The organism is Mangrovicoccus ximenensis (assembly GCF_003056725.1).
Lineage (GTDB): Bacteria > Pseudomonadota > Alphaproteobacteria > Rhodobacterales > Rhodobacteraceae > Mangrovicoccus > Mangrovicoccus ximenensis.
The window spans coordinates 169,911-224,993 of the sequence record NZ_QBKZ01000015.1 but is presented as its reverse complement, the minus strand read 5'-3'; the positions used below and the strand labels follow the sequence as shown (position 1 = coordinate 224,993).

Below are 55,083 nucleotides of genomic sequence, written 5' to 3'. Positions count from 1 at the left end.
GGGCACGGCGGCGGTGATCGGCTATGCCGCCGCCTTCTGCATCGTCAATCTCGGCCCGAAGACCCGCGGCAAGGTCTTCGGCATGGTGGTGCTGCCGCTGATGATCTCGCCAGTCGCGCGGACCTATGCCTGGATCGTCATCCTCGGGCGCACCGGCATCGTCAACGAGGCGATCACCGGGCTCGGCCTGTCGGACACGCCGCTGCGGCTCCTCTTCACGGAAACCGCGGTCTTCCTCGGGCTGCTGCAGCTCTTCCTGCCCTTGATGATCATCAGCCTGGTCTCGGCGATGGAGAACATCCCGCGCGACGTCATCCCCGCCGCCCGCGTGCTCGGGGCGAGCTGGATCGAGGTCTTCTTCAAGGTGATCCTGCCGCTGACCAAGGAGGGGCTGGTGATCGGCGGCACGCTGGTCTTCACCGGCGCGCTCACCGCCTACATCACCCCGGCGATCCTCGGCGGTTCGAAGGTGCTGATGCTCGAAACGCTGCTCTACCAGCGGGTCAACGTGTCGAACGACTTCGTCTCGGCCAGCGTCATCGCCATGATCCTGATCGTCATGTCCTTCTCGGCGAACCTTCTGCTGAAGCGCATCGCCACCGCCCGGAGCTGATCCATGCGCCATCTTGCGACCTGGGCCATCCTGGGCCTGACCCTCACCTTCCTGATCGGGCCGTTCCTGATCATCATCCTCGCCGGGGCCTCGGACACCGAATACCTGGCCTTCCCGCCGCAGGGGCTGACGCTCGGCTGGTATTTCAAGGTTTTCACAGTCGAAAGCTTCCGCGCCTCCTTCGTGCTGTCGATGGCGCTTGCCGTCTTCGGCACGCTGGCGGCGCTGCTGCTCGGGGTGCCGGCCGCCTATGCGCTGAACCGCTACGACCTGCCCGGCGCCGAGACGCTGCGCACGGTCGTCGCCGCGCCGATCATCGTGCCCGGCATCATCGTCGGCCTCGCGCTCCTGCGCTACATGGTGGTGCCCACCGGCGTCACCGTCACCGCGGCGCTCTTCATGGCGCATACCGCGCTGGTGCTGCCCTATGCGGTGCGGGTGGTCAGCTCTTCGATGAACAACCTGCGCGCCGACATGGAGGAGGCCGCCGTGCTCCTCGGCTGCACCCGCCTCCAGGCCTTCCTGAAGGTGGTGCTGCCGAACATCCGCGGCGGCGTGCTGGCCGCCTTCATCCTCGGCTTCGTCACCTCCTTCAACCAGGTGCCGGTCTCGCTCTTCCTCTCCGGTCCGGGCGTGCGCACGCTGCCCATCGACATGCTGGCCTACATGGAGATCACCTTCGATCCCTCGGTCGCCGCGCTCTCGGCGCTCCTGGCCTTCATGTCGCTCGCCATCGTCTTCGCCGCCGAACGCCTTCTGGGATTCTCTCGCTATGTCTGATGCCTTCGTCAAACTCTCCGGCCTCACCCTCGGCTACGGCAGGACCGTGGCGGTGCCCGCGCTCGACCTGTCGATCCGCGAGGGCGAGCTGATCGCGCTGCTCGGGCCTTCGGGCTGCGGCAAGACCACCACCATGCGCGCCATCGCCGGGCTGCTCGACCCCTCGGACGGCACGATCGAGATCGACGGCCGCGACGTGACCCGCGTTCCCGCCAACAAGCGCGGCATCGGGCTGGTCTTCCAGTCCTACGCGCTTTTCCCGCATCTGAGCGCCCACGAGAACGTCGCCTTCGGCCTGCGCCTGCAGAAGCTGCCCGCGGAGGAAATCCGCGCCCGCACCGAAGAGGGGCTGGCCACCGTCGGGCTGACCGGCTTCGGCAAGCGCAAGCCGGCCGAGATGTCGGGCGGCCAGCAGCAGCGCGTGGCGCTGGCGCGCAGCCTCGTGATGCGGCCCAAGGTGCTGCTCCTCGACGAGCCGCTGTCCAATCTCGATGCCCGGCTTCGGCTGGAGATGCGCACCGAGCTGCAGCGGGTGCAGAAGGAGACCGGCATCACCATGGTTTTCGTCACCCACGACCAGGCCGAGGCGCTGGCGCTGGCCGACCGGATCGTGCTGATGCGCGAGGGACGGATCGAGCAGCTCGGCACCCCCGCCGATCTCTATGCCCGCCCCGAAACCGCCTTTGCCGCCGAATTCATGGGCTTCGAGAACATCTTCCGCACCGAGGGCGCCGCCGTCGTCTCGGACAAAGGCCGCCTGCCGCTCGCGGCGGTGCCGCAGAGCCCGATCCTCGCCTGGCGCCCGGATGCCGTCACCGTGGGCGAGGGCCCGCACGAAGGCCGGGTCGCCGCGGCGAGCTTTGCCGGGGCGCATCGCGAATATGTCATCGACAGCGCGCTCGGCCCGGTCAAGGCCGATGCCGCCATCGAGCTGCCCGAGGTCCCGCTCGGCGGGACGATCCGCTTCGACCTGCCGCTGGCCACCGCGCGGGGCCTCGCCGCATGAGGCTCTGGGTCGATACCGATTACGGCTTCGACGATCTCTGGGCCCTGCTGCTCCTGCGCCGCCATGGCGCGGTGATCGACGGCATCTCGCTGGTCGCGGGCAATGCGCCGCTTGCCCGGGCAATCGCCAACGCGCAGGGCGCCGCCCTGGCCTGCGGGCTCGATGAGAAGCCATCGCCGCCGATGCCGTTCATGTGCGGATAGGCCACCGCCACGGCGGCGGCCGCGGCCACCATCGCCTCGATCGCCGAGCCGCCTTCGGCCAGGACGCCCAGCCCGGCCTGGGTCGCGGCCTGGTGCGGAGCGGTGAAGGCGCCTTTCAGCCCGAGCGCGGAATTCAGCATGGTCTCTCCTGCCTGTCTGCCAGTCCTCTGCGGGTCGCAGGTAATCCGTGCACGTCAGATCTGTACAGCGCGAATGCGCCCGCGGCTTTCCGCATCCCGGAAATCCTGCGGCTGCGGCGGCCCTGTCCGGCCGCCGGAGACTCCCGCGCAGGGATGACGTTAGGCAGTGTGCGGATGATGTTCCAGCGGTCGCACCCCTGCGGCACGGGCTGCGCATGTTCTCAACATGCATCAAATATCCGCGTTTTTTCCGCGCCAGAGTCAGTTAATTGGTATGCTGATTATATGTACAGGTATCATTGCCGCTGCTAGCCTTTCATCAAGGTTAAGCTGAATGAGTGGTCCAGATGTCCAGCCATCCCGCCGCGCGGTTCTGCGCGGCCTGCCTGCGAAAATTCCGGCATTTTCAGACCGCGGAGGCGGCGCGATGAGCATCGCTCTGGAAGGACTCGCCAAGGATTACGGCAGCTTCGCCGCGGTGCGCGGCATCGACCTGCATTGCCCGACCGGGCAGATGCTGGGCCTGCTCGGCCCCTCGGGCTGCGGCAAGTCGACGACGCTGAAGATGATCGCCGGGATCGAGGAAACCACGGCGGGCCGCATCCTGTTTTCCGGGCGCGAGGTCCAGGCGCTGCCGCCCGGCGCGCGCAACATCGCCATGGTCTTCGAGGATTACGCGCTCTACGCGCATCTGTCGGTCTTCGAGAACATCGCCTTTCCGCTCAGGGTCCGCGGCGCGCCGAAGGCCGAGGTCGCCGAAAAGGTCGGTTCAATCCTGAAGCTCCTGCGGCTCGACGGCATCTCGGGCGAGAAGGTGCGCAAGCTCTCGGGCGGCGCGCAGCAGCGGGTCTCGATCGGCCGCGCGCTGGTCCGGAACCCCGAAGTGATCGTCTTCGACGAGCCCTTGAGCCATCTCGATGCCGACCAGAAGGTGGAGCTGCGCACCGAAATCAAGCGGCTGCAGCAGCTCCAGGGGCTGACCTCGATCCTCGTGACCCATGACCAGACCGAGGCGATCGCCATGTGCGACGTGATCGCGGTGATGAATGCGGGCGAATTGATGCAGGTCGGGTCCCCGCAGGAGCTCTACGACCGTCCCGCCAACACGTTCGTCGCGCAATTCATCGGCGAGCCGCCGATGAACCTGCTCACGGCGGAGATCGGGCCGGGCGGCGTGCTGTCGGGGCCGGACTGGCGGCTGGCGCTGCCGGCCGGGCGGACGGGACTGCGGGCCCGTTCCGCTCGGCGCGCAGCGGCAAGATGCCCGCTCGCCGCGCCGCCGCACCCGCCGCAGCATGGCGCCATGACCGATGACGCCCTCACCGCCCGAATCACCGACAGCTTCTCCCGCCAGGGACTGATGCAGACGCTCGGCGCCCGGATCGTGGAGGTCGCGCCGGGGCGCTGCGTCCTGTCGATGCCGGTCGGCCCGGCGGTCACCCAGCAACAGGGCTTTGCCCATGCCGGTGCGGGCTTCTCGCTGGCCGACAGCGCCGCGGGCTATGCCGCACTGACCATGATGCCGCCGGAGATGGACGTGGTCTCGGTCGAAATGAAGATGAACATGCTGCGCCCGATGGTCGGGCTGCGCCTGATCGCCACCGGCACGGTGCTGCGCGCCGGAAAGCAGATCACCGTGGTGCGCGCCGATATCGAAACCGAGGATGCCGGGGGCAACCGCAAGCTCGCGGGCGCGATCCAGGGAACGATGATGGCGGTGCAGCCCGGCTGAGGCGGCCCCGGCCCGCGGACCGGGGCGGACAGATCAGACCGTCAGGACCGGCGGCACGGCCAGGCCGTTGGCCTGGCAGGTCGCGGTGACGGTATTGGCCAGCAGGCAGGCAATGGTCATCGGACCGACGCCGCCCGGCACCGGGGTGATCGCGCCCGCGACCTCCTTCGCCTCCGCGAAATCGACATCGCCGACGAGCCGCGCCTTGCCCTCGCCCAGCTCGGGCGCGTCGATGCGGTTGATGCCGACATCGATCACCGTCGCACCCGGCTTGATCCAGTCGCCCTTGACCATCTCGGGGCGGCCGACCGCAGCCACGACGATATCGGCGCGGCGCACCACCTCGGGCAGGTCCTTGGTGCGCGAATGCGCCAGCGTCACCGTCGCCGAGGCATTGGTCAGCAGCTGCGCCATCGGCTTTCCGACGATCGGCACCAGCGCGATGCCCATGCCGGCCGAGACCAGGCTGATGATGGTCTGCATCTGGATCGCGTGCTGCGCCACCCGGGCCTCGCCGCCGCAATCCGAATAATAGCCGGTCACCAGATCATGGAAGACCGGCGCGGCGCGGCGCGGGAACAGGATCAGCGGCGCGGCGATCACCGCCTCCGCCGGGATCCGGCCGCTCTCCGGGACCAGCCGCCCCTCGTCAATCCACAGCTCCGGCACGGCAGCGATCAGCGGCTCGGCCAGCAGGCGCCGGTAGCCGAACCCCGCGGGCAGGACGCCGACGCCCTGGCGGATCACGATCCCGGCCTGCCCCTTGCCCTCGGCAAGCTCGGCGATCTGGCGGTCGCTGGTCGCCTCGTTCAGCGCCAGCTCCACCTCCGGGTAGAGTTCGCGGAAGCGGTGCACCAGCCGCGGCAGAATGGAATAGTCGGCGGTCGAGACGAAGGACAGCTCCAGCCGCCCGGAATGGCCGCCGAGGATCCGCTCCGCCGCCGGCTCCAGCCCGTCGACCGCCGCCAGCGCGGCGCACACCTGCGGCAGCCAACCGCGCCGCAGGTCCGCGCCTGGCTGGCCGCGCTGGCCCGCGACCGGCTGGCAGAGCGCTGCGACCTCTATGCGGCGCGGCTGGGCCGCAGCTATTCCGAGCTGGCGCTGCGCGACACGCGCTCGCGCTGGGGGTCGTGCTCCTCGGAAGGGCGGCTGATGTTTTCCTGGCGGCTGATCATGGCACCGCGCCAGATCCTCGACTATGTCGCCGCCCATGAAGTGGCGCATCTGGCCGAGATGAACCATTCCGCGGCCTTCTGGGCGGAGGTGGCGCGGCTCCATCCCGGCTATGCCGCCGATCGCCGCTGGCTGAGGGAGAACGGCGCATGGCTTCACCGCTACCGCTTCGGGGGACAGGAGGGATGAGCGCGGCCCGTGCCTCCGACGGCGCGCCAGCGGCGCATGACCGGGTCTACCGGACCCTGCGCGGCCGGATCATGTGCGGCGAGCTGCCGCCGGGCCAGGCGCTGACCATCCGGGGCATCGCGGCCGAATTCGGCGTGTCGATGACGCCGGCGCGGGAATCCGTGCGGCGGCTGGTGGCGGAGGGGGCGCTGACGCTGTCGGGCTCGGGGCGCGTGGCGACTCCGGCGCTCGGCAATGACCGGATCGAGGAACTGGCGGCGCTGCGCAGCATGATCGAGCCGGAGCTCAGCTCGCGCGCGCTGCCCAAGGTGCATTTCGCGCTGATCGAGCGGCTGGAGGCGGTCAACATGGTGATCGCTGCGGCTGTCGCCCGCGGCGACGCGGTCGGCTATATCCGGCACAATCTGGAATTCCACCGCACTCTCTACCTGCGGGCGCAGGCCCCGGCGATGCTGGCGATGCTGGAAACCGTCTGGCTGCAGCTCGGCCCGACGATGGGGGCGCTCTACGGACGGCTCGGCCGCACCGGCGTGCCGCATGGCCACCGGCTGATCATCGAGGCGCTGAAGGCGGGGGACGAGCCCGGTCTGCGGCTGGCGGTCAGGACCGACGTGACCCAGGGGCTCCGGATGATCGCGGGGGAGTGATCTTCGGACCGCTCCGCGCCGCGATGGCAGGGGATCAGGGCAGCAGCGCGAGACCGGCGGCGAAGAAGCCGACCCAGGTGCCCAGCACGACCATGGCCTGGGTCAGGGAGATCCGCGCATGCGGCTCGGCGGCGTGGTTCGGGCAGGATTTGGTCAGGTTCGGATGCATTTCGGCGGCTCCAATTCGACTGGCGACGGCGCGGTATCTACATTTTTGGATGCGTTCGGTCCATGCGCGCTTTCCGCGCTTGGTCAAGGAAGTCTTGCCCATTCGGCGGGCGGTTTGGAAACTTTGCCGCTGAGCCGCCTGAGCGCCGGATTCCGGGCGATCCGCGCCGGGCGTCTTGAACGGATCTCATCGCGGGATTGCACCGGATGCATGGCCCTTGCGGCATCGGCTCCCTCGCGCCTATCTCTGCGGCAGCGGGAACCGCCCCGGTCCGCCGCCGTTGAGTCGGCGCAAGGTTGGCGCGGCGGAGGACGGAAATGGTGATGATGGACGAGTTCGTGGATGCAGGGCAGGACGGGACCATGGAGGCCCTGGTCGGGAAGCTGGGCGAGGCCGCCTCGGGCGAGACGGTGTCGCTGCAGGGCATTCTGGATGCGGTGGGCGATACGTCCTTCCTGCCGGTGCTGATGGTGCCTGCGCTGCTGGTGGTGTCGCCGCTTTCCGGGATTCCGCTGTTTTCTTCGATCTGCGGCCTGACGATCGCCTTCGTCGCGCTGCAGATGGTCATCGGGCGGCGGCACCTGTGGCTGCCAGGGGCCGTGACGCGCAAGACGATCCGCGGGGCGCGTGCCCGCACCGCGATCGGACGGCTCGGCGGGCTGGCGCGCTGGCTCGACCGCCATGCCACCGGCCGCGGCTCCTGGGCGATGCGCAAGCCGATCCGCAAGGCCTGCGAGGTGGCCTGCCTCGGATGCGGCCTGGCGATGCCCGTTCTGGAGATCGTGCCGTTCTCCTCCTCGGTGCTCGGCCTGTCGGTCCTGCTCTTCGCGGTGGCGATGCTGGCGCGCGACGCGCTGTTCATGTCGATGGGGGCGCTCCTGATGGTCACCGCGCTGTCGCTGCCTTTCTATGCGCTCAACGCCGTGGCGGCCGCCGCGCTCTGACCGGACGCGCCCGGGGCCAGGGTCGGACCGTCCCGCCACGCGGATGCGAGGCGGCGGGGCCGGACCGCTGACCGGCTCGATCCCGCAGTCCGATAAGGTCACGCGCCGGAGAGGCCGGACATCGCGCGTGCGTCCCGGAGGAGGCAGGCGGCGGCAGGCCGGCGAATTCCCGTCGTTTCCGGTGCCGAGGGGCACGCAGTCTCTCGGCGATGCCGCGAGGCTGGCCCGTGCCGGGCGGTTTCCGGCGCCGCTCCGCTCGAGCGTCCCTGCCTGTCTTGCCGAGGCTTTTCCGGCCACCGCTCCGCCGCTGCAGTCGGCAGGTCAGGATTCAGGCCTGCCGCCGACTCTGTTCCATGCGCATGGATGCCGGTCCGATGCATGAGGACTGCAGCGGCCAGAGGGACCACGCGCCCGTCGACGGCGCCAAGCCCGCGTGCCAAGCCGGGAGTGCGGCCTGCCCGATGGGCGGAGCCGGGTCCGCGGCAAGCGGGACCTCGCCAGAGGCACTGCGCATGGAGCTGCAGGCACGGTGGAGCCGAATTCGGATCCGTGTGCCGACGGGAGGGGCGCAGCGCCTCTGGCCGGAGGCCATCGGAAGGGCCGTCCTGCCCCGCCCGCTGCCCCGTGCATCGGCATCATGGCCGGGACACCGGGCCAAGGTCCCGGCTTTCCGGATGCGACGATGCCGGCGTTCCGGGCGCCCGCGTGGGGCTGGGTGTGCCTGTTCGCGAAGGGATCCGCTTTCCGCCGGTCAGCCAGGGGGCGGTGCATCCCGGAACGCCGCATCCTCAAGGACGATCTGGCCGTGCCCGCGCAGGCTGCGGCTGGCCGGTCTCCGGCCGCCGCGGTCAGGGCAGGCGGTGCGGCGCAGCTTGCGACGGCAGGCCTCCGTCTGCCTTCCCGGCGTCCGGAACGGGGTTGTCCGCCGCCCTGCCGGGCCATGCAGCAGGACAGGGGCGGATTGCGCAGGCAGAGGCCCGCAAACGGAAAACCGCCCCGGATGCGGGCGGCATCCGGGGCGGGTCGATGTCTGTCCTCTGCGGCCCGCTGGCTGGCGGATCACTCGGGCTGGTTCAGCGCCGAGAGGCCCGTGAGCAGGTCGATCGCGTAGGAGAGCTGGAAGTCCTGGCCGCGCAGATGGGCGGCGGCAAGCGCGGCCTCCTGCTCTTCCTGGATCTGCTTCTGCTCGTCCTCGGTCAGGCTGTCATTGTCGAGGCTGCCGCGCAGGTCGGCCTCGGTCCGGGTGCGGATGGTGGCTTCATCCTCCTCGGTGACCTCCTCGGCCGGCTGCTGCTCCACGACGATGTCGGGGGACACGCCGAGCGCCTGGATCGAGCGGCCCGAAGGCGTGTAGTAGCGCGCGGTGGTCAGGCGCATCGCGCCGCCGCCGGGCACCGGCATCACGGTCTGGACCGAGCCCTTGCCGAAGCTCTTGGTGCCGACGACCACCGCGCGGCGGTGGTCCTGCAGCGCGCCCGCGACGATTTCCGACGCCGAGGCGGAGCCGCCGTTGATCAGCACGACCAGCGGCTTGCCGTCGGCCAGGTCGCCCTCGGTCGCGTTGTAGCGGTCGCCGTCGGCCGGGTTGCGGCCGCGGGTCGAGACGATCTCGCCCTTGTCGAGGAACGCGTCCGAGACCTTGATCGCCTGGGTCAGCAGGCCGCCCGGGTTGTTGCGCAGGTCGAGCACGAAGCCCTGGACGTTCTCGATGCCGCCGAGCTCCTCGACCGCCTCGTTCAGCCCTTCCTCCATGTTGGGATAGGTCTGGTCGTTGAAGGTGGTGACGCGCAGGACGACGGTGTTGCCCTCGGTGCGCACGCGCGCGGCGGTCAGCTTGATCGTGTCGCGGGTGATGGTGACGTCGAAGGGTTCGTCGGTGCCCTCGCGCACGACCGTCACGGTGATGTCCGAGCCGACCGGGCCGCGCATCAGCTCGACAGCTTCGTCCAGCGTCAGGCCGAGGATGCTCTCGCCGTCGACATGGGTGATGAAGTCGCCCGCCTCGATCCCGGCCTCGTCGGCCGGGGTGCCGTCCATCGGCGAGACGACCTTGACGAAGCCGTCTTCCTGGGTGACCTCGATGCCGAGCCCGCCGAATTCGCCGCGGGTCTGGACGCGCATGTCCTCGGCATCGTTCGGGGCGAGATAGCTGGAATGCGGGTCGAGCGAGGTGAGCATGCCGTTGATCGCCGCCTCGATCAGCTTGCCGTCATCCACCTCTTCGACATACTGGCCGCGGATGCGTTCGAAGATGTCGCCGAACAGGTCGAGCTGCTGGTAGACCGACATCGAGTCCGACTGTTCCTGGGCCAGCACGGGGCGGGCGATCTCGGCGGTCAGCACGGCGCCAGCCACGGTTCCGGCCAGGGCGGCCATCACGAAGGATCTCATTGCGGTCTCTTGTCCTCTTCCGCCGCGAACCACAGGGCGGGGTTCACGGGCCTGTTGGCATCTCTGGTTTCCATATAAAGCGTGTCTCCCGGCAGGTCGCCAGTTGTAAACGGGGCAGGCGTCACATTTCCGTGGATTTCCGCCCCGGCGGCGGAGACTTGCGCAGCTTCGGGCAGGAAGCCCAGCGGCAGGCCCGGAGCGACCGGATCGCCCGAACGCACCAGCAGGCGCCCGAGTCCGGTCAGCGACAGGGTGCGTCCCGGCGCCAGCTCGATCACCAGCACAAGCCGGTGGCCGCGCAGCGGGCCGGCATAGAGCACATGGCCCGCGGCGGGGGCCGAGACCAGCGTTCCGGGGCGGCGCGGCCGCGAGGTGCCGGAGCTGCAGCTGGTCACGGTGTTGCCCGCCGCGCCCGAGGACGTCGCCTTCAACAGCGATCACGGGTTGGGGATGCGCCATGCCGAGGCGCTCCAGGTGCGCTGCCTGAAGACCGTCGCCAAGGCCTTCGGCCGCCGCTTCTACGCGATCTGCCCGGTGCAGCCGCGCTCCGCCGCCGCCGACCCCGATGGCGAGCGCGATACCGTGGAGGGCGCGCCGCAGGTCTATGTCCATGCCAAGGTCTCGGTCTTCGACGAGACGGCGGCGATCGTGTCCTCGGCCAACCTCAACGGACGCTCGCTGCGCTGGGATACCGAGGCGGGGGTGGCGCTGAAGCGGCCCGGCGAAGTGCAGGAGCTGCGCGACCGCTGCATGCGCCATTGGATCGGCGGTGCCTTCGACGTCCATGGCGAGGCCTTCCGCTGGCGCGCCGATGCCTGGCGGGCGCGGGCCCGCGCCAATGCCGCGCGCGCCCCCGCAGAGCGCAAGGGCTTCGCCATGCCCTATCCTTGGGCGCAAGCTGACGATTTCGCGGTGGAACTGCCCGGCTTTCCGGACGAGGCTGTCTGAGCGGGGCGCGCGAAACGCGCGTCCCCCTTTCTGGGTTCCCTTCAAAAAACGATTTATTTCAACACTCTATGCGGGAACTTTCCGGTCTCCTGCCCGGTTTACTCCCCGATCGCAAGACGACGATCGGGAAATCTGGGAGAGAGAGATGACCAAGTTCACCGTCGCTTCGACCGCACTCGCACTTGTTCTGGCCGCACCGCTTTCGGCACAGACCGCCGACGAGATGAGCGGTTTCGCCTACAATCCGACCGGCGAGGAAGTCCGCGCCTCCAACTTCATCGGCGCCCGCGTCTATACGCCGGAAGCCGCCGACGAAGCGGATGCTGCCGCGGAGATGCCGGTTGACGGCACCGGCACCGAAGACCGGGCGGCCGACCAGGTCGCGGCCGAGGTCGGCACCCCCGCCGATCCGCGCGAGAACTATGACGATGTCGGCGAGATCGGCGATGTCCTGATGAGCCGCGACGGCGAGATCGAGGCGATCCTCGTCGATGTCGGCGGCTTCCTCGGCATCGGCGAGAAGCAGGTCGCCATCTCGATGGACAAGCTGCAGTTCATGCCGGGCGGCGAGGAGGCGGATGACTGGTTCGTGGTCTTCGAGTCGAGCCGCGAGACGCTGGAGAACGCGCCGGTCTACGAGGACCCCGAGCTGCGCGCAGGCCTGGACGCGGCCGATGCCAATGTCGCGGCCGTGCCCGAGGCCGCGGACGGCACCACCGCCGTCGTGCCGGAAAGCCGCGACCTGAGCGAGACCGAGGCCGCCGAATGGACCGAGGAGAAGGCCGCCCAGGGCGAAGCTGCCCTCGATGAGGCGGGCGACAAGACCGCCGCCGCGATGGAAAGCGCCGAGCAGGGCCTCGAGAACGCCGCCGAGGCGACGGGCGAGGCTGCGCAGGATGCCGGCAATGCCGTGGCCGGTGCGGTCGCTGCCGCCGGCGAGGAAATGCAGGAGGCCGGCCAGAACATGGCCGCGGCCACGGATCCGCAAGAGGGCTATGTCACCGCCGATGTCGGCGACGTGACCACCGATCAGCTGACCGGCGCGCGGGTCTATGACCTGAACGACAAGCGCATCGGCGAGGTGCACGAGGTGTCGATGAGCACCGACGGCCAGGTCGACAAGGCGATCGTCGATGTCGGCGGCTTCCTCGGCCTCGGCGAGAAGCGGGTCGAGCTGGGCTTCGACAAGATGAACATCGAAAAGCTCGAGGGCGGCGACGAGCTGCGCATCCAGGTCAACGCGACCAAGGACGAGCTGATGGAAATGCCCGAATACGAGGGGTAATCCCCTCGCCCCTTGGGGCGGTCCTGCCGGGGCCGCCCTGCTTTCTGTCCGGTTCGAGGCGAGAATGACCCAGCGCCAGCCTTCCTTCCGCCTTTGCGTCCCCGCGGTCCGGCCGGTCCGTGCTATCATCGGGCGCCGCGGCATCGCCGCGCGCCGCAGGACAAGGTGAGAGAGCAGATGGACCGGGACCCGCAAGACGAAACGACGCTGATCGGCACGCTGATCCGGCAGGGGACGAACATCCTGCGCGGCGAGGTCGATCTGGTAAAGGCCGAGATCGAACGCGCGCTGCGCCATGTGGTGATTGCCGTGGTGCTGGCGGTCTTCGCAGCCGTCCTGGGCCTGACGGCGATGAATTTCGCGGCGAGCGCCGCGGTGCAGGTCCTGGTTGAGCGCGGCTGGGAGCCGGCCGATGCCACCGCCGCCGTGGCGGGCGGACTGGGCGCGACGGCGCTGGCCTGCCTGGTTGCCGGGGCGCTGCTGCTGCGCTCGATCGGCTTCAAATCGGGACGGGTCCGGCGGCCGGGCCGCCGCTGATCCGCAATTCAAGGAGGACTGACCATGGCCAAGGGACTGAGCCCCGAAGATCTGGAACGCGAAATCAGGAAGCAGCGCGAGGCTCTCGCCGACACGCTGGACCAGCTGTCCGAGAAGCTCGGCAAGGGCAATCTCTGGGCGGAGGCTGCGACTCTGGCCTCGCAATACGGCAAGGATGCCGGCAGCTATGCCTTCCGCGCCGCCCGTGCCAACCCCGGCAAGGCGGCGGCGATCGGCGCCGGCGCGGCGCTGGCGATCTGGGGCGTGTCGAAGATGATGGCGAAGCCCGAGCCCGAGACCCGGTTCTCGCGCTTCCGCCACCGCGCCGAGGATGCGCTGGGGACCGCCGAGAAGGACACCGAAGCCCTGGTCAAGGTGCTGAAGGCGCGGCTCGAGGCGCTGGAATTCCAGCGTGATGCGGAGGAGCGCCGCAAGGCAGAGCTCCGCCGCGAACGCATGGGCGCGCTGCGCGGCCCGCTGCTCTATGGCCTCGGCGCGCTGGCCGTCGGTGCCGCCGCCAAGGCGCTGCGCGGCAAGGAGGGCACTGGCGGAGAGCGGATGGACGACCTCGCCGAGGATTTCGCCAAGGCGATGGACGAGATGGGCGAAAAGATGCCCGAAAGCGCCGAGGAGGTGCTGCGTCCGAACGGGCGCCACTGATGGACATCGCGATCGGCGACCGCGTGACCTGGTCCTGGGGCCAGGGCACGGGGGCCGGCCAGGTGCTGCAGCGCTTCACCGAGGACGTGACCCGCGAGATCAAGGGCACCGAGGTCAGGCGCCGCGCCACCGAGGAGGAGCCCGCGTTCCTCATCGAGCAGGAAGACGGCGACCGCGTGCTGAAATCGGCAAGCGAACTGGACCGCGGCTGAGGCCGCGGCCATGAAGAAAGGAATTTTGACATGCTGGACGTGTCGGGCCTCGGCGCCCTGATCCTCCTGGTCCTCGACGTCTGGGCCATCGTTTCCGTGCTGCAATCCCCTGCGACCACCGGCAAGAAGGTGCTCTGGGTGCTGTTTATCCTGCTTCTTCCGCTGATCGGCTTTCTGGTCTGGCTCTTCGCCGGGCCCCGCGGCAACCGGGGCGCCGTCTGAGATGCGCCTGGTGCCGCATTACCCGCGCCAGGTGTGGACGGCGGCGCTGAAGGGCGCCTTCGGCCAGCTCGACGAGAAGAACCTGACGCTGATCGCTGCCGGGGTCGCCTTCTACAGCCTGCTGTCGCTGTTTCCGGCGATCACCGCGCTGGTCTCGGTCTGGGGCGTCTTCGCCGATCCCGTGGAAATCGAGTCGCAGCTCACGCTGCTGTCGCAGCTGGCACCGCAGACCGCCTACGAGCTGATCGCTGGCCAGGTCGCGGCGCTGGTCAATGCGCCGCCTTCGGCGCTGAGCTGGGCGGGCGCGGCCTCGCTGGTTCTGGCGCTCTGGTCGGCACGCGCCGGGGTCGGGGCGATGACCCGCGGGCTGAACGCGGTCTATGGCGAGAAGAACCGCAGCGGCCTGGGCGAGATCGCGGTCTCGCTGGCGCTGACCGTGCTGCTGCTGCTGCTGACCGCCGCGGTTCTGGCGCTGCTCGTGGTGCTGCCGGTGGTGCTGGCCTTCATCCCGATCGGCTTCCTGGCCGAGCTGCTGGTGCGGTCCGCGAAATGGGCGGTGGCGATCGGGCTGATCGTGCTGTCGCTCGGGATCGTCTACCGGATCGCGCCGAACCGGCGCGCCGCCCGCGTGCCCTGGCTGAGCCCCGGCGCGCTCCTGGCCACGGGGGTCTGGGCGGTCGCGTCGCTCGGCTTCACCGTCTATCTCGAGCGCTTCGCCTCCTATAACGAGGTCTACGGCTCGCTCGGCGCGGTGATCGCGCTGCTGATGTGGTTCTTCATCTCCGCGCTCGTCGTCCTTCTGGGCGCGGCGGTGAATGCCGAGCTGGAGCGGCACACCAAGGTCGACAGCACCGTGGGCCGGCCCCGCCCGATCGGAGAGCGCGGCGCGGAAGCGGCCGATACGTATCTGCCGGTGGAGTGACCGGCGGCGCGGCCTCCGGGCCGCGTCAACCATTTTGCCCGGAATCATTCGGCAGCATTTTAAGTGTCTGGTATTCAATTTGATGACGAATATGTCTCAATTGCGACAACCGACGGAAAGCCGCCGATGCCGAGTCCCCCGACCTTCCAGCGCACGCAGAATGTCCATCTGCCGCTCTATCACCACGGCATCTACACGCCGGCGGTATCGGCGGTGATGCGCGAGCTGATGGGGCAGGTATCCGCACAGGGGCCGATCGCGGTCGGCACCAGCGCCACCGTGGAGCTGCGTCCGGGCAGCGCCTCGGTGGAGTTCGGCAGCGACCTGATCGCCTGGTATCTCGATGCCGATCCGGCGGCGCCGTCGCGGCTGCACGTGGTCTGCACGCCGGTCATGGAGGCGCCGCTGCCGATGCGGCGCGCGGCGGGGGGCGCGGGCTTTGCGGTCCCGCGCGATCACGGGATCGCCGGGGCGCAGGGCCTCCACCGCCCGGGGGCGCCGAGGATCGGCGTGCCGCGGCTGGCGCAGGGAATGCGCAGCGCCCACGTCTGGCTGCTGGCTTGGCCGGGGGTGGCACCCATCAACGTGACCGTCTCGCCGCAAGAGAAGCCGGGAACGGCATTGCTCCGATCCGTCATCGCCGACGGTCACATCATTGCCGACCAGCGGGTCGCCGCCCGCGATGCGCAGCGCCGAGACGTCGAGATCGGTCAGCGTGTCGCTGCCGTCTGCGGGCTGACCACGAAAATGTCGGCCTCCGCGCCGCCGGTGATCCGGTCGCCGCCCGACCTGCCGCCCAGAACGTCGCCGCCCGGTCCGCCGGTGATCGTGCCCCGGCCTGCGCCGCTCCGGACCGTGACGCCCGAGGTGGTGGCGCCGGAGCCGATGACATCGGCATTGGCAGAGCCGGCGATTCCTTCGAAGCCGGTGACCCCGGCGCTCTGGCCAGTCCTTTCATTTGGGGCCGTGCCCGCGCCGTCGCCGCAGAAGAGGATGTCGAAGCCGCCGGTGCCTGCGCCGCTGCCCGAGAGCGACAGCACGTCATGGCCGTCGCTGCCCGCGGCCGTGTCGCTTCCGGGGACGCCGTCCGGAAACACCGTGCTGTCGCGGCTTCCGGCGTCGATCAGGTCATTGCCGCCTTCGCTATGGAACGGGTCGTCGCCCGCGCCGCCGAAGATCATGTCTTGGCCGCCGCCCCGGAGGGTCACGTTCAGCGCCGAGGCGGACGCGTCGAACGTGCCGGCGAAACTGGTGCCGCCTGGCTCGTCGCGTAAGTCGGGAAGCACACTGTGCCGGCATCCCAGCTCGAGGTGCCGCCGAAGGCATGGGTATGTCGTTCTCGTCGACGATCTGGAAGACGTCCGAGCCGGTCCCGCCATGGCGATAGCTTGCCCCGTCGCCGCCGCTGAGCGCATCGTTGCCGTTGCTGCCGTGGATCCAGTCGTCGCCCTCCTCGAGATCCGCGGTGCTGCCGCCGAAGCTGACCGTGTCGTTGCCCGGCCCGGTGCGAAGCTCGCCGGCATGGGCGCCGCCGGACACCGCACTGGCAGCGGACTGCTCGTTGCCGGTCGAGGCGGGCGAGCCGCGGAACGGCCCCGAGCTCGTCCCGGTATGGGAGGCGATGCAGCAGGTGGTCCCGGCTCGATCGGCGCTCGGCGACATCGGCCACCAGATTGCCGTTCACGATCGCCTCGCAGAAATTGGTCGTCGTCCCGGCGCCGTCGGTGCTCCCCCGTGCCGGCCCAGCCGCCCCGTGCCGGGGGTGACGGTGTTGCCTTTGACGTTCTTGATCGCCGAGGTCTGGCTGGGATCGGTCTGGGTGCATGGCGAGCCGCCGGTCATGGCGATGTTGTTCCAGGACTGGGCGGTCACCGTGGTGGTCGTGGTTGTCATGGACATGTTCCCGTTCGGCGTCGCGCCGGGCGGAGGGCCATGAATGATCCAGTGATCCATTAACGTGTTGTTTTAACTGGGATGTGGCAGTTTCCGGCGGGCGGCACATCGCGATGAAATGGCCAGAATTGGCAAGAATGATTGACCAGACATGGAAAATGAGTCTAACCCTGCCGACAGGAACTGGACAGGAGCCCTGCGGGGCGGGAGGAGCCCATGCGTCTGAGCGATTGCCACAACTTCCACGATTTCCGGCGCCTGGCGAAGCAGCGCCTGCCGGGGCCGATCTTCAACTACATCGACGGCGCGGCGGATGACGAAGTCACCTACCGCCGGAACTCGGAAAGCTTCGAAGCCTGCGACCTGGTGCCGTCGGTGCTGACCGGGGTGAAGGATATCGACCTGTCGGTGACGGTGATGGGGCAGAAGCTGGCGCTGCCGATCTACTGCTCGCCGACCGCGCTGCAGCGGCTGTTCCACCATGACGGCGAGCGCGCGGTGGCGGCGGCGGCCTCGAAATTCGGCACGATGTTCGGGGTGTCGTCGCTGGGGACCACCAGCATGGCCGAACTGCGCAAGCAGTACGACACGCCGCAATGCTACCAGTTCTACTTCCACAAGGACCGCGGCCTGAACAAGGCGATGATGCAGACCGCCAAGGAGTCGGGCATCGACGTGATGATGCTGACGGTCGATTCGATCACCGGCGGCAACCGCGAGCGCGACCTGCGCACCGGCTTCTCGATTCCGTTCCGCCTGACGCTGGGGGGCATGGCGCAATTCGCGATGAAGCCGGCCTGGGGGATCAACTACGTCACCCACGAGAAATTCAGCCTACCGCAGCTCGACGCGCATATCGACATGGGCGGCGGCGCGCTGTCGATCGGCCGCTATTTCACCGAGATGCTCGATCCCTCGATGGACTGGGACGACGTCGCCGAAATGGTGCGCGACTGGGACGGGCAGTTCTGCCTCAAGGGCATCATGTCGGTCGAAGACGCCAAGCGCGCGGTGGAGATCGGCTGCACCGGCATCATCCTGTCGAACCATGGCGGCCGCCAGCTCGACGGGTCGCGCGCGCCCTTCGACCAGCTGAAGGAAATCGTCGATGCCGTCGGGGACCGCATCGACGTCATCATGGACTCGGGGATTCAGCGCGGTACACATGTGCTGAAAGCGCTGAGCCTCGGCGCCAAGGCGGTCGGCGGCGGCCGGTTCTACCTCTATCCGCTCGCGGCCGCGGGCCAGCCGGGGGTCGAACGCGCGCTGACGCTGATGAAGGCCGAGCTCGAGCGCGGCATGCGGCTGATGGGCGCCCGCTCGGTGGGCGAGCTGAACCCGGGGAACCTGCGGTTTCGCTGAGGCTGCGGCGACAGGACCGGCCGGGGGGAGGGGAGGCCCCCCGTGCCGGGATCGCTGCCCGTTCGCCGGGCAGCGATCCGCTATTCCGCCCGGCGGCCGGGAACACTCTGGCCAAGTGCTGCCCCCGGGAGCCTTGCCGCGGATGCCCCGCTAGCGGAGCGCGCCGGAGCGGTTGCCGGGAAATGCAGCACGCCGCAGCGTTCGCCGGATGCTTGCAGGCGACATCGAGTGTCCGGAGTTTCCGTTTGCACACAGGCTGATAGGCCCTGCGCTGTGTCGCCGGAGCCGCAGCGCTGCGGCTGTGGCGCGTTTTTCGTTTTGCGAATGTGGAAAACCCGGCTAAGGCCGTGCTGTCCGTCACAGCCAGCAGAGGAGGACGTTTCATGACAGCGATCAAGCGCATGCCGCGTCAGACCACCCTCTGGCTTGCCGTTGGCGGCTGCAAGGGATCGTACCGACAGGCATAACCTGCCTGATCCGGCCCCGGCCCCTCGTTTCTCCGATCAGCATCAAGACCACCCAACCGGCGCGTTCCGCCCGGTCCGGCGATCCTGCGGCTGATCTTTCCACAACCAAAGCAACCGAAAGGAAAGGCCCGCATTCCGTGGCGACACGGGCGGGACTCCGCAATGACCATGATCAAGCAAGACGTTTTCGGCGCGCCTGCGCCGCTTCCCGTGTCCATCGACGCACTCATCGCCGAGCACGGCTCGTGGCGCTTCGTGTTCGCCGCGATCGCCGGGCTGGTCCGCGCCCCGATGATCCGGCGCGACATCGCCGATTTGCCCGCGCATCTGCGGCGGGACATCGGACTGCCGGAAGACCGCGACCGGCCCCGGATCCGGGAGCATATGTGGTGACACCCTGCGGGCCGGCTTCCGGGCCGGCCCGCATCTCCCCGGACTGCGCAAGCCGCCGCCGGTCCCGGGCCGACTGCGCGCAAGGCGGGGCATGAAATGAAGCGGCGCACTGGCCGCATCTCCATCCCGGCAATTGTCGGCGAGAAGCAGATCCGGGGCGTTTCGCGGAGACAGGCGGTCCCGGGCGCGGCGCCGGCAGGGCCTTCGGGATGGCATGGCGGCGGGTATTGCGCTCCAGTTGCGCAACCATGCCATGGTTTTGAAATTAATGCGTTATTTCATGGAATTCGGCCATGTCAGCGGCTTGCGGAGTTTCGGCGCGGCAGCGCAATTTCCAGTTCTGTGAAGATCATCCAAGGGCGTTCTGAACCGCCGCGGGTCTGTCGGAGGCTTTGACTCGGGCTCCGCCGCCGCAGGCTCCGCCGGCCTGCGGCGGGCGCCGGCCAGCCGCATCACGAAGACGAAGAAGACCGGCGCAAAGAGCACGCCCAGCACCGTCGCCGAGATCATGCCGCCGACCACGTTGATGCCGATCGCGTTCTGGCTCGCCGCCGAGGGGCCCGTGGCCACCGCCATCGGCACCACGCCCATGGTGAAGGCCAGCGAGGTCATCAGGATCGGGCGGAAGCGCAGCCGGCAGGCCTCGGCCGTGGCCTCGATCAGGCCCTGCCCCTGCTCCATCAGGTCCTTGGCGACCTCGACGATCAGGATGGCGTTCTTGGCCGAGAGCCCGACGATGGTGATCAGCCCGACGGTGAAGAACACGTCATTCGCCAGCCCGGCCCAGCTTGCCGCGGCCACCGCGCCGATGGCGCCCATCGGCACGATCAGCATCACCGCGAAGGGGATCGACCAGCTGCCGTAGAGCCCGGCGAGGCAGAGGAAGACGAAGAGCACCGACAGCCCGATCAGGATCGGTGCCTGGCTGCCGCTCTCGACCTCCTGCAGCGACTGGCCGGTCCATTCATAGGCGAAGCCTGCAGGCAGACCGGCGGCGATGCGCTCCATCTCGGCCAGCGCCTCGCCCGAGGAATGCCCGGGCGCCGCCTCGCCGTTGATCCGGATCGCGGGATAGCCGTTATAGCCGACGATCTGCGCCGGGCCGTAGCCCCATTCGGCACTGGCGAAGGAGGACAGCGGCACCATGCCCCCCTGCACGTTGCGCACGTTGAGCTTCATCACCTCGGCCAGGCTCGCCCGCGCCGCCGGTTCCGCCTGGACGATGACGCTCTGCATCTTGCCGTCATTGGGGAAGTCGTTGACATAGCCCGAGCCGAGCGCGACCGAGATCGTGCGGTTGATCTCGCCGAAGGTGACGCCGAAGGCATTGGCCTTCTCGCGGTCGACCCGCAGGTTCAGCTGCGGCCCCGGCTCCAGCCCCTCGATGTACATCTGGCCGAGCACCGGGCTTTCGGCGCCCGCCGCCATGATCTGCCCGGCGGCCTCCTGGAGCGCGGCATTGCCTTGTCCCGCGCGGTCCTGCAGCCGGAAGGCGAAGCCCGCTCCGGTGCCGAGCCCGGCAATGGGGGGCGGCGAGATCGCGAAGGCGAAGGCGTCGCGGATCGAGAACAGCTGTCCCGAAAGGCGCCCGGCCATCGCGCCCGCCGCCAGATCGGGGCTCTCGCGCTCGGACCAGTCCTCGAGCGTCACGAAGCTGATCGCCGCATTCGGCCCCTGCCCAGAGAAGGAGAAGCCTTGGATCGTCACCATGTCGGCCACGCCGGGGCTGCCGAGCGCGAAGCCTTCGGCCTGCTTGGTCACCTCGCGCATGCGGAACGACGTGGCTTCGGGCGGACCCTGAAGGCTGGCGATCAGATAGCCCTGGTCCTCCTGCGGCAGGAAGGCCGGCGGCAGGCGCAGATAGGCCCAGCCGAGCCCCGCGACCAGCGCCAGATAGATCAGCATCATCCGCCCGGCACGCCGCACCAGTCCGGAGACCAGCCCCGAATAGCCGCGCGAGGCCCGGTCGAAATTGCGGTTGAACCAGCCGGCCGGGCCGGATTTCGCATGGCCATGGCCCTTTTCCACGGGCTTGAGGAAGCTCGCGCAGAGCGCGGGGGTCAGCGACAGGGCGAGGAAGGCCGAGAAGGCGATCGACACCACCATGGTCAGCGAGAACTGCTGGTAGATGATCCCGACCGAGCCGGGGAAGAACGCGAGCGGCACGAAGACCGCCATCAGCGCCAGGGTGATGCCGACGATGGCGCCCGAGATCTGGTCCATCGCCTTCTTTGCGGCGGCCTTCGGCGACAGGCCCTCCTCGGACATGATCCGCTCGACATTCTCCACCACCACGATGGCGTCGTCGACCAGGATGCCGATGGCGAGGATCATCGCGAACATGGTCAGCACGTTGATCGAGAAGCCCGCGAAGAGCATCACCGCCAGCGTGCCGGCCAGCGCGATCGGCACCACCAGCATCGGGATCAGCGTGTAGCGGAAACTCTGCAGGAAGATCAGCATCACCACGAAGACCAGCGCCACGGCTTCCAGCAGCGTGTGCAGCACCTTCTCGATCGAGGCCGAGACGAAGGGCGTGGTGTCATAGGGGATCGAATGGCTGACGCCTTCGGGGAAGGTCTCCGACAGCCGGTCGAGCAGCGCGCGCACCCCTTCGGCGGTTTCCAGCGCATTGCCGGTCGGCGAGAGCTGGACGCCGATCTGCGCCGCCTCCTGGCCGTTCAGGTAGGAGCGGAAGGAATAGTATTCGGCGTCGATCTCGATCCGCGCCACGTCGCTGAGCCGCACCAGCGCGCCGTCGTCGCGGGCGCGCAGCACGATCCGGCCGAATTCCTCCGGCGTGCGGAGCTGCCCGGTGACGAGCAGCGTCGCCTGCACCTGCTGGCCTGCGGGCGCCGGATCCGTGCCGACCGAGCCGGCCGAGACCTGCGCGTTCTGCTCGGCGATGGCGGCGGTGATGTCGGTGACCGACAGGTCGAGCCCGACCAGCCTGGCCGGGTCGATCCAGACCCGCATGGCGCGCTCGGCCGAGAACAGCTGCGCCTTGCCGACGCCCGGCACGCGGCGGATCTCGTTCATCAGGTTGCGGGTCGCGAAATCGGCGAGCGCGACCGTGTCGAGCCCGGTTTCCGGCGCCGCCGAGAGCGACACGAACAACAGGTAGCTGCTGCCGGCCTCCTCGACCAGCAGGCCTTCCTGCTGGACCTGCGGCGGCAGCGAGGATTCCACCCGCCTCAGCCGGTTCTGCGTGTCGACCACCGCCTGCGATATCGGCGTGCCCGAGGCGAAGGTGACGGTGATGGTGACCGAGCCGGTCGTGTCGGAGGTCGACTCGAAATAAAGGAGCCCGGCGATGCCGTTCAGCTCCTCCTCGATCGGCTGGGTGACCTGCCGGTAGAGATCCTCGGGCGACGCCCCGGCGAAGCGGGTGGAGATCGTCACCTGCGGCGGCGCGACATCCGGATATTGCGCGACCGGCAGCTGCGGCAGCGACAGCAGCCCGGCGATGGTGATGAAGATCGCGAAGACCCAGGCCAGGACCGGGTTGTCGATGAAGAACCGTGCCATGATGCGCTCACTCCGCCGGAGCCTGGGCGCCGAGGCGCAGGATGCAGGCCTCGGGCGGCCCCTTGTCGCCGGCGGGATCGCTCCAGCAGACCGGGGCGACCGGCGCGCCGGGGCCGATCTTCTGGAAACCGTCGACGATCACCATGTCGCCCGGCGCCAGCCCCTCCTCGACGGTCACGCGGTTCTCCGCGACGGGGCCGGGGGTGACCGGGCGCGGCTCCGCCACGCACTCGCCATTGACCAGCATCACCTGCACCTTGCCGGAGGCATCGCGGCGCAGCGCCTGTTCCGGCAGCCGGATCGCGTCCTCGCGCACCGCCTGCTCGACCGAGACGCGGACATACATGCCGGGCAGCAGCGTGCCGTCGGGGTTCGGGAAGGCGGCGCGCAGCGTGACCTGGCCGCTGGAGCGTTCGACCGCCGCCTCGGAGAACATCAGCTGGCCGCGATGCGGATAGAGCGCGCCGTCATCGAGCCGGAGCGACACCTCCGCCGCGCCGGGCGCGACCTCGTTCAGCTGGCCGGAGGCCAGCGCGCGGCGCAGCTCCAGAAGCTCGGAAACCGGCTGCTGCATGTCGGCATAGACCGTGTCGAGCTGCTGGATCGTGGTCAGCACCTCGCCCTGGGCGGCGACCAGCGCGCCCTCGGTGACCAGCGCCCTCCCGGTCCGCCCGGAAATCGGCGCGCGGATCTCGGCATAGCCGAGCTGGACCTCGGCGGCGCGCAGGTTGGCGCGGGCCCGGGCGCGGATTGGAACGCAGCGCCGGATCGGGATGGTAGGCGGTGGTGTTGCGGATGCCTCGCAGGCGCCCCTGCCCCGCCGCGATCAGCGCGTCGAGCACCGGGGCCGCGCCGCGGCCGAGCTGCAGGTCGGCGAAGCCGACAATGCCCGCCGGATGGTGCGGCCTGTCCTTGCCCCAAGCGAGGATGGTGTCCACCTCGCCCAGCGGCTTCATCTCTTCCGGGCCGTCCTCGCGGTAGCCGGTGCGGCACTGGACATAGAGGCTGGCACGGATGTCATGGCCGGAGGCGGCATCGGCGGCGAGCTCGGCGCAGCCATAGAGCCCCTCGGGCCGGTCCCAGAGATGGTGGTGCGCGTCAAGCACCGGCTGCCCGGGCAGGAGGATCTCCTCCTGCCCGAGCGCCAGCCAGTCCTCGCGGACCGTCGGATGCGGACTTCCCGCCATCGCTCAGGACGCGTCGGTCTTGCGGGCCTGGAGACGGCGCTTGACCAGCGGGCCGACGACGACGGCCACGGTCAGCGCGACGAGGATCAGGCTCGTGGTGTTGGCGAAGAGCACGCCCCAGTCGCCGCGGCCGATCCTGAGCGCGAGGCGCAGGTTCTCTTCGGCGAAGGCCCCGAGGATCAGGCCCAGCACCACCGGCGGCAGCGGGAACTTCAGCTTGTCCATCACGTAGCCGATCGCGCCGAAGCCGAGCATCAGGTAGACGTCGAACATCCGGCTGTGGATCGAGTAGACGCCGATCAGCATCAGCACGATGATCACCGAGCCGAGCAGCGGCCGCGGCAGGTTCAGCAGCCGCGCGAAGCTGTTGGTCGCCAGCGAACCGCCGAGGAACACGAGCAGGATCGCGCCGAACAGGAACTGCCACATGAAGCCGAAGACGACATCGGGATTGTCGCGGAACAGCATCGGACCCGGCTGCAGGCCGTGGATCAGCAGGCCGCCCAGCATGACCGCGGCGACCGCGGTGCCCGGGATGCCCAGCGTCAGCGCCGGGATCAGCGCCGAGGCGGTGTCGGCGTTGTTGGCGGTCTCGGCCGCCGCGACGCCCTCGGGCTCGCCCTTGCCCCAGGTCTCGGGGGTCTTCGACGCGCGGCGCGCCTCGTTGTAGGACATGAAGGCCGCCATCGAGCCGCCGGCGCCCGGCAGGATGCCGATCCAGATGCCGATCAGCGAGGAGCGGAGCCAGGTCATCCAGAAGCCCGTCATGCGCGGCAGCGCCTTCCAGATCGGCTCGGTGCCGAGCTTGCCGGATTTCTGCTCGGTCTTCAGCGGCGTTTCCAGCAGGTCGATGACCGGCGGCAGCGCGTAGAGGCCGACCAGCAGGATGACGATGTTGACGCCGTCGAGCAGTTCGAGCTTGCCGAAGGTGAAGCGGTCGGTGCCGAGGATCGGATCCGAGCCCACCACCGAGACGAAGACGCCGAAACAGGCGCTGACCAGGCCCTTCACCGGGTTGCCGCCGAGCAGGAAGATGATGCTGCACAGGCCGAAGACCGCGACCCAGAACACCTCGGCCGGGCCGAAGAGCAGCGTCACCTTGGACAGCGGCGGCGCCAGCAGCATCAGCGCGAGCGCCGAGGCAATGCCGCCGATCGAGGAGGACACAACCGCGACCTGGAGCGCGAAGCCCCCCTCGCCCTTCTGGGCCATCGGGTAGCCGTCGAAGCTGGTGGCGACGGCCGCGGGCGTTCCGGGAATGCGCAGCAGCACGGCGGGGATCGCGCCGCCGTACATGGCGCCGTTGTAGATGCCTGCCATCAGGCCGAGCGCGACGAGCGGCTCGAGGCCGAAGGTGAACGGCACGAGGACCGAGATCGCCATGGTGGCGCTCAGCCCCGGCATGGCGCCGACGACGATGCCGGCGATCACGCCTATGACGATCGCGGCGAGATTGGCCAGCCCGAGAACGTCGGGCAAGGAGTGGAGAAGATCGGAATACATGCGGGCCTCACAGGGTCCAGAGCCGGCCGGCAGGGAAGCTCTGCGACATGGCCAGGCTGAAGATGACGAAGATCGCGCCCACGGTGATGGCGGTGGCCAGCGCCAGGCCGGCCGGATTGCGGAAGCCGAAGATCCAGGCGACCAGCGGGACCGAGACGATCGTGCTGGGATAGAAGCCGACGAAATCGACGGCGACCGCATAGGCGACAACCAGAAGGAACGCGCCCGCGACCCGTTTCGGCGAATGGGTCACCTGTTCGGCCGCTTCGCCCTTCGAAGCCTTGCGCTGGTCGGAGATCAGCAGCGCCAGCGCCAGCACGATCAGCGCGATCAGCATGGTGGCCGGCAGCAGCGCGGACATCGGCGGCAGCGCGGCGGCCGGGACAAGAAAGCCGGCCGCAACCACGACGATGCCGGCCGCGGCCAGCGTCTCTGCGCGCAGCAGACGGTCTTTGAGGGGGGTGGACATGGTCACGCTCCTGTTGGTTTTGCCGGACCCGGAGTGGAGGAGGGAGAGGCCTCCGGGTCCGGTTCCCGGCTTACTGCCAGGGAGTCTCTTCCCAGACCTGGGTCGCGGTCTGGAGGATCTCGGCGTTGAGCGCCTGGAAGTCGTCGCCGGTGACGACATCGACCGGGTTCGCCGTGGCGGTCATCGCCGCGAGGAACTCCTCGTCGTCCTTCAGCGCGTCGAAGGCCGCCAGCAGCTCGCCGCGGACGTCATCCGGCAGGCCTGCCGGAGCGACGAAGCCGCGCAGCGCGCCGTTGACCAGCTCGAGCCCCTGCTCCTTGAAGGTCGGCACGTCCGGCGCGAAGCCCGAGCGTTCATCCGTCGCAACGCCGATGATGTTGATCTGGTCCTGGAAGGACGCGACCTCGGAGATGTTGAGGATGCCCATGGCGACATGGCCGCCGAGCAGCGCGGTGCGCGCCGGTGCAGAGCCGCGGAACGGAACGATGGTGTATTCCGAGCCGGTCATGTTCTGCAGCTTGGTCAGCATGAAGTGGTCGTCGCCGCCGAGCGAGGACATGCCCACGGTCACCGCGCCGGGCTCTTCGGCCGCCGCCTCGAGCAGCTTGTCGAGCGTGTCGAGCCCGCTGCGCTTCGAGGTCACGATCACGTTCGGATCGTTCACGACGTTCGCAAGATAGGTGAAGCTGTCGGCGTCGTAGTCGGCTTCGCGGTCGAGCGTGCGCGCCATCATGCCCGGCAGGTTGTAGGTGCCGATGGTGTAGCCGTCGGGATCCGCATGGGCGGTCTCGGTCACGCCGATCTGGCCCGAGGCGCCGGGGACGTTCTTGACGACCAGGCTGGCGCCGTCACCGAGATACTTCTCGAGGAACGGGGCCACGGTGCGGGCCATCACGTCGGTGCCGCCGCCGGCCGAGAAGCCGACGATGACCTCGATGGGTTCCTGCGGATAATCCTGTGCCGCCGCCATGCCGGCGCCCATGAGGGCGCCTGCGAGGGTCACGTTGCGAAGGGTGCTGTACATCTCGTTTCCTCCCGAAGATGTGGATGTCTGGTCACTCGGCCGGGAATTCGGGCTCTGACTCAATTTTGGTGCAGGGCTTTGTCTTCAGCTGATTTGCGCAACAGCGCCCAGATCAATCCGATGATTGTCAGCACCATGGCAGCGAGGAACAGCGCGAGCCCGAAGAGCAGTGCGCCTATCAGTCCGCCGAGCCATCTTGCCTTGCCAAGATCGGGGCAGCGGCGGAAACAGAGCCAGTCGAGCAGCCGGACGTGGTCGTCGTTCAAGGGAATTGCCTTCCTGAAAATGTCCCGGCGACGGTAGCTGGCGGCACGGTGCCGGGCAAGCGGCGCGGAGCTTTGCCCTGCGCCCTGCGTATTTCGCCGCCCCGCCTTGCCATTCCCGCCGCCCGTGCATAGGTTCCGCCCGACTTTGAACCTGCCCCGAGGAGGGACCCCCAGAATGTTCGCAACCCCCGCCTATGCTCAAGCCGCCGCCGGCGGACCGATGGCTGCCATCCAGGGCTTCGTCCCGCTGATCCTGATCTTCGCCATCATGTACTTCCTGCTGATCCGTCCCCAGCAGAAGAAAGTCAAAGAGCACAAGGCGATGATCGAAGCCGTCCGCCGCGGCGACCAGGTCATCACCCAGGGCGGCATCGTCGGCAAGGTGACCAAGGTCAAGGATGACGGCGAAGTCGAAGTCGAGATCGCGCCCGAGGTCCGCATCCGCGTGGTCAAGTCGACCCTCGCGCAGGTGGTCTCCAAGACCGAGCCGGCCGCCTCCTGATGCTCGATTTCCCGGTCTGGAAACGGGTCCTGATCTGGGGCCTGTGCGTGGCGGGGCTGCTCTTTGCAGCCCCGAACCTGTTCTACTCGCGGGTCGAGACCCATAACGACGCGGTCCAGGCCATCGAACGGACCGGGACGGCAACGCCCGAGCTCGAGGCCGAGGCGGGCGGATGGCCCTCCTTCCTCCCCTCGGGCCTCGTCAATCTGGGCCTCGACCTGCGGGGCGGCGCCCATCTGCTGGCCGAGGTCCATGTGACCGATGTCTATGCCGACCGCATGGACAATCTCTGGCCCGAGGTCCGCAACGCGCTCAGGGCCGAGCGCGACGCCATCGGCACGATCCGCCGCCAGGACGGCGCCCCGGACGAGCTGCGCATCCGCGTCAGCCGCCCGGAGAACATCCAGCAGGCCGTGCAGGCGGTGGCCGACCTCTCGTCGCCGATCGTTTCGCTGACCGGCGTCGGCGCGCGCGATTTCGAGGTGACCTCCGAAGGCGCCGACATCGTCGTGCGGCTGTCCGAGGCGGAGATGACCGCTTCCGACGACCGCACCATGCGCCAGTCCCTGGAAATCATCCGCCGCCGCGTCGACGAGGCGGGCACGCGCGAACCGACCATCCAGCGCCAGGGCGAGGACCGCATCCTGATCCAGGTGCCGGGCATCGGCTCGGCGCAGGAGCTGAAGGACCTGATCGGCACCACCGCGCGTCTGACCTTCAACGAGGTGACCGGGCGCACCACCGACGAGCACCAGCCGGTGCAGCCGGGCGAGGCGCTGCTGGCCTCGATGAACGAGCCGGGCACCTTCTATGCCGTCGACACCGCCCCGGTGGTCTCGGGCGAGGACCTCACCGACGCGCAGCCCTCCTTCGACCAGAACGGCCGCCCGGCGGTGAGCTTCCGCTTCAATCCCGGCGGCGCGCGGCGCTTCGGCGACTACACGGCCGAGCATATCGGCGAGCCCTTCGCCATCGTGCTCGACGACGAGGTGATCTCGGCGCCGGTGATCCAGAGCCACATCGCCGGCGGGTCGGGCATCATCACCGGCAATTTCTCGGTCGAGGAGTCGACCCAGCTCGCGGTCCTGCTGCGGGCGGGCGCGCTGCCCGCGGAGATGACCTTCCTCGAGGAACGCACGATCGGCCCGGAACTCGGCGCGGATTCGATCCGGGCGGGCGCGCTGGCCTGCGCGGTCGCCTTTGTCGCCGTGCTGGCCTTCATGCTGGCCTCCTACGGGCTCTTCGGGATCTTCGCCAATATCGCGCTGATCATCAATATCGGCCTGATCTTCGGCCTGCTGAGCCTGATCGGCGCGACGCTGACGCTGCCCGGCATCGCCGGGATCGTGCTGACCATCGGCATGGCGGTCGACGCCAACGTGCTGATCTTCGAGCGGATCAAGGAAGAGCTGAAGACCGCGCGCGGCCCGGCGCGGGCCATTGAGCTTGGCTACGAGAAGGCGCTGTCGGCGATTGCCGATGCCAACATCACCACGCTGATCACCGCGGGGATCCTCTACTTCATGGGCTCCGGCCCGGTGAAGGGCTTCGCCATCACGCTGGGGATCGGCATCATCACCTCGGTCTTCACCGCGATCTACGTGACGCGGCTGATCGTGCTGGCCTGGTTCGCCCGCAAACGCCCGAAGACGCTGGAGGTCTGACATGCGGCTGAGACTCGTTCCCCAGGAAACCAACTGGGACTTCTTCCGCTTCACCAAGGTCTTCTTCGCGTTCTCCGGCGCGGCAATGATCGCCTCGGTCCTGATGTTCTTCGCGATGGGGCTGAATTTCGGCATCGACTTCCGCGGCGGCACCACGATCCGAACGGAAAGCGTCGAGCCCGTCGATGTCGGCGCCTACCGCGACGCGATCGCGCCGCTGGGCCTCGGCGACGTGTCGATCACCGAGGTCTTCGATCCGTCCTTCGATGCCGACCAGCATGTCTCGCAGATCCGCATCGAGGCACAGGGCGAGGGCGACGCGTCGGTGGCGCAGCAGGTCATCGCCGATGTCGAGGCGGCGCTGCAGGGCGTCGATCCGTCGATCACCTTCCCCTCGGTGGAAAGCGTCGGGCCGAAAGTCTCGGGCGAGCTCGTGGTCGAGGCGGTGATCGCGGTCACGCTCGCCATCGCGGCGGTGCTGGTCTATATCTGGCTGCGCTTCGAATGGCAGTTCGCGGCCGGCGCCGTGCTGTCGCTGGTGCATGACGTGACGCTGACCATCGGCATCTTCGCCCTGCTGCAGATCAAGTTCGACCTGGCGATCATCGCGGCGCTGCTGACCATCGTCGGCTATTCGCTGAACGACACGGTGGTGGTGTTCGACCGGGTGCGCGAAAACCTGAAGAAATACAAGAAGCGGCCGCTGAAGGAGGTGCTGAACCTCTCGATCAACGAGACGCTGAGCCGGACCACGATGACCTCCTTCACCACGCTGATCGCGCTCTTCGCGCTGTTTGCGCTCGGCGGCGACGTGATCCGGGGCTTCGTCTTCGCGATGATCTGGGGCATTTTCGTCGGCACCTATTCGTCGATCTACGTCGCTTCGGCGATCCTGCTGAAGCTGGGCGTCAAGCGCGACTGGTCGAAGAAGAACGACGGCAAGGGCGGCACGCAATTCGCCAATATCGACGCCTGATGCGCCGCGGCCCGTGGGCTGCCGCGATCAGGAGTTCAAGGGGCCGCCTCCGGCAAGGGGCGGCCCTTTTGCCTGCCGTCGCCTTGCCGCCAGGCGCGGAAGCCGGCCAGTCCCGCTGCGGCCGTCGCGCGGCTACTGCGGTCGCCAGCTGATTTGTCCAACAACGCCCCTTTCGCCGGGAATACTTTAGCTCCCAGTCCGGGAGCCGGGGGCAAGCTAGTCCGGCCGGGACCGGGTCAGGAGGACAGCTTGCTGCTGACCGGGTGATAGGGCGGCTCGCCCTGGGCCTTGCGCCGCCTCAGCCGGATCTTGCGCGGGCTCTCGGTGATCTTCAGCTGGCCCGACACCGCCAGCACCCAGACCAGCAGCGGCAGCGCGACGATGCCGCCGACCGGCCCCCAGAGCCACAGCCACACGGTCAGCGTCAGGAAGATCAGCAGAGGGTTCAGCGTCAGCCGGTGGCCGAGCAGCGTCGGCGTCACGAAATAGCCTTCGGTGAAGTTCATCGCGACATACATCGCCATCGGCGCGTAGCTGAGGATGCCGTCGAAGGTGACGAACCCCGCGATCAGCAAAGACAGCGCGAAGAGCACCGGGCCGAGATAGAGCAGGTAGTTCATCAGGAACGCGAGCATCCCCCAAGTCGGCGCAGAGGGTATGCCGAGCGCCCAGAGCCCCAGCCCGACCCCGCAGCCCAGCACCGCGTTGATGCCGGTGATGGTCACGAAATAGCGCGACACCGAGACATCCGCCCAGTAGAGCAGGTCCTTGGTCTTCAGATCCTCGCGGCCCGAGGGAAAGGTTTCGCCCATCCAGTCGTAGATCTGGCGGCGCGTCAGGATGAAGAAGAACAGCGTCGCCAGGAAGACCAGCGCCTGGGCGGCAATTTGCGGCGCGAAGAGCACGGCATCCCAGAACGAGAACAGCTCCGCCTCCTGCTCGGCATCGGGCGGCGGCGCGGGGACGCTCGTGGCCTTGTCCTCTGCGGAGATCGCGTCATTCACTTCCTTGGACATTTCCTGGAGGTTCTGGCCGAGCGTGACCAGCCCCTCCAGCGTCTCGCGGGCTTCGTCGACCACTTCGGGGATCTCGCGCACCGCGTCCTCGATGGCGGGCGCCAGCACGAGGACAGTTCCGAAGACCGCCATGCAGGTGCCGAAGGTGACGGCCAGGGCCACGGCGGCCGACGGGATGCGGTTGCGCGCCGCAAAATCCACCAGCGGCGAGATGATGACGCCCAGGGTCAGGGCGAGGACCGCCGGAGCGGAGATCGCCTTGGTCAGCTTCAGGACAACGAGCGTGGCGACGATGACGGCAGCGATGGCGAGCGCGTTGCGGGGCAGTTTCACGGGCGGGCGCTCCGGCGGGCGTAAACCTGCGGAGCGGACGCGGCGGGCGCGGGCATGGGGGGGTCTCCTCTCTGTCTCACCGCGGCCAACGCCCGCCATGCCCGGCGGGTTCCCGGATATGTCACGGAACAATCGCCGCGTCCGGGACGTTCATCGTCGGACATGCATCCGGAACGAGTGACAATGACACGCCAGACCCCCTCCGAGGGCCGCCCGCCCGGGGCGAAGCCCGTCCTGCGCCAGACCGCCGACATCAAGGAGCAGGACCCCCTGCCCTCCGAGGAGGAAGAGGAAACCGTCACCGAAGCCTCCAGCCTGTCGCCCAGGCTGATCTACGAGGTGGTGCGCCGCGACGGCGACGAGGAGCTGCACCGCACCCCCAGCGCGCTGGTCTGGTCCGGCGTCGCGGCGGGCCTGCTGATCTCGGCTTCGGTGCTGGCCGAAGCCGCACTGCGCTCGGCGCTGCCCGACGCGCCCTGGCGGGCGATCATCGAGAACATGGGCTATTCGCTCGGCTTCCTGATCGTGATCATGGGGCGGATGCAGCTCTTTACCGAGAACACGATCACCACCGTCCTGCCGTTCCTCGCCGCGCCCGGCTGGCGCTGCTTCGGCTGTGTCATGAGGCTCTGGGCGATCGTGCTCGCCGCGAATGTCGCGGGCGCCTTCGCGGCGGGCTGGTTCCTGTCCCTGCCCGGCGTGCTGCCCGGCGACATCTACGAGGCGGCGATGGCGGTGTCGCTGCATGCGGTCGAACTGCTGCCGATGGAGGCATTCCTGAAAGGCATCCCGGCCGGCGTGCTGATCGCCGCGCTCGTGTGGCTGCTGCCGCAGGCCCAGGCCAGCGCGTTCTTCGTGATCGGCGCCATGACCTGGATGATCGCGATGGGCGGCTTCACCCATGTGATCGCGGGCTCGGTGGAGCTGGCCATGGTGGTGCTCGACGGCGGCATCGGGCTGGCCGACGGCTTTGCCGGATGGTGGCTGCCGGTGCTCTGCGGCAACATCCTGGGCGGCACGCTGGTCTTCACCGCGCTGGCCTGGGCGCAGGTCCGGATCGAGGTCAAGGCCACCCGCCGGAAGCAGGCGCAGCAATCCGCCGAACACTGACGCCGCCGCGCCCGAACATTTCCCCAAGCTGCAAGGACCCGCCCAAGTGGATATCCTCCCCTGCCCCGACTGCGGCTCCCGGGTTTTCCCGGAAAGCTGCTACTGCGCCAACGGCCACCCTTTGGCCTACGACCCCGCCGCCCGCGCGCTGGTGCCCGCCCGGGGCCCGCTCTGCGCCAACCGCGACAGCCTCGGCTGCTCCTGGACCGCAGCGGAACCCGGCGCGCTCTGCCTGAGCTGCGCGACGACGACGGTGGTGCCGGACCTGTCGGCGCCCGGCGCGACCGAGCTCTACGCCGCCACCGAAGCGGCCAAGCGCTGGGTCTTCGACGGGCTGATGCGGCTCGGATGGTTCGCCTCCGAAACGCCGGAGCTGCCGGAATTCCACCTGATGTCGGAGAAGATCGAGGGCCGCCGCCAGGTAGTGATGATGGGCCATGCCGACGGGCTGATCACCCTCAACATCATGGAAGCGGACCCGGCCACCGCGATCCGCCGCAAGCAGGAATTCGACGAGCCGATCCGCTCGATGATCGGCCATGTCCGCCACGAGGTCGCGCATTTCCTGCATGACCGGCTGGGCCGCGAGGCGCCGGGCTTCCTGCCGGCCTTCCGCCAGCTGATGGGCGATGAGCAGGCCGATTACGGCGAGGCGCTCGAAAGCTACTACCGCAACGGCCCCGTGCCCGGCTGGCAGGAGACGCATATCAGCGAATATGCTGCCGCCCATCCGCACGAGGACTGGGCCGAGACTGCCGCCCATGCGCTGCACCTGGAGGATCTGGCGCGCAGCGCGGGCGAGCTGGGCCTGTCGCTCGACGGCGGCAGCCTGCTCGACCGGGCGCAGATGGCCGGTCTCGGGCTGAACCACATGTGCCGCGCGCTCGGCCAGCCCGACCCCTATCCGATGGTGATCTCGCCCGCCGTGCGGCAGAAGCTCGATTTCGCGCTCGGCTGGCTCGACCGCCGTCCGTCCTGACGCCGCCCCGGAACTCCCGGGGCCCGGTTGACCCTTGCCACCGGAGCGCCGCAGGCAGAAACCAGCGATGTCAATCGGCTCTGAAAAGGGGGCTCTGCCTTCGGTGTCGGGGCCGTCTCTGCCAAGCGGTTTCCGGGCAGGGCGGTCAGCGCGACGCCCGCATCCGCCAGCCGCCGGCCGATCTGGCGGACCTCGCCGGGCGCCATCGCCGAGAGCTTCGAGACATGGCCGATCGAGACCCGGCCGCCGAACTTGCGCGCCTCGGTCTCGCGCAGCACGGCGGGGATGGCGGAGCCGGTGGGGTCGAGGTCGAAATCGAGGTGGAAGTCGACCATTGTGCCGTGTTTCTCGGCGAGATCGAAGACCAGCGCGATGTGGCGCTCCGGGTCCGGATCGGCATAGGGGCAGCCGCCGACCAGATCCGCGCCCGCGGCCAGCGCGCGGTCGAGCATGGCATGGGTGTCCATCTCCTGGGTCAGGCCTTCCTGGGCGAAGACGCAGATATCCAGATCGACGGCATGGGCGAACTCGGCCTTCACCGCCGACAGCGCCTCGAAGCAGCGCATGCCCGCGCGCGGATCGACCTCGGCAAAGCTGCGCATCCGGTTGGTGCCGTGCAGGACCGCCTTGGCCAGCACCCCGGCGGCGCGGGCATGGATGTCCTCGACGGTGAAGCCCGCCTTGGCGGCGGCGGTGCCCGAGATCGCCTCGGCCAGCGTGCCCTCGCAGATCGCGCAACGCTCGAGGATGCAGGCCTTGTCGAGATGGATGTGGCTGTCGGCGAAGCCGGGAAAGGCGAGGGCGCCGAGCGCCTCGGTCCGCGGCGCATCGGCGGCGATATGCGCTTCGATGGCGGCGATGCGCCCGGCCTCGAAGCCGATGTCGACGGTGCGGCCGTCGAGGCGGGCGCCGGAAATGATCAGGTCGAGGGGCAAGGGATGTCCTTTCGGTCTTGCGGGGCACGGCCGGATCCGGCCGCGCCCGGGGCGCCCGGCTCAGGGGCGCATCCGCGGGTCGACGAAGAGATAGAGCAAGTCCACCACGAGGAAGGCAAGCACATAGAGCAGCGAGGCATAGATCACGAAGCCCTGCATCGCGATGTAGTCGGCCTGCTCGATGGCCTGCAGCGCGTATTGCCCGACGCCCGGCCAGCCGAAGATCGCCTCGATCAGCACCGCGCCGCCGAAGACGAAGCCGATGATGCCGCCGATCACCGTGATCACCGGCAGGAGCGCGTTGCGCAGGCAGTAGCGGAACCAGATCGTCCGCTCGCCATGGCCCATGGCGTGGGCGGTGCGGACATAGTCGCTCTGCAGCGCCTCGACCATCGAGGACCGCGTCACCCGGGCGATCGGCGCCAGCGTGCAGAGCGCCAGGGTGATCACCGGCAGGATCAGAGCGCGCAGCGCTGCCCAGAACTTCGCGCCGTCGCCCGCCAGCAGCGTGTCGATCAGCATGAAGCCGGTGACCCGGGGCGGCGGATCGACCCAGAGCGGCAGCCGCCCCACCGGACCGGGCAGCCATTGCAGCTGCACGAAGAAGATGAAGAGCAGCACCAGGCCGATCCAGAATTGCGGGATCGCCATGCCGGTCAGGGTGACGATCCTCACCGCGAAGTCCGGCCATTTCTCGCGCTTCACCGCGGCCAGAACCCCGAGCGGCACGCCCAGGAGGATCGCCAGCATCAGCCCCAGCATCCCCAGCTCCAGCGTCGCGGGCAGGCGGTTGGTCAGATCCGCCGTCACCGGGTTGCCGGTCGAGAAGGACGTGCCCAGGTCGCCCTGCACGATCTCGCCGAGATAGCGCAGGTACTGGACCGGCAGCGGGTCGTCGAGCCCCAGATCGGCGCGGATGAGCTCGAGCAGCTCGGCCGTGGCTTCGGGCGGCGCGAAAAGCTCGGTCGGATCGCCGTTGAACAGCCGCGAGGAGAAGAAGGTGATCGTGACCACCCCCAGCGCCACCGGCAGGATCCAGAAGATCCGGGTCAGGATCATCCGCAGGAGAGCCATGGTCGGGTCCTTTCCGGCCGGATCAGAATTCGAGCAGGTTGTCGCGGAAATGCTCGTGGGCATAGGCCTTGCGCACCAGGCCGCGGCGCTGCAGCACCGGCACCAGCCCGTCGGTGATCTCGGCCACGTAGCGGCGGTTGACCGAGCCCGCGATCAGGAAACCGTCGCCGCCGGCTTCTTCCATCATCTCGGCCATCTGCGAGGCGACGGTCTCGGGCGAGCCGGCCACGCCCTCGATGCCGAAACGGAAGTTCTGCGCGATCTCCCGCAGTGTCGAGCCCATCGCCATGAAGCGCTTGAATGTGCCCTGCTGCCCGTTGGTGCTGAGCCCTGCCAGCGGCTCGTCCATGTCGATCTTCGAGAAGTCGATGTCGAAGAGGCTGCCCATCGAGGCCAGCATCACCTTCGGATCCTTGGCCTTTGCGCGGGCCTCCAGGATTTCCTGCGCCTGGGCGTCGGTCTCGGCGACGATCGGGGTGATCTGGTAGAGGATCTTGGTCTTGTCGGGGTCGCGGCCATGGGCGGCGACGCGGTCGCGGACATCGTCGCGGAAGGCCTTCATCTCTTCCACGGTGCCGACCGCGGCAATGATGACATCCATGTGCTTCGAGGCGAAGGCGCGTCCCTGCGGCGAGCCGCCGGCCTGCACCAGAACCGGCTGGCCCTGTGCCGGGCGGGCGGTGTTCAGCGGACCGCGCGAGGAGAAGAAGCGGCCTTCGAAGTCGATGGTCTTCACCTTGCAGGGATCGACGAAGACGCCGCGTTCCTCGTCGGCGACCACGGCATCGGCCTCCCAGGAATTCCACAGCTGCTTGACCAGCTCGACGAATTCATCGGCCATTTCATAGCGGGTATGGTGCTCGATATGGTCCTTCAGGCCGAAATTCTGCGCGGCGCGCAGAGCGGTCGAGGTGACGAAGTTGCAGCCGACCCGGCCATCCGACATCAGGTCCAGCGTCGAGATCAGCCGCGCGAGCAGATAGGGCGGATAGAAGGACGTGGAAATCGTCGGCACGATGCCGACATGCTTGCTGGCCTGGGTCATCAGCGGCACCAGCGGCAGCGGATCGTTCTTCGGCGCGCGCAGGGCGCGTTCCAGGTAGAACTCCATCGAGTCGCCGTAATTGTCGGGCACGAAGGAGGAGTCTTCAAGGAGGAGGAAATCGAAACATGCCCGGTCGATGGAGCGGACGAGGTCGATCTGCAGGCTCGGATCGGCCCAATTCCGGGCAGAGTTTCCGCCCCAGACAGGCGTTGTTGCGCAAATCTAGGGGGATTCATCTGCTCGATGCCGCGGCGCAGGCCGCCTGCAGCCCGATCGACGACAAGCGCGGCACGGTCGCCTTCCGCACCGAGGTGGCCGGGGTGCTCGCCCGCCGCGCCGCCGCCATCGCCTATTCCCGCGCAAAGGGAGAATGACCCCATGAGCAAGATCCACGTGACCACCACCGTCAACGGTGATGCGGTCGAATTCCTGGCCGATCCGCGCGAGTCGCTGCTCGACTGCCTGCGCGACCATCTCGGTCTGACCGGCTCCAAGGAAGGCTGCGGCACCGGCGATTGCGGGGCCTGCTCGGTCACGCTCGACGGCACGCTGGTCTGTTCCTGCCTGGTCCTCGGCGTCGAGGCCGAAGGCCGCGAGATCGCCACGATCGAAGGCATGGCCGAGGGCAATGCGCTGCACCCGCTGCAGCGCAAGTTCCTGGAGCATGCGGCGCTGCAATGCGGCTTCTGCACGCCGGGCATCCTGGTCGCGGCCAAGGCGCTCCTGGAAAAGAACCCCGATCCGACCGAAACCGAGTGCGCTACTGGCTGGCAGGGAACCTGTGCCGCTGCACCGGATATGACAAGATCATCCGCGCCGTGCTCGATGCGGCGGCGGAACTGCGGCAGGAGGCTGCGTGATGGCGAAGGACGAGCTTTCCGAATACCGCCTGGTCGGCACGCGTCCGCTGCGTCCGGACGGGCTGGACAAGGTCACCGGCCGCGCCCGCTATGGCGCCGACATTTCAATGCCGGGGATGCTGTGGGGCGCCGTCGTGCGCTCGCCCCATGCCCATGCGCGGATCGTGAGAATCGACGCCTCGAAGGCCGAGGCGCTGCCCGGCGTCAAGGCCGTGGTCACCCGCGCCGATTTCCCCGAGGGACTGACCGGCGAGAACTGGAACCTGCAGGAAAACACCATGGCCGGGGAGCGCGCGCTCTATGACGGCCATGCGGTGGCGGCGGTGGCCGCGACTTCGGCGCTGCGCGCGCAGGAGGCGGCGCGGCTGATCGAGGTCGAATACGAGGTGCTGCCGCATGTCATCGACGTCGATGACGCGATCCGCCCCGACGCGCCGGTGATCCGCGAGGGCGCCGCCGATGCGACCGTGCCCGAGGGCAGCCCCCCGAATGTCGCGCGCTACATCGAGTTCGGGCATGGCGATCCCGAGGCGGGCTTCTCCGCCGCCGATCTGGTGCGGGAACGCAGCTACAAGACCGAGGCCACGCATCAGGGCTATATCGAGCCGCATGCCTGCCTCGGCCAGCTCGGCGCCGACGGCAAGGGCGAGATGTGGGTCTGCACGCAGGGCCAGTGGTTCATCCGGCAGATGTGCTCGGCGGTGCTGGGCCTCGAGGCGGCGCAGCTCCGGGTGACGCCTTCGGAAATCGGCGGCGGCTTCGGCGGCAAGACCACGATCTTCATGGAGCCGCTGTCGCTGGCGCTCAGCCGCAAGGCCGGAGGGCGTCCGGTGAAGATCGTCATGACCCGCTCCGAAGTGCTGCGCGCCACCGGTCCGACCGCTTCGGCCTCGATGGACGTGAAGATCGGCATGACGAAGGACGGCATGATCACTGCCGCCGATGCCGAGTTCCGCATGCAGGGCGGCGCCTTCCCCGGAGCGCCGGTGGACATGGCGCTCTATTGCGCCTTTGCCCCCTACAAGCTGCCCGCGGCGAAACATGTCGGCTATGACGTCCTCGCCAACCGGCCGAAATGCGCCGCCTACCGCGCCCCGGGCTCGCCGATGGGCGCCTTTGCGGTGGAAAGCCTGATCGACGAGATGTGCCGAGAGCTCGGCCTCGATCCGCTCGAGGTCCGGCTGAAGAACGCCGTCAAGGAAGGCGACCGCGCCAGCTACGGTCCGACCTTCGGCTCGATCGGCCTGATCGAGACGCTGGAGGCGGTGAAGTCGCATCCCAACCTGGCGCAGCCGCTCGGCCCCAACCAGGGCCGCGGCATCGCTTCGGGCTACTGGTTCAACCATAGCGGCGAGACCTCGGTCTCGCTGGCGATCTCCGAGGACGGCACGGTGCAGGTCTCGGTCGGCACGCCGGACATCGGCGGCAGCCGCGCCTCGATCGCGCTGATGACCGCCGAGACGCTGGGCATCGCCTATGAGGACGTGCGGGTGAACGTGGTCGAGACCGGCGCGCTCGGGGTCAACGAGCCGACCCATGGCAGCCGCGCGACCTTCGCCAGCGGCAAGGCAGCGGTGACCGCCGCGCGCCAGGCCATCGCCGAGATGTGCCGCCGGGCGGCCGCAGACTGGGGCATCGATGCCGAGGCCGTCGAATGGGCGAACGGCGCCGCCCAGCCCGCGGGTCCGAATGCCGGGAAGTTCCCGCCGATGGGGATCGAGGAGATCGCCGCCAAGATGGGATCGACCGGCGGGCCGATCTCGGGCCACCATGAATCCGTCCCCGAAGGCGTGGGCGCCAGCTTCGGCTGCCACGTGGTGGATGTCGAGGTCGATCCCGAGACGGGACGCACCACCATCCTGCGCTATCTCGTCGTGCAGGATGCAGGCCGCGCGATCCACCCCGCCTATGTCGAGGGCCAGTTCCAGGGCGGCGCCGCCCAGGGCATCGGCTGGGCGCTGAACGAGGCCTATATCTACGGGCAGGACGGGCGGCTTCAGAACGCGGTCTTCCTCGATTACCGCGTGCCGGTGGCCTCGGACCTGCCGATGATCGAGACCGAGATCGTCGAGGTACCCAATCCGGGCCACCCGTTCGGCGTGCGTGGGGTCGGCGAGACCGGCATCACCCCGCCGCTCCCGGCCATCGCCAACGCCATCGAGGCGGCGGCGGGGGTGCGGATGCGCAGCCTGCCGATGTCGCCGCCCAGGGTGCTGGCGGCGATCAAGGCCGCCCGGGAGGGCTGACCGGTGGTCATGGTCAATCTCTGGTCCAGCCTGTCGCGCTTTACCGGCGGCGAGACCGCAGTGGAGGTCGAGGCAGCGACGGTCGCCGGGCTCCTGGACGGGCTGAAAGCGGCTTATCCGGGGCTTGCGCCGATCCTCGATGCCGGCGTCTCGGTGGTGATCGACGGCGAGGTGGCGACGGGGCGGCACGCCTCTGTCGCCGATGCGGGAGAGGTCTTTCTCATGCAGCGCATGAAGGGCGGCTGAGCCTTCCGTCTTTGGCCCGGGCTTGGCCTGATAATGTCCGCCCGCAGGGGCGCACTCCAATATGGAGGCAGTTTTCGATGCCGTTTGACAATGCGCATTCGGTCCCTTGGAGATTCCGAACGGATGGACCGCGGACCGGCCCTGCTTCTGGGGCGAACGCCGCCTTCTGCCCTGCATGCCGCATCTGCCCGCGCCGCTGGCCCGGCGGGTCTAGGCGCTGGCCGCTCGACGGCCCGGACTGCTGCATGGCGGCCTGCGGTCCGGCAACATCCATTTCCCGGGCGCCGCCGGGGTGCTGATCGATCCGGCCTGCAACCATCGCGACGCGGAGATCCGCCTGGCGATGCAGTCGCTCTTCGGCCGCATCCCGGCAGCCTTCCCCTAGGGCAACGGCACGCCTGCTGCCGGCTGCGAAACCTGCCGCCCGGCTTACCGGCTCTGGCCCGCGCTGGTGCATCCGCGGCTCTTCGGCGGCAGCTATGCCGGGACGGTCGACGGGCTGCCGGAGCGCTGCCGCGCTTAACCTCGCATTGACCGGAAGCTCAGGCGCCATTTGAACGAATCCGCGTTCTGGGGCACATGTCGCAACGCCACTTGCCCCCAAGGAAATTACCGATGAACAGCAACCGCCCCCTGCTCGCGGCCCTGGCCGCCTATCTCACTGCGTCCTCTTCCCTGGCCTCCGCCGCCGCCTATCAGGAGGCGCGCGACGCGCAATCGAACCCGGCCGCCAACCGTGGCGGCGCGCCCTATTTCGAGCTCGTCCTGCGCGACGGCAGCGCCAGCTACCGCACCGCCTGATCCGCCCCGATCATTCCCCGGCGAGGATATCGAGAAAGGCCGGGCCGAACCGCTCGGTCCGCCTCTCGTCGAGGATGCTCGCCATCGTGCCCAGATCGCGCGGCCGGATCTCCGCCAGCTTGGCGATCTGCCCGGCCGAGCAGGTCAGCGGCTTGAGCGTGCCGCATTCGCCGCGGGACAGCTCGACCTGCGCCGCCAGAAGCCGGTCATAGAGCGATCCGGAATCGCGTCCGGCGAGGCGGCGCCGCGCCGGATGCAGCCGCTCCGCCCCGTCGCCGATCACTTCCAGGAAGGCCGCGCCGTAGCTCTCGAGCTTCTTGGCGCCGACGCCGTTGATGCGGGCCATCTCGTCCAGCGTCGCGGGCCGGGTTTCGGCCATCTCCGCCAACGTCTTGTCGTTGAACACCATGTAGGCCGGCAGGTTCTGCGCCGCCGCCAGCGCCGAGCGCTTGGACTTGAGCGCGGAAAACAGCGGCGCGTCCTCGTCGGCCACCATCGCCCGCACCGCCGGACGCCGCTCGGCCTTCTTCTCCATCACGTCGCGGCGCAGGTCGACCTGCACCTCGCCCTTGAGCACCGGCCGCGCGGCCTCGGTCATGTAGAGCGCACCGTGGCGTTCGGTGTCGGGCCGCAAGAGGTCGCGGCCCATCATCTGGCGGATCAGCCCCTGCCACTGGCCCTTGGAGAATTCCCTGCCGCAGCCAAAAGTCGGCAGCCGGTCATGGCCGCGTTGCTTCACCTTCTCGGTCTCGGAGCCGGTGAGAATGTCGATCAGATGGCCTGCGCCGAAGCTTTCGCCGGTGCGCAAGGCCGCCGACAGGACCTTCTGCACCGCCACCGTGCCGTCGATGATTTCGGGCGGCGACTGGCAGAGATCGCAATGGCCGCAGGGCGCCGCCTCCTCGCCGAAATAGCCCAGGAGCACCTGGCGGCGGCATCCCAGCGCCTCGGCAAGGCCGAGCAGCGCGTTCAGCCGTCCATGGTCGGCATCCTTGCGCTCGGGCGGCGCGGCGCTCTCGTCGATCTGGGCGCGGCGCAGGCGGATGTCGTCCTGGCCGTAGAGCGTCATGGTTTCGGCCGGGCCGCCGTCGCGGCCGGCGCGGCCGATTTCCTGGTAATAGGCCTCGATCGATTTCGGCAGGTCGGCATGGGCGACCCAGCGGATGTCCGGCTTGTCGACGCCCATCCCGAAGGCAACCGTCGCCACCACGATCAGCCCGTCCTCGCGGCTGAACCGGCCCTCCACCTTGCGGCGCGCCTCGGCATCCATGCCGCCGTGATAGGCGACCGCGCTGTGGCCGTCCTTGCCCAGGGCCTCGGCGATCTGCTCGGTCTTGGCGCGGGTGCCGCAATAGACGATGCCCGACTGGCCCTTGCGGGCGGCGGCGAAGTCCAGGATCTGGCGGCGCGGGCTGTCCTTCGGCCGGAAGGCCAGATGGATGTTCGGCCGGTCGAAGCCGCGCAGGAAGGTTTCCGGCTGCACGCCGTCGAACAGCCGGGTGACGATCTCGGCCCGGGTTTCCGCATCGGCGGTGGCGGTGAAAGCGGCGACCGGCACGCCCAGATCGGCGCGCAGCGCGCCGATGCGCAGGTAGTCCGGGCGGAAGTCATGGCCCCATTGGCTGACGCAATGCGCTTCGTCCACGGCGATCAGCCCGACGCCCAGCCGCTGCATCAGCTGGCGGGTGCCCGAAGCGGCCAGCCGTTCGGGCGCCATGTAGAGCAGCTTCAGCTTGCCCTCGTCGATCGCGCGGAAGACCTCCTCGGTCTCTTCGCCGGTATTGCCGGAGGTCAGCGCACCGGCCTCGACCCCCACCGCGCGCAGCGCCCGGACCTGGTCGCGCATCAGCGCGATCAGCGGCGAGATCACCACGGTCACGCCATCGCGGCACAGCGCAGGCAGCTGGTAGCAAAGGGATTTCCCTCCGCCCGTCGGCATGATGGCGAGCGTGTCGCGGCCCGCAATGACGGCGCCGACGATTTCCTCCTGCCCGGGGCGGAAGGCGCCGAAACCGAAGATCTCCGACAGCAAGCTGCCGGGGGACCGGAAAAGCCCGTCAGGCATGGGGAAAAGGCCTGTTCTTGTCTGCTGCTCGTTATGGCATAGTTCTGGCACATCAAGCCCCGGTTAACAAGCAAGGGACCGATGCCTCCCCGTTTCGACAGCTATGTCGCGCCAGCCCGCCCGCGCTCGGGCCTGTGGCGCACGTTTTTCGGGATCCTGCTGATCCCCGCCATCGCCCTCGGGCTGCAGGCTGCGGCCTTCGGCGCGGGGATCGGCCTCTTTGCCGGGGACCGCCGCGCCGCGCTGGACCGGCTTGCCACCGGCGACACGCCCGGCTCGGTCCTGCCGCCGAGCGCCTTCGGCGCGGGCGCCAGCGCGGCGCCGAGCTTGCGGGAAAAGGCCTGCCAGATCAGCGCGGCTGCCGCGCCGCGCTCGGTCTCGGAGAGCATCCGGACATGGCAGGCCGGGCGCATGGCGCTATTCCAGGACGTCCGGACCCTCGCCGCCGTCGGCCGCCTTCTTCTTGGCGGGCGCCTTCTTGGCCGCCGGTTTCTTCGCCGCGGTCTTCTTGGCGGCCGGTTTCTTCGCCGGGGCCTTCTTCTTGGCGCCGGACTTCGTGGCGCGGGCATTGACCAGCTCGACCGCCAGATCCAGCGTCACGTCCTCGGGCTCGACCGTCTCGGGGAGGGTGGCATTGACCTTGCCCCATTTGACATAGGGTCCGTAGCGGCCCTTCATCACCGACAGCTCGCCGCCATCGGGATGCTCGCCCAGCTCCTTCAGCGGCTTCGTGGCGGCCGGCTTGCCGCGCTTCGGCTTCGAGGCCAGGACCTCGACCGCGCGGTTCATGCCGATGGTGAAGACCTCCTCGACATCCTCGAGGTTGGCATTGGTGCCGCCCTTGTTCGAAATCGAATCCGCGTGCTTCAGGTAAGGTCCGTACCGGCCGATATTGGCCCAGATCATCACCCCGTCCTCGGGATGCGGGCCGATTTCGCGCGGCAGGGACAGAAGCTTCACCGCCTGTTCGAGGCTGACCTCCTCGGGCGGCCAGGGCTTCGGCACCGACTGGCGCGGCGGCTTGGGGTTTTCGTCGGTCGCCGGGCCGCGCTGGACATAGGGGCCGAACCGGCCCTTGAAGACGCGGATCTCGTCGCCCCCATCCTCGCCCAGCAGCTTGCCTTCGGGCGGAATCGCGCGGGCCGCCTCGTCGCCTTCCAGCGGCGGGCCGAAGGGCCGGGTGAAGCGGCATTCGGGATAGTTCGAGCAGCCGATGAAGGCGCCGCCCGAGCGCGCGGTGCGCATGCTGAGCCGGCCGGTGCCGCAATTCGGGCAGATACGCGGATCGGATCCGTCCTCCTTCGGCGGATAGAGATGCGGCGCCAGCGCCTCGTCGATCTGGTCGAGCACCTCCGAGATCCGCAGATCGGCTGTTTCCTCGATCGCGGCCGAGAAATCGCGCCAGAACTGCCGCAGCACCTCCTTGTAGTCGCGCTCGCCCGCCGAGACGTCATCAAGCTGGTTCTCCAGCCCGGCGGTGAAGTCGTATTCGACGTAGCGGCGGAAATACTTGGTGAGGAAGATCGTCACCAGCCGCCCCTTGTCTTCGGGGATCAGCCGGTTCTGGTCCTTCGTCACGTAGCCGCGGTCCTGGATCGTGGTGACGATCGAGGCATAGGTGGAGGGGCGCCCGATGCCGAGCTCCTCCATCTTCTTGACCAGCGTCGCTTCGGTGTAGCGCGGCGGCGGCTGGGTGAAATGCTGTTCGGGCGTGACCTCCTGCTTCTGCATCGGCTCGCCTTCGGCGACCTGGGGCAGGCGGCGGTCATCGTCATCCTCGGGCTCGTCGCGGCCCTCTTCGTAGACGCGGAGGAACCCGTCGAACAGCACGACCTGGCCGGTGGCGCGCAGGCCCACCTGGCCGTCGGCCGAGAAGACCTCGACCGTGGTGCGCTCCAGCCGCGCGGCCTCCATCTGGCTCGCCAGCGTGCGCTTCCAGATCAGGTCGTAGAGCTTGCGCTGGTCGGCGTCGGAAATCTTCAGCTGATCCGGGGCCATCGCCATCTCGGTCGGCCGGATGCATTCGTGGGCTTCCTGCGCGTTCTTGGCCTTGTTCTTGTAGGTGCGCGGCTTCTGCGGCAGGTAATCAGCGCCGTAGCGGTCCTTGATCGCGTCGCGCGCCATGGTCACGGCTTCGGGCGCCATGTCGATGCCGTCGGTCCGCATGTAGGTGATGTGGCCGGCTTCGTAGAGACGCTGCGCCGCCGACATGGTCTGTCGCGCGCCCATGCCGAACTTGCGGCTGGCTTCCTGCTGCAGGGTCGAGGTCATGAAGGGCGGCGAGGGATTGCGCGAACCGGGCCGCGCCTCGACCGATTTCACCGCCAGCTCGCGCGAGCGGATCGCCTGGACGGCAAGATCCGCGGCGTCCTGGGTCGGAATGTCGAACTTGTCGAGCTTCTGCCCGCCCAGCACGGTCAGCCGCGCCTCGAGCATCTGGTTGCGCGGGGTCTTCAGAGCCGCCTTGACGGTCCAGTATTCCTGGGCGCGGAAGGCCTCGATCTCCATTTCGCGCTCGACGATCAGCCGCAGGCAGACCGACTGCACGCGGCCCGCGGACTTGGCGCCCGGCAGCTTCCGCCAGAGCACCGGCGAGAGATTGAAGCCCACGAGGTAGTCGAGCGCGCGGCGGGCCAAGTAGGCCTCGACCAGCTCCATGTCGACATCGCGCGGCGATTTCATCGCGGTGGTGACCGCCTGCTTGGTGATCGCGTTGAACACGACGCGCTTGACGTCGGTGGTCTTCTTGATCGCCTTGCGCTTGGTCAGCGCCTCCTGCAGGTGCCAGGAGATCGCTTCGCCCTCGCGGTCGGGGTCGGTCGCGAGGATCAGCGCGTCGTCATCGGCCAGCGCGTCGGCGATCGCCTTGACGTGCTTCCTGCTGTCGGAGGCGATCTCCCACAGCATCTCGAAATCCTGCTCGGGATCGACCGAGCCGTTCTTCGGCGGCAGGTCCCGGACATGGCCGTAGGAGGCCAGGACCGTATAGTCGGATCCCAGATATTTGTTGATAGTCTTGGCTTTGGCCGGGGATTCGACGACGACGACAGGCATTCACGCTCTTTTCGGACTGACAGTCTAGAAACTGCGGGGTAGATGGGGCCCTTGCATTGCGAATGTCAATGCATGCGGGCCTGACCCCCTCAGTCGGCCAAGCTGACGAGGCCGCCGCTCTGGCGGGCGATCCGCCCCTCCAGCTCCAGCGCCAGCAGCACCGGAGACAGCTCGCTCGCGGGCAGGCCGAGATCGCGGATCAGTTGGTCTTCGGCAACCGGCGAAGCGCCGATGCGGGAAAGGATTTGCTGGTGCAGGGGGGCTGTCCGGGCGGCATGGCCGGGCTCCGCGGGGGCGGGCGGATGGCCGCCATTGGCAGGGCGTCCCGCGCCCTGTCGGCGCGGTTGAAGACCGCGACGGCGGCGCGGTCATGCACGTCAGCGGCAATGCCGATCAGCCGCTCGCGGTCGATCCCCGAGGCGTCGATGGCCTGGGCCAGCGCTTCCCAGCGGGGACGGCCGATGCCGTGGGCCGGGCCGATGGCGGCGGCGAGGTCGCGCCCGATCGACTCGGCCACGGCGATGCCCATGGAAATCGCGGATTTGGTCACGGTGAGCACTTCGGCGACCTTGGCCTGGGTGCCGAAGCCCGACTCGACCAGAGACTGGGCGAAGAGCGCCTTTTCGATGAAGGACAGGTCGCGCCGCGCCATGTTCTCGGAAATCTGCGACTTGAGGGCGGCCCCCTCGTCGAGATTGGCGACCAGCGCACGGACCTTCGCGACCTTGTCGGAGGAGCGGATCGCCTCCAGCCGGCGGCGGCCATAGACCAGCAGATAGCGGTCGGGTTCGGCAGGGTGGCGGCGCACGAGGATCGGCACGGCCTGGCCGTTGGCCTCGATCGCCTCGCGCAGATCGGCCACGTCCTCGGGATCCAGCCGGTCGGCGATGCGGCTGTCCTCGATGGCGGCCGGGTCGAGATCCCAGACATTGTGGCTGTCGACCGCATCCCGTGCCGAGCGCAGCGCGCGGTTGGCGCCCATCATCGAGGGCGGCGGCGCGGCGGTTCCGGCCTTGGCCAGCCCGTCCAGCATCGACATGCGGCGTTTCTTGTGGTCGGTCATCGGCGCCCCCAGGTCTTCTGGATCAGATCGGCGATCTCGCCGTTCACGGCGTTCAGGCTTTCGATCGCGCGGTCATAGGTGGATCGGGTGAAGGCCGAGCGGTTGACCTCGTAGAGCGTCTGCTTGGTGAGGCCGGCATCGGAAATCGCGGTGGATTTCAGCATCGGCGAATTCAGCACGTTGTCGCCGTACATGGTGCGCAGGAAGGCGACGATGCGGTTCTGCGGCGCGTCGGTCGGCTCGTAGCGGGTGAGCAGGTAGCGCATCCAGTCATGGGACATGTCGGCGCCGGATTCGGCGATCACGTCCATCAGGTCGGCGGTCATGCGCAGGAACTGCGACATCGACATGACGTCGAGCATTTCCGGGTGGATGGTGACGAGCACGCCGGTTGCGGCCGAGAGCGCGGACATGGTCAGGAAGCCAAGCTGCGGCGGGCAGTCGATCACCACGACGTCGTAATCGGCATCGACCTGGGCGAGGGCTTCCTTGACGCGGAAGAAGAACAGCCCGGCATTGCCCTGGGCGAGGGCGCGCGGGGTCTCGTGCTCGAATTCCATGAGTTCGAGATTGCCGGGGATCAGGTCGAGTCCGGGGATGTAGGTTTTGCGGATCACGTCGCGGATCGGCAGGGGATCGGCATAGCGGATCGCGTCGTAGAGCGTGCCGCCGTCGGGCAGGTCGTATTCCGGCTGGACGCCGTGGAGCGCGGTCATCGAGGCCTGCGGGTCGAGGTCGATGGCGAGGACGCGGTAGCCGTTCAGCGCGAGGTACTGGGCGAGATGCGCCGAGGTGGTGGTCTTGCCGGAGCCGCCCTTGAAGTTCATCACGCCGATGACCTGCAGGTGGTCGGCGCCGCGGCGGCCGGGCAGGTAGTCGCCGGGCTTGCGGGCGGTCTTTTCCAGCAGCTCGCGCAGGTCGCGCAGGTCCTGCACCGAATAGAGACGGCGATTGCCGCCCGTCACCTCGGGCGTTGGGCCTTTGCCGTCGAGATGCAGCTTGCGCAGGTAGGAATCGTTGACCCCGAGGAGCTGGGCGGCTTCCCCGGAGGTGAATTTGCGCATGGCCTTGGCGGCATCGGGCGGGAAAAGGCCTTCGCGCAGCGCATGGAGCTGCACGGCAAGGGTTTCGGAATGCCCGCGGATGACGGCATTCAGATGTGCCCGGGCGTCTGTTGTGTCCATTTGCTTCCTGCCCGAATCCGTGTTCACGGAAATTGACGTTCTACGCTTCTTTTCCGTGACTATTGGGCAAGGTTCCGGATTCGCGCAAGCATTTTCGGGAGACGCCGGGGAAAGGGCCGCGGCTTGACTTTCCGTTCCGGTTTCACCATTTCATTCCATGAAACTCAAACGCAACCTTTGTGGGGTCGCATATGCTGAGCCCGGTCTCCCGCTATATTGGCGAGCTTGCACAGTTCGGCGCCCTCAAGGGCACGGACATCGCCAATATCACGGATGTCTCCAAGGCGACCGTGTCTCGCTGGAAGGCCGGCGAAATGCGGCCGCAGCCGAGGAACGCGCTGATCCTGTCGGATCTCTACTACATCGTCGGGCGGCTGAACGAGTATTACGAGCCCGAGGAGGTGCGGGCCTGGCTATATGCGCGGCACCCGCAGCTGGAGGGGCATCGGGCGATCGACCTGATCCATGATGACCGCAGTCTCGAGGTGCTGGCGGTGATCGACCGGCTCGATAACGACGTGTACCTGTAATCCATGCGCCGCGACGCCGCTTTGCTCGACGCGCTCGAGGCGATCGAGCCCGTGATCTTCGACGCACCGGTCTGGCGCCTGGTGCGCGAAGGACGCGATCCGTTGCAATGCAGCGCCTCGGGCGGCCGCTGGGACGATGCCAGCTTCCCGGTCCTCTACACTTCGATGACGGAAGCCGGGGCCCTGGAGGAAATGCGGTTCCATTTGATGCGTGGCCAGCCGGTTATGCCGAGCAAGGTGCGCTACGAGATGTTCCGGATCGGGCTGGCATTGGACCGGGCGCTTCAGTTTCTCGACATCGCCGCGCTTGCAACCGCGGGGCTGAGGACCGAGCATTTCGGGCGGCTGTCCTATGCGGAGCGGCAGGGCGAATACCCGCGGACGCAGCAGATCGGCGAAGCGGCGCATTTCCTGGACTTCGACGGGCTCATCGTTCCGTCGGCGCGGTCGGAAGCGCGGAACGTGGTCGTCTTCTGCGAGAAAGTGCCGACGTTGAAGGACAGCCCGGTCACTGCAGAAGGCTTGGCGGAGTGGGGAAAGCCACGTCAGAAAGCGTAAGTCGGACTGTTACCGGGTTGCGTCAGCGGCCTGAGCGCCCGCTACACAATGTTGGCCGATAATGGCAGATTACCGGACATTGTCGGGACCGGCGCGAGGCGCGCAGCTGCAGGGGTAATGGCGAGGCGCTTACGGATATCGTCAATCGCGGTCCGACTTAAACCGGCCGCATAAGCGAGTTCGAAGGCGCTTGTGCCCCGTTCGGCCATCAGATGCTTTAAATTCAATTCAATATTTTTGCCCAAAGGGTCACGATCCATGGAGATTCCCTGCAAACGACACATTCTAATGTCACTACCCTACATCTCGGTACTCAGCACATAGACCGCACTGGCCCAGAAGGGCAGGATCACGAGGAAACAGAGATAGTCCAGCCGCGCCAGGCGGTGCTTCGTGCGGGCGATGCAGGCGGTGACGTGGCAGGTTTCGGCCAAGTCGCCCAGGTAGCTTTCTTCGTCCACGCCCACCGCCGCATCGGCATAGGCCTGCCGGTCCTGCCCGGCGATGTCGCCGAAGAAGAGGAGCGCCCCTTGCCCCTGCCCGCGGCGGAAGCGCGGGAAGACCGCCAGCCCGATCACCGTGAAGAGGAGGATCATCGGCACCAGGTTCAGCTTCAGCAGAAGGAAGGACAGGGTGCCGGGATGCGAGGAGCGGAACAGCGCGGCCAGCACGCCGACCATGGCCGTGGCCGTGGGAACGAGAAAGGCGGCCTTCAGATCGGCCGCCCTGATCAGGTCCGATTGCCGCGCGAGGTTCCTTTCGAGGAACTCCGCACGGCTGAAGGACACGTCACTCGTCCATCTTGAGCGCCGAGATGAAGGCTTCCTGCGGAATCTCCACCTTGCCGAACTGGCGCATCTTCTTCTTGCCGGCCTTCTGCTTCTCCAGAAGCTTCTTCTTCCGGGTGGCGTCGCCGCCGTAGCACTTGGCCGTCACGTCCTTGCGCAGCGCCGACAGGGTCTCGCGCGCGATGACCTTGCCGCCGATCGCCGCCTGGATCGGGATCTTGAACATGTGCCGCGGGATCAGGTCCTTGAGCTTCTCGCACATCGCCCGGCCGCGCATCTCTGCCCGGTCGCGATGGACCATCATCGAAAGCGCATCGACCGGCTCGTCATTGACGAGGATCTGCATCTTCACGAGGTTGTCCTCGCGGTAGCCCTCCATCTGGTAGTCGAAGGAAGCATAGCCCTTGGTCACCGATTTCAGCCGGTCGTAGAAGTCGAACACCACCTCGTTGAGCGGCAGGTCGTAGACCACCATGGCGCGGGCGCCGGCATAGGTCAGGTCCAGCTGGATGCCGCGGCGGTCCTGGCAAAGCTTCAGCACGTCGCCCAGATACTCGTCAGGCACCATGATGGTCGCCTTGATGCGCGGCTCCTCGACGTGGCTGACGAGGGTCAGGTCGGGCATGTCGGCCGGGTTGTGCAGGTCGATCTGCGTCCCGTCCTTCATGAAGAGGTGGTAGACCACCGACGGCGCCGTGGTGATCAGCTCGATGTTGTATTCGCGCTCCAGCCGGTCGCGGATCACCTCGAGATGCAGCAGCCCGAGGAAGCCGCAGCGGAAGCCGAAGCCGAGCGCGGCCGAGGTCTCCATCTCGTAGGAGAAGGAGGCGTCGTTCAGCGCAAGCTTCTCGATCGCGTCGCGCAGGTCGTCGAACTCGGCCGAGTCGACCGGGAAAAGGCCGCAGAACACAACCGGCACGGAGGGCTTGAAGCCCGGCAGCGGCTTGTCGGCGCCCTTCTTCTCGTGGGTGATGGTGTCGCCGACACGGGTGTCGCGGACCTGCTTGATCGAGGCGGTGAAGAAGCCGATCTCGCCCGGGCCCAGCTCCGCCACGTTCTGCATGGCGGGGCGGAACACGCCGAGGCGTTCCACCGGGTACTTGCCCCCCGTCCCCATCATGACGATGCGGTCGCCCTTCTTGATCACGCCGTCCATCACGCGGATCAGCACGACCACGCCCAGATAGGCGTCGTACCAGCTGTCGACCAGCATGGCCTTGAGCGGGGCGTTGCGGTCGCCGGTCGGCGCGGGCAGCCGGGTGACGATGGCTTCCAGCGTCTCCTTGATGCCGATGCCGGTCTTGGCGGAGACCTGCAGCGCGTTCGACGCGTCGATGCCGATCACGTCCTCGATCTGCTCGGCGACGCGTTCGCAATCGGCGGCGGGCAGGTCGATCTTGTTCAGGACGGGCACGATCTCGTGGTCCGCGTCGATCGCCTGGTAGACGTTGGCCAGGGTCTGGGCCTCGACGCCCTGGGTCGAGTCGACCACCAGCAGCGAGCCCTCGACCGCGCGCATCGAGCGCGAGACTTCATAGGCGAAGTCCACGTGTCCGGGCGTGTCGATCAGGTTCAGGACATACAGCTCGCCATCGTCCGCGATGTATTCGATGCGGACGGTGTTCGCCTTGATGGTGATGCCGCGTTCCCGCTCGATATCCATGGCGTCGAGCAGCTGTTCCTTCATCTCCCGTTCCGACACCGTATTGGTGGATTGGATCAGGCGATCGGCCAGCGTGGACTTGCCGTGGTCGATATGGGCAACGATGGAGAAATTTCGGATGCGGGAAAGCTCGGTCATGGGCTCGCATATGCAGGGTTTTCGCGCGCCGTCAATGGGAATGCGCAGCCTGCACCCGACGCAGCCGCAGCGAAGCCCCGTTCCCGCGCGGCAGCGCGGCCTCCGCCATCGGTCCGGCCCGTGCCGGGAACTGTGACCAATCGGCACAACCGCAACGGTTCCTCTGGAAACAAAAGCCCTCCCCAGAATACGATTTTTCGTGAAATGAGGGGCTTCCGGCGTCTCGCCGCGCACCCGCCGCGCGGCCCGGATCCGGACATCCGCGGGATGCAGCCGCTCGCAGGGCAAGGGGATGTCCGGTCATGCAGGGCTCGGGACAGTTTGGCAGTCTGGTGGAAACCATTTTCGTTCGGCCCGATTTCCGGCCAGGCGGCAGAATCCGGGACGGACGCCGGTGAGCGCCGTCGACCCGTCGGAACACGCCGCACGCGCGCCGCAGGAGCGGCAGCGCCGCAGGAGCGGCAGGCGCAAATCCTCGCGCCGCGCGTAATGGGATAGGTCTGTCCGGGGAAAGGGGGACTGCGGTCGCCAGTTGATTTGTCCAACAACGCCCGATGGGTATAGCGGATGAAAATATCTATGCGTGACTTTGACTTGGGTAGATGGTGAGGTGGCAAATCATAACTGAAACGTCGTTTTGCCCGATCACTTGGCGTTGCGGCGGGGGCGGGGTGAGGCGACTGACAGGCGTGCTCCTGCTTTTCCGCTAGACCGGGCATGTGTTTGCTCGTCGCACTCAAGTGCAGTCCGGGCCCGAGGGGATCATGCTGGTCGAGACGCTGCGGCAGTCGGAGCTGCTCGATCCGACCGGGACGCCGTCGGCGGTCGTGCGCGTGGAGGTGGTCGAAGAGGTCGAGTATTCCACGCAGCCCGACAGGCTGGCGGCGAGGGCGAGGAGCAGGAGGGCTGGCTTCATGATTCGGCGTTCCGGTTGCGGCCCTTGCGGCGCGCGGTAAACCGCGCAGCCCCAGCGGGACATGATGACTCTGGCAGGCGAACGAGCTAGATCGCTCCACATGGAAAGCAACCGCCCCCTTGCCCCGCTCACCTGGCTCCGCTGCGGCGGGCCGGCCGAGACGTTCTTCCAGCCGAAGGACCTCGATGACCTCTGCGCCACCCTTGCCGGGCTTGACCCGGCAACTCCCGTTTTCCCGCTGGGGCTCGGCTCCAACCTGATCGTCCGGGACGGCGGCATCCGCGGCCTCGTGATCCGGCTCGGGCGGGGCTTCAACGGCATGGAGTTCTCCGAAGGCCGCGCCGTGCTCGGTGCCGCCGTCCCGGATGCGCAGGCGGCGAAGCGCGCCGCCGCCGCCGGGCTCGACCTGACCTTCCTGCGCACCATCCCCGGCAGCATCGGCGGAGCGGCGCGGATGAATGCCGGCTGCTACGGCGCCTACCTCGCCGACCATTTCGTCGAGGCGCAGGCCGTCACCCGGCAGGGCGAGGTGATCACATTGGCGCCGCAGGACATGGGCTTCGCCTACCGCCATACCGAGCTGCCGCCCGATCTTGTGATCACACGCGTCACGCTTTCCGCCGAGCCGGGCGATCCCGAGGCGCTCATGGCGAAAATGGAGGAGCAGCTGGCCAAGCGCGACGCTTCGCAGCCGACCAAGGACCGCACCGCAGGCAGCACCTTCCGCAATCCGGCAGGCTTCTCCTCGACGGGACGGGCCGACGATACCCACGAGCTGAAGGCCTGGAAGCTGATCGACGAGGCCGGGATGCGCGGCGCGGTGCTCGGCGGCGCGCAGATGTCGCCGATGCATTCCAATTTCCTCGTGAACGCCGGAGGGGCGACCGCCGCCGATCTGGAAGGCCTGGGCGAGCTGGTGCGGAAAAAGGTTTGGGATTTTCACGGCATTGAGCTAGTCTGGGAGGTGCAACGGGTCGGCGATCCGCTTCCCGTGCATCCCGAAGTAACGAACGATTAACCGATCCGGGGCTAGCCCGGACGGCAGAGCAGTCAGAGGCCGCAAACGGCCCGAGCGAGAGGCAGGGGCATGTCACAAGACCCCTTGGTAGCGGTTCTCCTTGGAGGGCCGTCTTCGGAGCGCGAGGTTTCCCTTTCCTCGGGCGCCGAATGCGTGAAGGCGCTGAAGGCCGCTGGCTTCCGCGTCACCGAAATCGATCCGACCGCCGAGGTCGCGGCGCAGCTGGCAGAGGCGGCGCCCGATGTCGTGTTCAATGCCCTGCATGGCCGCTGGGGCGAGGACGGCGCGGTTCAGGGCGTCCTCGAATGGATGCGCATCCCCTATACCCATTCCGGGGTGACCGCCTCGGCGCTGGCGATGGACAAGCAGAAATCCAAGGCCGTGCTGGCCGCCGCCGGGCTGCCGGTGATGGAAAGCCGCATCGTCAGCCGCGACGAGGCCGAGGCCGCCCATGTGCTGGCGCCGCCCTATGTGGTCAAGCCAAACAACGAGGGCTCCTCGGTCGGGGTCTACCTCGTGCAGGAGGGCGCCAACGCGCCGCCTAAGCTGTCGGACACGATGCCGGCCGAGGTGATGGTGGAAACCTTCGCCCCGGGCCGCGAGCTGACCACCGCGGTGATCGACGGCAAGGCGCTGACCGTGACCGACATCCTGACCGACGGCTGGTATGACTACGACGCGAAATACCGCCCCGGCGGCTCGCGCCACGTCATCCCCGCCGAGATCCCGGCCGAGATCTTCGCGGCCTGCCTCGACTATGCCGAGCGGGCGCACGAGGCGCTGGGATGCCGCGGCCTGAGCCGGACCGATTTCCGCTGGGACGAAGCCCGCGGGCTCGACGGGCTGATCCTTCTCGAGGTCAACACCCAGCCGGGCCTGACGCCCACCTCTCTGGCCCCCGAACAGGCGGCGCATTGCGGCCTGTCCTTCCCCGAGCTCTGCCGCTGGATGGTGGAGGATGCCTCATGTGCGCGGTGAAGGCGCCACGCGATGACTATGCGCCGTCGCGGATCGCCTACCGCGTCAACCGGCTGTGGCTGTCGCCGGTCTTCCGCATCTCCATGCTCTGGCTCCTGCCGATGGGGGTGATCGGCGGCGGCATCGGGCTCTGGGCCAGCCAGCCCGGCTCACAGGAGCTGATCACCAATGTCCAGGTCGCCGTGATGGCGCGGATGCGCGACCAGCCGGATTTCCAGGTCAAGCAGATGGCGGTCAAGGGCGCCTCGCCGGAGCTGACCCGCGAGATCCGCCGGGTGCTCGATCTCGAATTCCCGGTCAGCGTTCTCGATCTCGATCTTGACGAGATCCGCGTCAAGGTCACCGCCTTCGACGCGGTCGAGCATGTCAACGCGCATGTCGTGCTGGGCGGCGCGCTGATGCTGGAGATCACCCAGCGCCAGCCGGTGGTGATCTGGCGCACCGCGCGCGGGCTGGCGCTGCTCGACGAGGGCGGC

Annotated in this window: 56 protein-coding genes and 5 pseudogenes (2 of these 61 running past the window's edge); 33 read left to right on the top strand and 28 right to left on the bottom strand. The window is 68.2% G+C overall.

The genetic code is table 11. The features are described 5' to 3' along the window. The 3 genes in view from C7T91_RS17065 to C7T91_RS17055 are tightly spaced (at most 3 nt apart) and all read left to right on the top strand, a layout consistent with a single transcriptional unit that may run on beyond the window. Positions 1-613, top strand: partial view of an ABC transporter permease gene (locus tag C7T91_RS17065; RefSeq protein WP_108260295.1) — the 3' portion only. It extends 212 nt beyond the left edge of the window; 613 of the gene's 825 nt are visible here — the last part of the coding sequence; the start codon falls outside the window, past its left edge; the stop codon is at positions 611-613. Positions 614-616: 3 nt separating this feature from the next. Further along, complete coding sequence (locus C7T91_RS17060; protein WP_108260294.1) at positions 617-1,393, top strand: ABC transporter permease; 777 nt, start codon at positions 617-619, stop codon at positions 1,391-1,393. After that, positions 1,386-2,399 (top strand): ABC transporter ATP-binding protein, encoded by a 1,014-nt coding sequence (locus tag C7T91_RS17055; RefSeq protein WP_108260293.1) that lies wholly within the window; start codon positions 1,386-1,388, stop codon positions 2,397-2,399. The genes C7T91_RS17060 and C7T91_RS17055 overlap by 8 nt, the downstream gene beginning before the upstream one ends. Before the next feature lie 19 nt (positions 2,400-2,418). Here the strand turns inward: C7T91_RS17055 and C7T91_RS17050 are convergent, their stop codons facing one another. Next, on the bottom strand, positions 2,419-2,742 hold the full coding sequence (locus C7T91_RS17050) for a gamma-glutamyltransferase (protein ID WP_108260292.1): 324 nt from the start codon (positions 2,740-2,742) through the stop codon (positions 2,419-2,421). Positions 2,743-3,169: 427 nt separating this feature from the next. Here C7T91_RS17050 and C7T91_RS17045 point away from each other — a divergent pair, with 427 nt between their 5' ends. Continuing rightward, entirely contained in the window at positions 3,170-4,474 is a 1,305-nt protein-coding gene (locus tag C7T91_RS17045; RefSeq protein WP_108260291.1) for an ATP-binding cassette domain-containing protein, read from the top strand. 33 nt (positions 4,475-4,507) lie between these two features. On the opposite strand, the pseudogene C7T91_RS35990 reads toward C7T91_RS17045, so the two are convergent. Continuing rightward, positions 4,508-4,903 (bottom strand): annotated as a pseudogene (locus C7T91_RS35990) (bifunctional methylenetetrahydrofolate dehydrogenase/methenyltetrahydrofolate cyclohydrolase); the annotation flags it as partial. A gap of 60 nt (positions 4,904-4,963) precedes the next feature. Next, positions 4,964-5,455: pseudogene (locus tag C7T91_RS35985) on the bottom strand (LysR substrate-binding domain-containing protein); the annotation flags it as partial. 24 nt (positions 5,456-5,479) lie between these two features. Between C7T91_RS35985 and C7T91_RS17035 the strand changes: the two are divergent. Both C7T91_RS17035 and C7T91_RS17030 read left to right on the top strand, forming a co-directional pair. Then, positions 5,480-5,836, top strand: a pseudogene (locus C7T91_RS17035) (M48 family metallopeptidase); the annotation flags it as partial. Then, entirely contained in the window at positions 5,833-6,483 is a 651-nt protein-coding gene (locus tag C7T91_RS17030; protein WP_108260289.1) for a GntR family transcriptional regulator, read from the top strand. The pseudogene C7T91_RS17035 and the gene C7T91_RS17030, both read left to right, overlap by 4 nt. 34 nt (positions 6,484-6,517) lie before the next feature. On the opposite strand, the gene C7T91_RS37940 is transcribed toward C7T91_RS17030, so the two are convergent. Then, on the bottom strand, positions 6,518-6,652 hold the full coding sequence (locus C7T91_RS37940; RefSeq protein ID WP_269101926.1) for a hypothetical protein: 135 nt from the start codon (positions 6,650-6,652) through the stop codon (positions 6,518-6,520). A gap of 323 nt (positions 6,653-6,975) precedes the next feature. On the opposite strand from C7T91_RS37940, the gene C7T91_RS17025 reads away from it, so the two are divergent. Then, positions 6,976-7,596 (top strand): exopolysaccharide biosynthesis protein, encoded by a 621-nt coding sequence (locus C7T91_RS17025; RefSeq protein WP_236638296.1) that lies wholly within the window; start codon positions 6,976-6,978, stop codon positions 7,594-7,596. 1,059 nt (positions 7,597-8,655) lie between these two features. Here the strand turns inward: C7T91_RS17025 and C7T91_RS17020 are convergent. Then, a complete protein-coding gene (locus C7T91_RS17020; RefSeq protein WP_108260288.1) occupies positions 8,656-9,987 on the bottom strand; it encodes a S41 family peptidase in 1,332 nt (443 codons plus the stop codon). Continuing rightward, entirely contained in the window at positions 9,984-10,382 is a 399-nt protein-coding gene (locus C7T91_RS17015; RefSeq protein WP_161555950.1) for a hypothetical protein, read from the bottom strand. The genes C7T91_RS17020 and C7T91_RS17015 overlap by 4 nt, the downstream gene beginning before the upstream one ends. Here C7T91_RS17015 and C7T91_RS17010 point away from each other — a divergent pair. The 7 genes from C7T91_RS17010 to C7T91_RS16980 all read left to right on the top strand — a co-directional run bounded on the left by C7T91_RS17010 (position 10,360) and on the right by C7T91_RS16980 (position 14,773). Continuing rightward, the gene (locus C7T91_RS17010; RefSeq protein WP_145962920.1) at positions 10,360-10,935 is read left to right on the top strand and encodes a phospholipase D-like domain-containing protein; all 576 of its coding nucleotides are present in this window, start codon (positions 10,360-10,362) and stop codon (positions 10,933-10,935) included. The genes C7T91_RS17015 and C7T91_RS17010 overlap by 23 nt on opposite strands. Before the next feature lie 145 nt (positions 10,936-11,080). Further along, the gene (locus tag C7T91_RS17005) at positions 11,081-12,220 is read left to right on the top strand and encodes a PRC-barrel domain-containing protein (RefSeq protein ID WP_161555949.1); all 1,140 of its coding nucleotides are present in this window, start codon (positions 11,081-11,083) and stop codon (positions 12,218-12,220) included. A 165-nt stretch (positions 12,221-12,385) separates the two neighbouring features. Beyond that, entirely contained in the window at positions 12,386-12,757 is a 372-nt protein-coding gene (locus C7T91_RS17000; RefSeq protein ID WP_145962919.1) for a phage holin family protein, read from the top strand. A gap of 24 nt (positions 12,758-12,781) precedes the next feature. After that, a complete protein-coding gene (locus tag C7T91_RS16995; protein WP_108260283.1) occupies positions 12,782-13,417 on the top strand; it encodes a DUF3618 domain-containing protein in 636 nt (211 codons plus the stop codon). Then, positions 13,417-13,629 carry a hypervirulence associated TUDOR domain-containing protein gene (locus C7T91_RS16990; protein ID WP_108260282.1) on the top strand — a complete coding sequence of 71 codons (213 nt, stop codon included), beginning with the start codon at positions 13,417-13,419 and terminating at the stop codon, positions 13,627-13,629. The genes C7T91_RS16995 and C7T91_RS16990 overlap by 1 nt, the downstream gene beginning before the upstream one ends. A 30-nt stretch (positions 13,630-13,659) precedes the next feature. Then, positions 13,660-13,851 (top strand): PLD nuclease N-terminal domain-containing protein, encoded by a 192-nt coding sequence (locus tag C7T91_RS16985; RefSeq protein ID WP_108260281.1) that lies wholly within the window; start codon positions 13,660-13,662, stop codon positions 13,849-13,851. A gap of 1 nt (position 13,852) precedes the next feature. After that, positions 13,853-14,773, top strand: coding sequence for a YihY/virulence factor BrkB family protein (locus C7T91_RS16980; RefSeq protein WP_108260280.1), 921 nt, complete (start codon positions 13,853-13,855; stop codon positions 14,771-14,773). Between the two features lie 191 nt (positions 14,774-14,964). Here the strand turns inward: C7T91_RS16980 and C7T91_RS16975 are convergent, their stop codons facing one another. Together C7T91_RS16975 and C7T91_RS16970 are read right to left on the bottom strand one after the other, a co-directional pair. After that, a complete protein-coding gene (locus tag C7T91_RS16975; RefSeq protein ID WP_108260279.1) occupies positions 14,965-15,168 on the bottom strand; it encodes a hypothetical protein in 204 nt (67 codons plus the stop codon). A gap of 315 nt (positions 15,169-15,483) precedes the next feature. Beyond that, positions 15,484-16,059, bottom strand: a complete 576-nt coding sequence (locus tag C7T91_RS16970; RefSeq protein WP_108260278.1) for a hypothetical protein — start codon at positions 16,057-16,059, stop codon at positions 15,484-15,486. 179 nt (positions 16,060-16,238) lie between these two features. Here C7T91_RS16970 and C7T91_RS35980 point away from each other — a divergent pair, with 179 nt between their 5' ends. From C7T91_RS35980 to C7T91_RS16955, 3 genes are all read left to right on the top strand, one after another. Beyond that, positions 16,239-16,709, top strand: coding sequence for a hypothetical protein (locus C7T91_RS35980; protein WP_145962918.1), 471 nt, complete (start codon positions 16,239-16,241; stop codon positions 16,707-16,709). Between the two features lie 173 nt (positions 16,710-16,882). Further along, on the top strand, positions 16,883-18,028 hold the full coding sequence (locus C7T91_RS16960) for an alpha-hydroxy acid oxidase (RefSeq protein WP_108260276.1): 1,146 nt from the start codon (positions 16,883-16,885) through the stop codon (positions 18,026-18,028). Between the two features lie 629 nt (positions 18,029-18,657). Further along, on the top strand, positions 18,658-18,888 hold the full coding sequence (locus C7T91_RS16955) for a hypothetical protein (protein WP_108260275.1): 231 nt from the start codon (positions 18,658-18,660) through the stop codon (positions 18,886-18,888). A 273-nt stretch (positions 18,889-19,161) separates the two neighbouring features. Here the strand turns inward: C7T91_RS16955 and C7T91_RS16950 are convergent, their stop codons facing one another. The 6 genes from C7T91_RS16950 to C7T91_RS16925 form a co-directional block, all read right to left on the bottom strand. Continuing rightward, positions 19,162-22,416: a multidrug efflux RND transporter permease subunit gene (locus tag C7T91_RS16950; RefSeq protein WP_108260274.1), complete on the bottom strand. Its 3,255-nt coding sequence runs from the start codon at positions 22,414-22,416 to the stop codon at positions 19,162-19,164. A gap of 7 nt (positions 22,417-22,423) precedes the next feature. Then, complete coding sequence (locus tag C7T91_RS16945) at positions 22,424-23,107, bottom strand: efflux RND transporter periplasmic adaptor subunit (protein WP_236638359.1); 684 nt, start codon at positions 23,105-23,107, stop codon at positions 22,424-22,426. Between the two features lie 499 nt (positions 23,108-23,606). After that, the gene (locus C7T91_RS16940) at positions 23,607-25,106 is read right to left on the bottom strand and encodes a tripartite tricarboxylate transporter permease (RefSeq protein WP_108260272.1); all 1,500 of its coding nucleotides are present in this window, start codon (positions 25,104-25,106) and stop codon (positions 23,607-23,609) included. A 7-nt stretch (positions 25,107-25,113) separates the two neighbouring features. Further along, entirely contained in the window at positions 25,114-25,575 is a 462-nt protein-coding gene (locus C7T91_RS16935) for a tripartite tricarboxylate transporter TctB family protein (protein ID WP_108260271.1), read from the bottom strand. A gap of 70 nt (positions 25,576-25,645) precedes the next feature. Further along, the gene (locus tag C7T91_RS16930; RefSeq protein ID WP_108260270.1) at positions 25,646-26,599 is read right to left on the bottom strand and encodes a Bug family tripartite tricarboxylate transporter substrate binding protein; all 954 of its coding nucleotides are present in this window, start codon (positions 26,597-26,599) and stop codon (positions 25,646-25,648) included. Between the two features lie 59 nt (positions 26,600-26,658). Continuing rightward, complete coding sequence (locus C7T91_RS16925) at positions 26,659-26,865, bottom strand: hypothetical protein (protein ID WP_108260269.1); 207 nt, start codon at positions 26,863-26,865, stop codon at positions 26,659-26,661. Positions 26,866-27,040: 175 nt separating this feature from the next. On the opposite strand from C7T91_RS16925, the gene yajC reads away from it, so the two are divergent. Genes yajC through secF form a run of 3 tightly spaced genes read left to right on the top strand, consistent with a single transcriptional unit; the run spans position 27,041 to position 30,007 of the window. After that, a complete protein-coding gene (yajC, locus tag C7T91_RS16920) occupies positions 27,041-27,367 on the top strand; it encodes a preprotein translocase subunit YajC (protein ID WP_201742135.1) in 327 nt (108 codons plus the stop codon). Beyond that, positions 27,367-29,031: a protein translocase subunit SecD gene (gene secD, locus C7T91_RS16915; protein ID WP_108260268.1), complete on the top strand. Its 1,665-nt coding sequence runs from the start codon at positions 27,367-27,369 to the stop codon at positions 29,029-29,031. The genes yajC and secD overlap by 1 nt, the downstream gene beginning before the upstream one ends. Before the next feature lies 1 nt (position 29,032). Further along, positions 29,033-30,007, top strand: a complete 975-nt coding sequence (gene secF / locus C7T91_RS16910; protein ID WP_108260267.1) for a protein translocase subunit SecF — start codon at positions 29,033-29,035, stop codon at positions 30,005-30,007. A 236-nt stretch (positions 30,008-30,243) separates the two neighbouring features. On the opposite strand, the gene C7T91_RS16905 is transcribed toward secF, so the two are convergent. Then, on the bottom strand, positions 30,244-31,356 hold the full coding sequence (locus tag C7T91_RS16905; RefSeq protein ID WP_161555945.1) for an AI-2E family transporter: 1,113 nt from the start codon (positions 31,354-31,356) through the stop codon (positions 30,244-30,246). A 183-nt stretch (positions 31,357-31,539) separates the two neighbouring features. Between C7T91_RS16905 and C7T91_RS16900 the strand changes: the two genes are divergently transcribed. Together C7T91_RS16900 and C7T91_RS16895 are read left to right on the top strand one after the other, a co-directional pair. Further along, the gene (locus tag C7T91_RS16900; RefSeq protein WP_108260265.1) at positions 31,540-32,466 is read left to right on the top strand and encodes a formate/nitrite transporter family protein; all 927 of its coding nucleotides are present in this window, start codon (positions 31,540-31,542) and stop codon (positions 32,464-32,466) included. 46 nt (positions 32,467-32,512) lie between these two features. Next, the gene (locus C7T91_RS16895; protein ID WP_108260264.1) at positions 32,513-33,445 is read left to right on the top strand and encodes a putative zinc-binding metallopeptidase; all 933 of its coding nucleotides are present in this window, start codon (positions 32,513-32,515) and stop codon (positions 33,443-33,445) included. Here C7T91_RS16895 and C7T91_RS16890 read toward each other — a convergent pair. Genes C7T91_RS16890 through C7T91_RS16880 form a run of 3 tightly spaced genes read right to left on the bottom strand, consistent with a single transcriptional unit; the run spans position 33,367 to position 36,721 of the window. Continuing rightward, positions 33,367-34,380 carry an amidohydrolase family protein gene (locus C7T91_RS16890; protein ID WP_108260263.1) on the bottom strand — a complete coding sequence of 338 codons (1,014 nt, stop codon included), beginning with the start codon at positions 34,378-34,380 and terminating at the stop codon, positions 33,367-33,369. The genes C7T91_RS16895 and C7T91_RS16890 overlap by 79 nt on opposite strands. A gap of 60 nt (positions 34,381-34,440) precedes the next feature. Beyond that, on the bottom strand, positions 34,441-35,454 hold the full coding sequence (locus tag C7T91_RS16885; RefSeq protein ID WP_161555944.1) for an ABC transporter permease: 1,014 nt from the start codon (positions 35,452-35,454) through the stop codon (positions 34,441-34,443). A 22-nt stretch (positions 35,455-35,476) separates the two neighbouring features. Then, complete coding sequence (locus C7T91_RS16880; protein WP_108260261.1) at positions 35,477-36,721, bottom strand: NtaA/DmoA family FMN-dependent monooxygenase; 1,245 nt, start codon at positions 36,719-36,721, stop codon at positions 35,477-35,479. A 17-nt stretch (positions 36,722-36,738) separates the two neighbouring features. On the opposite strand from C7T91_RS16880, the pseudogene C7T91_RS16875 reads away from it, so the two are divergent. From C7T91_RS16875 to C7T91_RS16850, 6 genes and pseudogenes are all read left to right on the top strand, one after another. Continuing rightward, positions 36,739-36,873 (top strand): annotated as a pseudogene (locus C7T91_RS16875) (FAD binding domain-containing protein); the annotation flags it as partial. Between the two features lie 4 nt (positions 36,874-36,877). Next, a pseudogene (locus C7T91_RS16870) lies at positions 36,878-37,359 on the top strand ((2Fe-2S)-binding protein). After that, positions 37,359-39,605: a xanthine dehydrogenase family protein molybdopterin-binding subunit gene (locus C7T91_RS16865; RefSeq protein WP_108260260.1), complete on the top strand. Its 2,247-nt coding sequence runs from the start codon at positions 37,359-37,361 to the stop codon at positions 39,603-39,605. The pseudogene C7T91_RS16870 and the gene C7T91_RS16865 overlap by 1 nt, the downstream one beginning before the upstream one ends. Positions 39,606-39,614: 9 nt before the next feature. Continuing rightward, the gene (locus tag C7T91_RS16860) at positions 39,615-39,851 is read left to right on the top strand and encodes a MoaD/ThiS family protein (protein ID WP_108260790.1); all 237 of its coding nucleotides are present in this window, start codon (positions 39,615-39,617) and stop codon (positions 39,849-39,851) included. Between the two features lie 217 nt (positions 39,852-40,068). Then, the gene (locus C7T91_RS16855) at positions 40,069-40,236 is read left to right on the top strand and encodes a fructosamine kinase family protein (RefSeq protein ID WP_108260259.1); all 168 of its coding nucleotides are present in this window, start codon (positions 40,069-40,071) and stop codon (positions 40,234-40,236) included. Positions 40,237-40,466: 230 nt separating this feature from the next. Then, the gene (locus tag C7T91_RS16850) at positions 40,467-40,652 is read left to right on the top strand and encodes a hypothetical protein (protein ID WP_108260258.1); all 186 of its coding nucleotides are present in this window, start codon (positions 40,467-40,469) and stop codon (positions 40,650-40,652) included. 10 nt (positions 40,653-40,662) lie between these two features. Here C7T91_RS16850 and recQ read toward each other — a convergent pair whose 3' ends face one another. The 6 genes from recQ to repA form a co-directional block, all read right to left on the bottom strand. Continuing rightward, positions 40,663-42,717 (bottom strand): DNA helicase RecQ, encoded by a 2,055-nt coding sequence (recQ, locus tag C7T91_RS16845; protein ID WP_108260257.1) that lies wholly within the window; start codon positions 42,715-42,717, stop codon positions 40,663-40,665. Positions 42,718-42,818: 101 nt separating this feature from the next. Beyond that, positions 42,819-43,130, bottom strand: coding sequence for a hypothetical protein (locus C7T91_RS16840; RefSeq protein ID WP_108260256.1), 312 nt, complete (start codon positions 43,128-43,130; stop codon positions 42,819-42,821). 4 nt (positions 43,131-43,134) lie between these two features. Continuing rightward, the gene (topA, locus tag C7T91_RS16835) at positions 43,135-45,771 is read right to left on the bottom strand and encodes a type I DNA topoisomerase (protein WP_108260255.1); all 2,637 of its coding nucleotides are present in this window, start codon (positions 45,769-45,771) and stop codon (positions 43,135-43,137) included. Positions 45,772-45,860: 89 nt separating this feature from the next. After that, positions 45,861-46,004 (bottom strand): DprA-like winged helix domain-containing protein, encoded by a 144-nt coding sequence (locus C7T91_RS32665; protein ID WP_330848862.1) that lies wholly within the window; start codon positions 46,002-46,004, stop codon positions 45,861-45,863. Continuing rightward, on the bottom strand, positions 45,971-46,834 hold the full coding sequence (gene repB, locus C7T91_RS16830) for a plasmid partitioning protein RepB (RefSeq protein WP_108260254.1): 864 nt from the start codon (positions 46,832-46,834) through the stop codon (positions 45,971-45,973). Before repB ends, C7T91_RS32665 begins: the two co-directional genes overlap by 34 nt. Next, a complete protein-coding gene (gene repA, locus C7T91_RS16825) occupies positions 46,831-48,018 on the bottom strand; it encodes a plasmid partitioning protein RepA (protein ID WP_108260253.1) in 1,188 nt (395 codons plus the stop codon). Before repA ends, repB begins: the two co-directional genes overlap by 4 nt. 191 nt (positions 48,019-48,209) lie before the next feature. Between repA and C7T91_RS16820 the strand changes: the two genes are divergently transcribed. Next, positions 48,210-48,548, top strand: a complete 339-nt coding sequence (locus C7T91_RS16820; RefSeq protein WP_108260252.1) for a DUF2384 domain-containing protein — start codon at positions 48,210-48,212, stop codon at positions 48,546-48,548. 3 nt (positions 48,549-48,551) lie between these two features. Next, positions 48,552-49,106, top strand: a complete 555-nt coding sequence (locus C7T91_RS16815) for an RES family NAD+ phosphorylase (protein WP_108260251.1) — start codon at positions 48,552-48,554, stop codon at positions 49,104-49,106. A 41-nt stretch (positions 49,107-49,147) separates the two neighbouring features. Here the strand turns inward: C7T91_RS16815 and C7T91_RS16810 are convergent, their stop codons facing one another. From C7T91_RS16810 to C7T91_RS31690, 4 genes are all read right to left on the bottom strand, one after another. After that, complete coding sequence (locus C7T91_RS16810; RefSeq protein WP_161555943.1) at positions 49,148-49,366, bottom strand: helix-turn-helix domain-containing protein; 219 nt, start codon at positions 49,364-49,366, stop codon at positions 49,148-49,150. A 39-nt stretch (positions 49,367-49,405) separates the two neighbouring features. Further along, a complete protein-coding gene (locus C7T91_RS16805) occupies positions 49,406-49,894 on the bottom strand; it encodes a Pycsar system effector family protein (RefSeq protein ID WP_108260249.1) in 489 nt (162 codons plus the stop codon). A gap of 1 nt (position 49,895) precedes the next feature. Continuing rightward, positions 49,896-51,695: a translation elongation factor 4 gene (gene lepA / locus C7T91_RS16800; RefSeq protein WP_108260248.1), complete on the bottom strand. Its 1,800-nt coding sequence runs from the start codon at positions 51,693-51,695 to the stop codon at positions 49,896-49,898. A gap of 736 nt (positions 51,696-52,431) precedes the next feature. After that, positions 52,432-52,611 carry a hypothetical protein gene (locus C7T91_RS31690; protein ID WP_145962917.1) on the bottom strand — a complete coding sequence of 60 codons (180 nt, stop codon included), beginning with the start codon at positions 52,609-52,611 and terminating at the stop codon, positions 52,432-52,434. A 100-nt stretch (positions 52,612-52,711) separates the two neighbouring features. On the opposite strand from C7T91_RS31690, the gene murB reads away from it, so the two are divergent. The 3 genes from murB to C7T91_RS16780 all read left to right on the top strand — a co-directional run. Then, positions 52,712-53,629: a UDP-N-acetylmuramate dehydrogenase gene (gene murB / locus C7T91_RS16790; RefSeq protein ID WP_108260246.1), complete on the top strand. Its 918-nt coding sequence runs from the start codon at positions 52,712-52,714 to the stop codon at positions 53,627-53,629. A gap of 69 nt (positions 53,630-53,698) precedes the next feature. After that, positions 53,699-54,607, top strand: a complete 909-nt coding sequence (locus tag C7T91_RS16785; protein WP_108260245.1) for a D-alanine--D-alanine ligase — start codon at positions 53,699-53,701, stop codon at positions 54,605-54,607. Next, a protein-coding gene (locus C7T91_RS16780) for a cell division protein FtsQ/DivIB (protein ID WP_108260244.1) crosses the window boundary here: on the top strand, positions 54,595-55,083 show its 5' portion. The gene runs 276 nt beyond the window's last position; the window shows 489 of its 765 coding nt (coding positions 1-489); its start codon is at positions 54,595-54,597; its stop codon lies off the right edge, out of view. Before C7T91_RS16785 ends, C7T91_RS16780 begins: the two co-directional genes overlap by 13 nt.

Excerpts from the sequence above, each read along its gene's own strand:
- secF (WP_108260267.1), top strand. The coding sequence starts at position 29,033 with ATGCGGCTGAGACTCGTTCCCCAGGAAACCAACTGGGACTTCTTCCGC.
- C7T91_RS17020 (WP_108260288.1), bottom strand. The coding sequence starts at position 9,987 with ATGAGATCCTTCGTGATGGCCGCCCTGGCCGGAACCGTGGCTGGCGCC.
- C7T91_RS16955 (WP_108260275.1), top strand. The coding sequence starts at position 18,658 with ATGACCATGATCAAGCAAGACGTTTTCGGCGCGCCTGCGCCGCTTCCC.
- C7T91_RS17055 (WP_108260293.1), top strand. The coding sequence starts at position 1,386 with ATGTCTGATGCCTTCGTCAAACTCTCCGGCCTCACCCTCGGCTACGGC.
- C7T91_RS16785 (WP_108260245.1), top strand. The coding sequence starts at position 53,699 with ATGTCACAAGACCCCTTGGTAGCGGTTCTCCTTGGAGGGCCGTCTTCG.
- secD (WP_108260268.1), top strand. The coding sequence starts at position 27,367 with ATGCTCGATTTCCCGGTCTGGAAACGGGTCCTGATCTGGGGCCTGTGC.
- C7T91_RS17045 (WP_108260291.1), top strand. The coding sequence starts at position 3,170 with ATGAGCATCGCTCTGGAAGGACTCGCCAAGGATTACGGCAGCTTCGCC.
- C7T91_RS16815 (WP_108260251.1), top strand. The coding sequence starts at position 48,552 with ATGCGCCGCGACGCCGCTTTGCTCGACGCGCTCGAGGCGATCGAGCCC.
- C7T91_RS16900 (WP_108260265.1), top strand. The coding sequence starts at position 31,540 with ATGACACGCCAGACCCCCTCCGAGGGCCGCCCGCCCGGGGCGAAGCCC.
- repA (WP_108260253.1), bottom strand. The coding sequence starts at position 48,018 with ATGGACACAACAGACGCCCGGGCACATCTGAATGCCGTCATCCGCGGG.
- C7T91_RS16860 (WP_108260790.1), top strand. The coding sequence starts at position 39,615 with ATGGTCAATCTCTGGTCCAGCCTGTCGCGCTTTACCGGCGGCGAGACC.
- C7T91_RS17060 (WP_108260294.1), top strand. The coding sequence starts at position 617 with ATGCGCCATCTTGCGACCTGGGCCATCCTGGGCCTGACCCTCACCTTC.
- C7T91_RS16865 (WP_108260260.1), top strand. The coding sequence starts at position 37,359 with ATGGCGAAGGACGAGCTTTCCGAATACCGCCTGGTCGGCACGCGTCCG.
- C7T91_RS31690 (WP_145962917.1), bottom strand. The coding sequence starts at position 52,611 with ATGAAGCCAGCCCTCCTGCTCCTCGCCCTCGCCGCCAGCCTGTCGGGC.
- yajC (WP_201742135.1), top strand. The coding sequence starts at position 27,041 with ATGTTCGCAACCCCCGCCTATGCTCAAGCCGCCGCCGGCGGACCGATG.
- C7T91_RS16885 (WP_161555944.1), bottom strand. The coding sequence starts at position 35,454 with ATGGCTCTCCTGCGGATGATCCTGACCCGGATCTTCTGGATCCTGCCG.
- C7T91_RS16950 (WP_108260274.1), bottom strand. The coding sequence starts at position 22,416 with ATGGCACGGTTCTTCATCGACAACCCGGTCCTGGCCTGGGTCTTCGCG.
- C7T91_RS16935 (WP_108260271.1), bottom strand. The coding sequence starts at position 25,575 with ATGTCCACCCCCCTCAAAGACCGTCTGCTGCGCGCAGAGACGCTGGCC.
- C7T91_RS17025 (WP_236638296.1), top strand. The coding sequence starts at position 6,976 with ATGATGGACGAGTTCGTGGATGCAGGGCAGGACGGGACCATGGAGGCC.
- lepA (WP_108260248.1), bottom strand. The coding sequence starts at position 51,695 with ATGACCGAGCTTTCCCGCATCCGAAATTTCTCCATCGTTGCCCATATC.
- C7T91_RS16930 (WP_108260270.1), bottom strand. The coding sequence starts at position 26,599 with ATGTACAGCACCCTTCGCAACGTGACCCTCGCAGGCGCCCTCATGGGC.
- C7T91_RS16820 (WP_108260252.1), top strand. The coding sequence starts at position 48,210 with ATGCTGAGCCCGGTCTCCCGCTATATTGGCGAGCTTGCACAGTTCGGC.
- C7T91_RS17050 (WP_108260292.1), bottom strand. The coding sequence starts at position 2,742 with ATGCTGAATTCCGCGCTCGGGCTGAAAGGCGCCTTCACCGCTCCGCAC.
- C7T91_RS16840 (WP_108260256.1), bottom strand. The coding sequence starts at position 43,130 with ATGCGCCCGGCCTGCCATGTCCGGATGCTCTCCGAGACCGAGCGCGGC.
- murB (WP_108260246.1), top strand. The coding sequence starts at position 52,712 with ATGGAAAGCAACCGCCCCCTTGCCCCGCTCACCTGGCTCCGCTGCGGC.
- C7T91_RS17005 (WP_161555949.1), top strand. The coding sequence starts at position 11,081 with ATGACCAAGTTCACCGTCGCTTCGACCGCACTCGCACTTGTTCTGGCC.
- C7T91_RS16975 (WP_108260279.1), bottom strand. The coding sequence starts at position 15,168 with ATGACCGGCGTGCAGACCACGTGCAGCCGCGACGGCGCCGCCGGATCG.
- topA (WP_108260255.1), bottom strand. The coding sequence starts at position 45,771 with ATGCCTGTCGTCGTCGTCGAATCCCCGGCCAAAGCCAAGACTATCAAC.
- C7T91_RS16990 (WP_108260282.1), top strand. The coding sequence starts at position 13,417 with ATGGACATCGCGATCGGCGACCGCGTGACCTGGTCCTGGGGCCAGGGC.
- C7T91_RS16985 (WP_108260281.1), top strand. The coding sequence starts at position 13,660 with ATGCTGGACGTGTCGGGCCTCGGCGCCCTGATCCTCCTGGTCCTCGAC.
- C7T91_RS16960 (WP_108260276.1), top strand. The coding sequence starts at position 16,883 with ATGCGTCTGAGCGATTGCCACAACTTCCACGATTTCCGGCGCCTGGCG.
- C7T91_RS16810 (WP_161555943.1), bottom strand. The coding sequence starts at position 49,366 with ATGGATCGTGACCCTTTGGGCAAAAATATTGAATTGAATTTAAAGCAT.
- C7T91_RS16980 (WP_108260280.1), top strand. The coding sequence starts at position 13,853 with ATGCGCCTGGTGCCGCATTACCCGCGCCAGGTGTGGACGGCGGCGCTG.
- C7T91_RS17030 (WP_108260289.1), top strand. The coding sequence starts at position 5,833 with ATGAGCGCGGCCCGTGCCTCCGACGGCGCGCCAGCGGCGCATGACCGG.
- C7T91_RS16940 (WP_108260272.1), bottom strand. The coding sequence starts at position 25,106 with ATGTATTCCGATCTTCTCCACTCCTTGCCCGACGTTCTCGGGCTGGCC.
- C7T91_RS37940 (WP_269101926.1), bottom strand. The coding sequence starts at position 6,652 with ATGCATCCGAACCTGACCAAATCCTGCCCGAACCACGCCGCCGAGCCG.
- C7T91_RS16850 (WP_108260258.1), top strand. The coding sequence starts at position 40,467 with ATGAACAGCAACCGCCCCCTGCTCGCGGCCCTGGCCGCCTATCTCACT.
- recQ (WP_108260257.1), bottom strand. The coding sequence starts at position 42,717 with ATGCCTGACGGGCTTTTCCGGTCCCCCGGCAGCTTGCTGTCGGAGATC.
- C7T91_RS16995 (WP_108260283.1), top strand. The coding sequence starts at position 12,782 with ATGGCCAAGGGACTGAGCCCCGAAGATCTGGAACGCGAAATCAGGAAG.
- repB (WP_108260254.1), bottom strand. The coding sequence starts at position 46,834 with ATGACCGACCACAAGAAACGCCGCATGTCGATGCTGGACGGGCTGGCC.